The organism is Gammaproteobacteria bacterium, from assembly GCA_024235095.1.
In the GTDB taxonomy this organism is placed as follows: domain Bacteria; phylum Pseudomonadota; class Gammaproteobacteria; order Competibacterales; family Competibacteraceae; genus UBA2383.
Map to the genome: position 1 here is coordinate 1 of JACKNC010000001.1, position 57,671 is coordinate 57,671.

The 57,671-nt window shown below is 56.4% G+C and carries 41 protein-coding genes and 2 tRNA genes (1 of these 43 running past the window's edge); 12 read left to right on the top strand and 31 right to left on the bottom strand.

Going from position 1 to position 57,671, the window contains the following annotated elements:
- From H6973_00005 to wrbA, 6 genes are all read right to left on the bottom strand, one after another.
- Positions 1 to 1,056 (bottom strand): translation initiation factor IF-2 associated domain-containing protein (locus H6973_00005; GenBank protein MCP5124054.1); only part of this gene is annotated, 1,056 nt, incomplete at its 3' end.
- Positions 1,057 to 1,081: 25 nt separating this feature from the next.
- Positions 1,082 to 2,605 carry a transcription termination/antitermination protein NusA gene (nusA, locus tag H6973_00010; protein MCP5124055.1) on the bottom strand — a complete coding sequence of 508 codons (1,524 nt, stop codon included), beginning with the start codon at positions 2,603 to 2,605 and terminating at the stop codon, positions 1,082 to 1,084.
- Between the two features lie 42 nt (positions 2,606 to 2,647).
- Positions 2,648 to 3,106: a ribosome maturation factor RimP gene (rimP, locus tag H6973_00015; protein ID MCP5124056.1), complete on the bottom strand. Its 459-nt coding sequence runs from the start codon at positions 3,104 to 3,106 to the stop codon at positions 2,648 to 2,650.
- A gap of 224 nt (positions 3,107 to 3,330) precedes the next feature.
- Positions 3,331 to 3,407: transfer RNA gene (locus tag H6973_00020), tRNA-Met, on the bottom strand.
- Between the two features lie 60 nt (positions 3,408 to 3,467).
- Positions 3,468 to 3,833 (bottom strand): DUF2069 domain-containing protein, encoded by a 366-nt coding sequence (locus tag H6973_00025; GenBank protein ID MCP5124057.1) that lies wholly within the window; start codon positions 3,831 to 3,833, stop codon positions 3,468 to 3,470.
- The gene (wrbA, locus tag H6973_00030) at positions 3,830 to 4,432 is read right to left on the bottom strand and encodes an NAD(P)H:quinone oxidoreductase (GenBank protein ID MCP5124058.1); all 603 of its coding nucleotides are present in this window, start codon (positions 4,430 to 4,432) and stop codon (positions 3,830 to 3,832) included. The genes H6973_00025 and wrbA overlap by 4 nt, the downstream gene beginning before the upstream one ends.
- A gap of 202 nt (positions 4,433 to 4,634) precedes the next feature.
- Between wrbA and H6973_00035 the strand changes: the two genes are divergently transcribed.
- Positions 4,635 to 4,928, top strand: a complete 294-nt coding sequence (locus H6973_00035; protein ID MCP5124059.1) for a DUF4398 domain-containing protein — start codon at positions 4,635 to 4,637, stop codon at positions 4,926 to 4,928.
- A 46-nt stretch (positions 4,929 to 4,974) separates the two neighbouring features.
- Positions 4,975 to 5,496: a TlpA family protein disulfide reductase gene (locus tag H6973_00040; GenBank protein ID MCP5124060.1), complete on the top strand. Its 522-nt coding sequence runs from the start codon at positions 4,975 to 4,977 to the stop codon at positions 5,494 to 5,496.
- Between the two features lie 390 nt (positions 5,497 to 5,886).
- Here the strand turns inward: H6973_00040 and H6973_00045 are convergent, their stop codons facing one another.
- The 11 genes from H6973_00045 to H6973_00095 form a co-directional block, all read right to left on the bottom strand.
- On the bottom strand, positions 5,887 to 8,235 hold the full coding sequence (locus H6973_00045) for a response regulator (GenBank protein MCP5124061.1): 2,349 nt from the start codon (positions 8,233 to 8,235) through the stop codon (positions 5,887 to 5,889).
- Positions 8,236 to 8,250: 15 nt separating this feature from the next.
- On the bottom strand, positions 8,251 to 9,066 hold the full coding sequence (locus H6973_00050) for a phosphate/phosphite/phosphonate ABC transporter substrate-binding protein (GenBank protein ID MCP5124062.1): 816 nt from the start codon (positions 9,064 to 9,066) through the stop codon (positions 8,251 to 8,253).
- A 200-nt stretch (positions 9,067 to 9,266) separates the two neighbouring features.
- Positions 9,267 to 11,579, bottom strand: a complete 2,313-nt coding sequence (locus tag H6973_00055) for a response regulator (protein ID MCP5124063.1) — start codon at positions 11,577 to 11,579, stop codon at positions 9,267 to 9,269.
- A gap of 9 nt (positions 11,580 to 11,588) precedes the next feature.
- On the bottom strand, positions 11,589 to 16,604 hold the full coding sequence (locus H6973_00060) for a PAS domain S-box protein (protein ID MCP5124064.1): 5,016 nt from the start codon (positions 16,602 to 16,604) through the stop codon (positions 11,589 to 11,591).
- Positions 16,605 to 16,840: 236 nt separating this feature from the next.
- Positions 16,841 to 20,410 carry a CHASE domain-containing protein gene (locus H6973_00065; GenBank protein MCP5124065.1) on the bottom strand — a complete coding sequence of 1,190 codons (3,570 nt, stop codon included), beginning with the start codon at positions 20,408 to 20,410 and terminating at the stop codon, positions 16,841 to 16,843.
- 85 nt (positions 20,411 to 20,495) lie between these two features.
- The gene (locus H6973_00070; protein MCP5124066.1) at positions 20,496 to 24,362 is read right to left on the bottom strand and encodes a PAS domain S-box protein; all 3,867 of its coding nucleotides are present in this window, start codon (positions 24,360 to 24,362) and stop codon (positions 20,496 to 20,498) included.
- Between the two features lie 9 nt (positions 24,363 to 24,371).
- Positions 24,372 to 28,616 carry a PAS domain S-box protein gene (locus H6973_00075; GenBank protein MCP5124067.1) on the bottom strand — a complete coding sequence of 1,415 codons (4,245 nt, stop codon included), beginning with the start codon at positions 28,614 to 28,616 and terminating at the stop codon, positions 24,372 to 24,374.
- Between the two features lie 67 nt (positions 28,617 to 28,683).
- Positions 28,684 to 29,229 (bottom strand): transposase, encoded by a 546-nt coding sequence (locus H6973_00080; protein ID MCP5124068.1) that lies wholly within the window; start codon positions 29,227 to 29,229, stop codon positions 28,684 to 28,686.
- Between the two features lie 841 nt (positions 29,230 to 30,070).
- Positions 30,071 to 31,432: a tRNA lysidine(34) synthetase TilS gene (tilS, locus tag H6973_00085; GenBank protein MCP5124069.1), complete on the bottom strand. Its 1,362-nt coding sequence runs from the start codon at positions 31,430 to 31,432 to the stop codon at positions 30,071 to 30,073.
- Positions 31,433 to 31,454: 22 nt separating this feature from the next.
- Entirely contained in the window at positions 31,455 to 32,489 is a 1,035-nt protein-coding gene (accA, locus tag H6973_00090) for an acetyl-CoA carboxylase carboxyl transferase subunit alpha (protein ID MCP5124070.1), read from the bottom strand.
- A gap of 14 nt (positions 32,490 to 32,503) precedes the next feature.
- Positions 32,504 to 33,946: a DegQ family serine endoprotease gene (locus tag H6973_00095; protein MCP5124071.1), complete on the bottom strand. Its 1,443-nt coding sequence runs from the start codon at positions 33,944 to 33,946 to the stop codon at positions 32,504 to 32,506.
- 183 nt (positions 33,947 to 34,129) lie between these two features.
- Between H6973_00095 and H6973_00100 the strand changes: the two genes are divergently transcribed.
- Positions 34,130 to 35,302 carry a PilT/PilU family type 4a pilus ATPase gene (locus tag H6973_00100; protein MCP5124072.1) on the top strand — a complete coding sequence of 391 codons (1,173 nt, stop codon included), beginning with the start codon at positions 34,130 to 34,132 and terminating at the stop codon, positions 35,300 to 35,302.
- Positions 35,303 to 35,411: 109 nt separating this feature from the next.
- On the opposite strand, the gene mazG is transcribed toward H6973_00100, so the two are convergent.
- Genes mazG through H6973_00125 form a run of 5 tightly spaced genes read right to left on the bottom strand, consistent with a single transcriptional unit; the run spans position 35,412 to position 41,866 of the window.
- Complete coding sequence (gene mazG, locus H6973_00105) at positions 35,412 to 36,239, bottom strand: nucleoside triphosphate pyrophosphohydrolase (protein ID MCP5124073.1); 828 nt, start codon at positions 36,237 to 36,239, stop codon at positions 35,412 to 35,414.
- Between the two features lie 6 nt (positions 36,240 to 36,245).
- The gene (locus H6973_00110) at positions 36,246 to 37,694 is read right to left on the bottom strand and encodes a YdgA family protein (GenBank protein MCP5124074.1); all 1,449 of its coding nucleotides are present in this window, start codon (positions 37,692 to 37,694) and stop codon (positions 36,246 to 36,248) included.
- Between the two features lie 52 nt (positions 37,695 to 37,746).
- Positions 37,747 to 39,102: a phosphomannomutase gene (locus H6973_00115; protein MCP5124075.1), complete on the bottom strand. Its 1,356-nt coding sequence runs from the start codon at positions 39,100 to 39,102 to the stop codon at positions 37,747 to 37,749.
- Positions 39,103 to 39,122: 20 nt separating this feature from the next.
- Positions 39,123 to 40,538 carry a mannose-1-phosphate guanylyltransferase/mannose-6-phosphate isomerase gene (locus H6973_00120; GenBank protein ID MCP5124076.1) on the bottom strand — a complete coding sequence of 472 codons (1,416 nt, stop codon included), beginning with the start codon at positions 40,536 to 40,538 and terminating at the stop codon, positions 39,123 to 39,125.
- A complete protein-coding gene (locus H6973_00125) occupies positions 40,535 to 41,866 on the bottom strand; it encodes a UDP-glucose/GDP-mannose dehydrogenase family protein (GenBank protein ID MCP5124077.1) in 1,332 nt (443 codons plus the stop codon). The genes H6973_00120 and H6973_00125 overlap by 4 nt, the downstream gene beginning before the upstream one ends.
- Positions 41,867 to 41,989: 123 nt before the next feature.
- Between H6973_00125 and H6973_00130 the strand changes: the two genes are divergently transcribed.
- From H6973_00130 to H6973_00145, 4 genes are read left to right on the top strand one after another with little or no spacing between them, the layout of a single operon-like run.
- The gene (locus H6973_00130) at positions 41,990 to 42,226 is read left to right on the top strand and encodes a DUF2007 domain-containing protein (protein MCP5124078.1); all 237 of its coding nucleotides are present in this window, start codon (positions 41,990 to 41,992) and stop codon (positions 42,224 to 42,226) included.
- Positions 42,223 to 43,128, top strand: coding sequence for a lysophospholipid acyltransferase family protein (locus H6973_00135; protein MCP5124079.1), 906 nt, complete (start codon positions 42,223 to 42,225; stop codon positions 43,126 to 43,128). The genes H6973_00130 and H6973_00135 overlap by 4 nt, the downstream gene beginning before the upstream one ends.
- Positions 43,129 to 43,188: 60 nt before the next feature.
- Positions 43,189 to 44,076, top strand: coding sequence for a hypothetical protein (locus H6973_00140; protein ID MCP5124080.1), 888 nt, complete (start codon positions 43,189 to 43,191; stop codon positions 44,074 to 44,076).
- Between the two features lie 52 nt (positions 44,077 to 44,128).
- A complete protein-coding gene (locus H6973_00145) occupies positions 44,129 to 44,548 on the top strand; it encodes a GFA family protein (GenBank protein MCP5124081.1) in 420 nt (139 codons plus the stop codon).
- A gap of 447 nt (positions 44,549 to 44,995) precedes the next feature.
- Here the strand turns inward: H6973_00145 and H6973_00150 are convergent.
- The 3 genes from H6973_00150 to H6973_00160 form a co-directional block, all read right to left on the bottom strand.
- Positions 44,996 to 45,069: transfer RNA gene (locus H6973_00150), tRNA-Arg, on the bottom strand.
- A gap of 91 nt (positions 45,070 to 45,160) precedes the next feature.
- Positions 45,161 to 45,919 carry an NRDE family protein gene (locus H6973_00155; GenBank protein MCP5124082.1) on the bottom strand — a complete coding sequence of 253 codons (759 nt, stop codon included), beginning with the start codon at positions 45,917 to 45,919 and terminating at the stop codon, positions 45,161 to 45,163.
- Positions 45,920 to 45,921: 2 nt separating this feature from the next.
- Positions 45,922 to 46,608: a response regulator transcription factor gene (locus tag H6973_00160; GenBank protein ID MCP5124083.1), complete on the bottom strand. Its 687-nt coding sequence runs from the start codon at positions 46,606 to 46,608 to the stop codon at positions 45,922 to 45,924.
- A gap of 75 nt (positions 46,609 to 46,683) precedes the next feature.
- Here H6973_00160 and H6973_00165 point away from each other — a divergent pair, with 75 nt between their 5' ends.
- Complete coding sequence (locus tag H6973_00165; GenBank protein ID MCP5124084.1) at positions 46,684 to 47,481, top strand: enoyl-CoA hydratase; 798 nt, start codon at positions 46,684 to 46,686, stop codon at positions 47,479 to 47,481.
- A 51-nt stretch (positions 47,482 to 47,532) separates the two neighbouring features.
- Here the strand turns inward: H6973_00165 and H6973_00170 are convergent, their stop codons facing one another.
- Positions 47,533 to 48,531 carry a threonine-phosphate decarboxylase gene (locus H6973_00170; protein ID MCP5124085.1) on the bottom strand — a complete coding sequence of 333 codons (999 nt, stop codon included), beginning with the start codon at positions 48,529 to 48,531 and terminating at the stop codon, positions 47,533 to 47,535.
- A complete protein-coding gene (locus H6973_00175; protein ID MCP5124086.1) occupies positions 48,524 to 49,447 on the bottom strand; it encodes a cobalamin biosynthesis protein in 924 nt (307 codons plus the stop codon). The genes H6973_00170 and H6973_00175 overlap by 8 nt, the downstream gene beginning before the upstream one ends.
- 156 nt (positions 49,448 to 49,603) lie before the next feature.
- Here H6973_00175 and H6973_00180 point away from each other — a divergent pair, with 156 nt between their 5' ends.
- Entirely contained in the window at positions 49,604 to 51,070 is a 1,467-nt protein-coding gene (locus tag H6973_00180; protein MCP5124087.1) for a cobyric acid synthase, read from the top strand.
- On the top strand, positions 51,067 to 51,435 hold the full coding sequence (locus H6973_00185) for a CidA/LrgA family protein (protein ID MCP5124088.1): 369 nt from the start codon (positions 51,067 to 51,069) through the stop codon (positions 51,433 to 51,435). The genes H6973_00180 and H6973_00185 overlap by 4 nt, the downstream gene beginning before the upstream one ends.
- Before the next feature lie 34 nt (positions 51,436 to 51,469).
- Here H6973_00185 and H6973_00190 read toward each other — a convergent pair whose 3' ends face one another.
- A complete protein-coding gene (locus tag H6973_00190) occupies positions 51,470 to 51,691 on the bottom strand; it encodes an AbrB/MazE/SpoVT family DNA-binding domain-containing protein (protein MCP5124089.1) in 222 nt (73 codons plus the stop codon).
- 151 nt (positions 51,692 to 51,842) lie between these two features.
- Positions 51,843 to 52,667, bottom strand: coding sequence for a PEP-CTERM sorting domain-containing protein (locus tag H6973_00195; GenBank protein ID MCP5124090.1), 825 nt, complete (start codon positions 52,665 to 52,667; stop codon positions 51,843 to 51,845).
- A 1,040-nt stretch (positions 52,668 to 53,707) separates the two neighbouring features.
- On the opposite strand from H6973_00195, the gene H6973_00200 reads away from it, so the two are divergent.
- The gene (locus H6973_00200; protein ID MCP5124091.1) at positions 53,708 to 54,427 is read left to right on the top strand and encodes an LrgB family protein; all 720 of its coding nucleotides are present in this window, start codon (positions 53,708 to 53,710) and stop codon (positions 54,425 to 54,427) included.
- A gap of 18 nt (positions 54,428 to 54,445) precedes the next feature.
- Positions 54,446 to 55,048, top strand: coding sequence for a cob(I)yrinic acid a,c-diamide adenosyltransferase (gene cobO / locus H6973_00205; GenBank protein ID MCP5124092.1), 603 nt, complete (start codon positions 54,446 to 54,448; stop codon positions 55,046 to 55,048).
- Positions 55,049 to 55,229: 181 nt separating this feature from the next.
- Here cobO and relA read toward each other — a convergent pair whose 3' ends face one another.
- Together relA and H6973_00215 are read right to left on the bottom strand one after the other, a co-directional pair.
- Positions 55,230 to 57,374 carry a GTP diphosphokinase gene (gene relA, locus H6973_00210; GenBank protein ID MCP5124093.1) on the bottom strand — a complete coding sequence of 715 codons (2,145 nt, stop codon included), beginning with the start codon at positions 57,372 to 57,374 and terminating at the stop codon, positions 55,230 to 55,232.
- Positions 57,375 to 57,551: 177 nt separating this feature from the next.
- Positions 57,552 to 57,671: the 3' portion of a hypothetical protein gene (locus H6973_00215; GenBank protein ID MCP5124094.1), read on the bottom strand. Its footprint extends 276 nt past the window's final position; 120 of the gene's 396 nt are visible here — the last part of the coding sequence; its start codon lies beyond the right edge, outside the window; its stop codon occupies positions 57,552 to 57,554.

A 57,671-nucleotide genomic window follows, 5' to 3' on the forward strand; every position in this document is an offset into this window, starting at 1 on the left:
TGACACAGCAGCGGGCGCTTTTGTGGTCTTGCTTTTTCTCGATTTGCGGCGCTCACCCTTTTCGAGTGCGCCCTGATCAGCGCGTCCCCTTGGGAATCGGTCGCCACCCGGCGCAATTTCACGGCGCGGGCCATGCGTGTCAGTTCGTCCCTCACTGCGGGGTTTGCCCGCCGCCGGACGGGCCGGCGCTTCAGCTTTTCTGCGGGTCTTACCTTCCGTCGTCGGAGGTGCGACGGGTTTTCTGGCGCGGCTTTCGGGTTCAGCTCCACCCACCTCGGGGCGCCGCTGCGGCTGAGACGCGGTGACGCTATTCGATGCTCGACGCGGCGGTATTTCAGCCGCTCGAGCGGCAACCGGTTTCTCTGCGGGTTTTCGCCGATGATCCTGCTCCAACCGACGGCGGGCTTCTTCCTCAGCTTGATGACGGGCGGCTTCCTCAGCTTGATGACGGGCGGCTTCCTCAGCTTGACGACGGACTTCTTCCTCGGCTTGACGACGGGCTTCTTCCTCGGCTTGACGACGGACTTCTTCCTCGGTAGATAGTCTGGATGTTTCTTCCACCTGCTGGAGCGCTGTGGGAACCGGTTCCTCAATGTTGTCGTGCGACGCTTCTGTTCCCGTCACAGCAGACGTTGGCGCGCCTTTAACCAGAGGTAGCGTCGATGTTTCCACCACAGCAGGTGCAGGCGTTTCGCTTTGAATTACGGTTTCACGACGGCGCGAGGATTCATCATCCACCAGGCTGCGTTTGACATAGGTTCGTTTTTTACGCACTTCCACACTGACGGTTTTAACCTGCCCAGCCGCGCCTCCGCTCATTTTAATTTCACTATGAGTCTTGCGTTTAAGGATGATTTTTTTAGGCTCGGTCGCGCCTGGAATGGATTGGCCACCATGACTTCGGCGCAAATGGGCCAAAAGATCCACCTTCTGTTTCTCTGTGATCGCTGCCTCCGCATTGGCGACCACGATACCTGCTTCGGCAAACTGCTCCAATAAGCGATCCACCGGTATACCGACAACTGTCGCAAACTGCTTGACCGTTACATCCGTCATTTCCACCCCCAAGACGAACTGTGGGCTACCCATTGTTTGAAAACCAGGGCGCTCGCGCCGTCATAATCAATCTTGCGGCCCGCTCATCGCTCAGACCGGCTATTTCATTCAGATCATCGACCGAAAGTTCGGCCAAATCTTCCATAGTGTTAATCCCATGACGCGCCAGGGTGATCGCTAGTTCCTCATCCATCCCTTCCATCGACCGCAAATCATCGGCAGGTTGTGCATCCCCGAACTGCTCCTCAGCGGCAATCGCTCGGGTCAACAGAACATCGCGCGCCCGCCCGCGCAATTCTTCAACAATCTCTTCATCGAATTCCGCAATTTCCAGCATTTCATGCACTGGCACATAGGCTACTTCTTCCAGGCCGGAAAATCCTTCTCTCGCCAGAATTTCTGCGATTTCCTCATCGACTCCCAGTTGTTCCATGAACATCCTGATCAACGCTTCATCTTCCTGGCCACGTCGGGCGAACGCCTGCTCATGGGTCATGACATTGAGCGTCCAACCGGTCAAGCGGCTGGCCAATTGCACATTCTGCCCCCCCTTCCCGATGGCCTGAGCTAACTGCTTCTCGTCGGAAACAATGATATCCATACTATGAGTATCTTCGTCGACGATCACCGAATCGACTTCCGCCGGCGACATGGCGTTCATGACAAAGCGCACCGAATCATCGTCCCATTGCACGATATCAACCCGTTCGCCGGCCAACTCATTGGTGACGCTCTGCACTCGCGCGCCGCGCATGCCCACGCAGGCGCCCACAGGGTCAATGCGCGTATCCTTGCTTTTAACGGCGATCTTGGCCCGGGAACCCGGATCGCGCGCGGCGCAGCGAATCTCGATGAGTCCCTGATTAATCTCGGGCACTTCCAGGGTGAATAGCGCCACTAGAAACTCTGGGGCGACCCGGCTCACGAAAAGCTGCGGGCCGCGACTCTCAGTGCGCACATCTTTCAAATAGCCGCGCACCCGCTCGCCGATGCGGAATGATTCACGAGGAATGAGATCCTCGCGGGTGATCTTGGCTTCGACATTGCCGCCGATATCGATAATCACTTCGCCGCGCTCGAGGCGCTTGACCACGCCGGTAATCAGCTCACCCTTGCGATGCAGGTAGGCTTCAACAATCTGTGCGCGTTCGGCGTCTCGAACCTTTTGGACAATCACTTGTTTGGCGGTTTGTGCAGCGATACGCCCGCCAAAGTCAGCGTTTTCCAGCGGTGATTGCACTATTTCATTGACTTGGGCGTCCGCCTTGATCTGGCGGGCCTCGAAGAGCGCCATTTCCCGATCCGGATTTTCGACCTGCGCAGTATCGGCTACGATGGACCAGCATCGGAAGGTTTCATAACTTCCCGTTCGCCGGTTAATCACCACCCGCACATCAGGATCGCCTGGATAACGTTTCTTGGCCACCGAAGCCAGCGCGATTTCCAGTGCGTCGAAGATTACCTCCTTATTAACGCCTTTCTCATTGGAGACGGCGTCCACGACCAGCAGGATTTCTTTATTGCCTTCTTTGCTGTCTTTAACGCGCATGTGGTTCTGCCTCCCAGCCGGTTCCGCCCGCTGTCATCCCGTCTAGAGTTCGGGCGCCAATCGAGCCTTTTCAACCCGCTCGAGCGGCGCTTGCCATTCCCGTCCCTCGCTGTCCACGATCGCCACCTTGTCGTCGCGCATTCCAAGCAGGCGCCCAACCAGCTTGCGCCGTCCTTCCTGCGGTTCGCGTAACCGCAGTTGTACTTGCGAGCCAGCGAAGCGCTCAAAATGCTTCGCCTCGAATAAAGGGCGATCCAGACCAGGCGAGGATATCTCCAGGGTATAACGCCCAGTGATGAGATCCTCCACATCCAACACGCCGCTCAGCTGATGGCTGACGCGTTGGCAATCGTCCAGGGTGATGCCCGTTTCGCTGTCGATATAAACTCGCAACAAGGCGTTGGGGCGACTGGAATGAAATTCCATGCCTACCCATTCATAACCCATGGCTTCCACCACGGGGGTTAAAATTCGCCCGAGTTTCTGAATGTCCTCGCGCATTTTGATCACCGGAAATAAAAAAGGGGCCTTCGGCCCACTTGTTCATCCAAAAACTGGTTGATCCGTCGCGGCACAACTTTCATTTCAACCTTGCTTCAGCGCCGCCCGCTCCTTAATCCAGGCGAGCATTCGCTCCTGTTTTACTTACGTCGCCAAGGCTGTTTACATCAAACAATCCTGAAAACGACCCCACAAAAAAAGCCCTTGAAGGGCTTCCTTAAATTTGGTAGCGGGGGCAGGATTTGAACCTGCGACCTTCGGGTTATGAGCCCGACGAGCTACCGGACTGCTCCACCCCGCATTTGAGAAAAGCGAGATTAACATGGATGAACTACACTTTGCAAGACATTCAACCTCACACTCATAAGAGTCCCTGGCGACGCGCAAGTTCCCGTGAATGAGCGCGAACATACAGGATCGCGCCCACAAACCACAGCACGCTGAATCCGATTTCCAGCCAGGCCAGCCACGGTCGGGCCATCGGCCCTGCGGCGTGGAAGACCCCGACTGTGAAATAGAAGAGCGCCAGAAACCCAGCCCAGGCATGGGTGTAAGGACGGCCATGCAACAAACCGCGCAATGGCCATAACAGCGGGCCGACCAGCGCCAACAACACCAATGCCACCGGCAAATGCCCCGGCGGCTCCAGCCAAGCGAACCATAGTAACAACCACCCAAACAGACCAAAATAGCCGGTTAATGCGACCCATCGCCAGAAGCGGCTCATACCCCACCTTGTTCCAGACGCCGCGTCACGTCCGCCAGACGCCGACCCAACGCCCGACCCAAGCGCTGCTCTTCACTATCAAGCACAGCGCTGGATTCTGCGCCTGACCAGTGACTGGGGCCATAAGGCGTACCGCCACCGCGCGTTTGATGCAACGCCGCCTCGGTAAAAGGCAGGCCCACCAATAACATGCCGTGATGCAACAACGGCAGCATCATGGTCAGCAGGGTCGATTCATGACCACCGTGCAGAGTCGACGCTGACGTGAAGACGGCAGCAGGTTTACCGCACAGCGCGCCTGCCAACCATAGCCCACCCGTGGAGTCCAGAAAATACTTAAGCGGCGCCGCCATGTTGCCAAACCGAGTCGGACTGCCCAAGGCTAATCCTGCGCATTCCTTGAGATCGTCCAGATTGACATAGGGTGGACCGGCGTTGGGAATGTCATCCGCAATCGCCTCACAGACTGTTGAAATCGCTGGCACCGTGCGCAGTCGCGCTGTCATCTCTGGAACTTCCTCAACGCCACGGGCAATGCGTCGGGCCATTTCGGCAGTTCCCCCGGTACGGCTGTAATACAACACGAGAATCTCAGCCATCCGTTTTCAATCTCCCGCTTCTGTTCGTAAACACCACCTCATTCTTCATTGCAGGCTGATTTGAATTCCATCCTGCCAAGCTGGCTTGACGGTTTCAGCAACCAATGCTAGTTTGATTGTAATGAGTCATTCATCCGTTTTATATCATAAATTTTCCATACAGCGGTCACGCTGAATTATCAGAACATTGATCACTCAATTCGTGCGACTCGCCGTCGCGATAATAGCGTTGACCGCTTGCGCAACGGCGCCCGTGCAAGAGATGAGCGACGCCCGCCTGGCGATCCGTTCGGCAGAGGCAGTCGGTGCTTTACAGCACTCGCCCCAAGCCCTGATGGAGGCTCAGCGCCTGTTGCAAGAGGCGCAGACCCACTTGGAGAGCGGCGCCTACGAGGATGCCCGCCAGTATGCCCTGGATGCTCGCCAGCAAGCCATTAAGGCGCGGAATATGGCGTTGCGAAATAATAATCTATTTCGTTCTAACCCGACTCCCTGATCGAGTAACCTGTTTTTTCAACTCCACCGGTACCGGATGCATCGAGATGCCTGTTATCGACTCCTGTCGACTCCGTCGGTTCGCTGTCAGAGAACTTTTTGCGCTGGCGCTGCTAATAACCACTCCTTGTATCCATGCCCAGGAAGCAATGTTTACTCTGCCGGGTTTGGACCAACAGCCGATCCGCCTGGCGGATTTTCGAGGGCGATGGGTCGTTGTCAACTTCTGGGCGACTTGGTGTACGCCCTGTCTGATGGAAATGCCGGAATTGCAAGCGTTCCATGACGCCAATCGTAAAAGATCTGTGGTTATTGGCGTCAATTTCGAGGAACTTCCGCTCGCCAAGATTCGTCAGTTTATCGAAGACCTGTCCGTAACCTTTCCCATTGCTCTGAGTGGTGGCCAACCTCTATCCGGTTTTGAGGTGAAAGGCTTGCCAACCACTTTCCTGGTTTCTCCGCAAGGCAAATTAGTCGATGCTCATCTGGGGACGGTCAATGCGGCCATGTTGAACCAGCGCATTGCCGAACTGGAAAAAACGGGCAATCCAGCGTATGAGGTTCAATGAAGCCAAAACAATAGACCTGTTCCGAAATATTCACCATAATTCATTGAAATTAATCAGCTATATTCTTAGTGCGGTTTCTAAACTTAAACTTAATTGACGGAATGCCAAAGTTCTTTAACTGGCCGATTAAATGTTCAATGCCAACACGAACTTGATTGATCCTGCGATTGCTCAGGATAATCGATATTACGACCGGCCTTAAGTTGCTTATTTTTAATGCCTAAACGAGTTCCTTCATTGCGCAATCAAACTGTTACTGTCCCCTGGCGGGCCGGGGGTTTCTCAGGATCAGGACTTTCGCTTATGGGCTATTTTTTACTATATATAGATATTTATTGATCATTACCATACTTTATATGGTAGCCAAGCGAAAGTCCTGAGGATAATAACTCACGTTAATTTATCCAAACGGAACGCCTCGATGATCTTGTGGGTCATTTCAAGTGCGGCATCAAATGCATCCCGTTGAATTCCAAGCGCGGTCAGGTCACCTGCTTTGCCAGCCTGCTCGAGTTCTGCGCACACTTGGCCCAATTGCAGAGCGCCGATGGCGCGAGCGTTGGATTTGAGCGTATGCGCAATCTGGCCGACAGCGGCGGCGTCCCCCTCGGCCAGGGCGGCGCCCAGGCGCTCGGCCTGCGCTTGGGCCGTGACCTGGAACTTCTCCAGCAGGCGGCGGTGGATCGCCGGTTTGTCTCCCACCATCCGCGTCAATGCACTGGGGTCGAACACCGGGGGGTCACCAGCGTCCGCCGTCGCCGCTGTAGCCTTTGCACAGGCCAGTGCCCCGGCTGTCGCGTCCGCCGGGGTCGGATCTGCGGCAACCGGCAGCCAGTGGACGAGTTGTTCCCGAAGTTGCGACAAGGGCGTCGGCTTGGCCAGGTAGCCATCCATGCCGGCGGCCTGGCAGCGCTCGGCCTCCCCCTGGAACACGTTGGCCGTCAAGGCTAGGATCGGGGTATGGCTAATACCCCCACGGTTAACCTCTTCTCGGCGGATCGCCTCGGCGAGCTGATAGCCATCCAGGTGCGGCATGTGGAGGTCGGACAGCACCAGGGCGTAGTTGCCGGTCCGCCATTGGCGGAAGGCTTCCTGCCCGTCCGGGGCGATGTCGCACGGGTAGCCCAGCTTGGCAAGTTGCTGCCGGATCACCTTCTGGTTGATTTCATTGTCTTCGGCCACCAGGATCAGCCGCCCCTGCACAAGGGCTTCCGCGCGGCGAGGTACGCTCGCCTCGGACGGTGGCAGGAAAGGCCGGTACTTGGCCTCCGTGGCCGCCGCCAACTGCGCCTCGTCGGCCCAGGGGAAGGGCAAACGAGCGGTGAACGTGCTGCCCACCCCTGGCGTGCTCTCCACCCGGATCTCGCCGCCCATCGCCTCAGCCAAACGCCGGGCGATCACCAGCCCCAACCCCGTCCCGCCGTACTTACGTGTGGTCGAGGCGTCGGCCTGGGTGAAGGGATGGAACACCCGCTCGAGTGTCGCCGTATCCATGCCGATACCGTTGTCGCGCACCACAAGTTCAACCCAGACCGAGCCGGTTTCTTCGCCGATCCGCCGTGCGGACACCCTCACTTCCCCTGAATGCTCCAGTCCACTGGAGAACTTGATGGCGTTAGTGGTGAAGTTGGACAGAATCTGGCGCACCCGCAGCACATCGCCTTCCAGGGCGCGGGGGATGTTCGGATCTATCTCATGGCGCAGCGTCGCTCCCTTCTGCTGGGCATAGCCAGCGAGGATGGCGCAGACTTTCTCAACCACGTCAGCGAGGGCGAAGGGTTCAGTGGAGAGGTCGAGCTTGCCAGCTTCGATCTTGGAAAAATCGAGGATATCGTTGAGGATACCCAGCTGGGCTTGGGCCGAATCCCGGATGACGCCCGCTATTTTGCGCTGCTCGTCGGTCAAGCGCATGTTGAGCAACACGTCCGTCATGCCGATGACCCCATTCATCGGCGTGCGGATCTCATGCGACATGTTTGCCAAAAATTCCGACTTTGCTCGACTTGCGACTTCGGCCGCTTCCTTGGCGGTAACGAGTTCACGCTCATAAGCCATCTGTCGATGCTGGTCAGCCAGCAATTGCCGCGACATCGCGTTAAATGCCACGCTGGTAATGGCTAACTCATCCTTGCCATAAACGGGAATCTGATAACCCAACTCTCCCCTACTCAGGTGGTTCGCACCTTTCGCCATGTGGGCCAATTGGCGAGTAAGGTAGGTGCCTAATGCCAGAGAGAACAGACCTACAAGCGCCATTTCACCCAAAGCAATGCCCACACTCCAACGCTGCGCTTCGGCGAAAATGTTCTTTATATGTGACACATCGATACCGATCTCTACGCGGCCAAAATTCACTTGCGCCGCATTGATTTCACTGGACACATCGTAGGTATTATCCTCGACTTCATCCAGCCGTTTATCTTCATAAAACGGTCGCCCTAAGAGGAGTGAGGAGCCTGCCTGTGCTAACACCTGGCCGTTGCTGTCCTTTATACGCGCGTAGGAAATCCCAGGGTTGCGAATTAGTTCCTGGGCAAAAGAACCCAGCCGCGCCAAATCCATTCCTAACAAGGCGTCCTTTGTCATAGCGGCAAACGAAGCCGAAGTAACCTGGGCATAACGCTGAAGTTGCAACTCGTTTGAGTCGCGCAAAAAACGCATGATGCTGGCGACGAGGATCGCCAGCAATACGGCCTCGATTAAGGCAATCCCCAGGATGGTTTTTAAGCGGAAGGACATGAATTCTAGATTGACCTACTTCAGCAAGGTATCTAGAAGGCCAATATTAAGGGCGCGCACATCGTCCCAATCCGCATCGGTGGCCGCAGCCACTCCTCTCGTGAAGCTAATGCCATCTAGCAATTTACGGCCCTCACTATCTTCGTTCATTTGCAAGAAAGCGCTTTTAAATTTGTTCGCCACCTCGGTGGGAACACGGGGGTGTGCTGCGATCGCATGGGGTGTATAGCCCTGTGTAGCCCACAAAATTTTCAAGTCATTACGAACAGATTCTTCTGCCAACTCCAGGGTACGTTGAATACCACCTCCAGCCGGGTAGAGTCCCTTGGCTACATTTATGTAGACCGAATCATGCGAAGAGACATACTTTGGCATGAAGGTAATCCCCTGTTTGCGCAACTCTGCTCGCGGCAGGATGCTAGCGGCGAAAGCTGCTGGAGAAGGGAAAACCAAGGTCTTCCCTTCCAGATCCTTGAGCGCTTTGATAGGACTATCTTTTCTTGTCACAAGGATTCCTTTGATGCGGTGGTCTTTTTCCTTGATCAGCGCCTGATAGCCGGGTTTCTGGCTAAAGACAGTGTAGTGGTAAGGATTCATATATGCGAAGTCATATTCCCCTTGGGCAAGTCGTTGTTCGAAGACGGGAATACTAGGGGCTGTCACAAAACGCAGTTGAATATCCGTCTTCGAGGTCAACCAAGACAATAGAGGAGACCAACTTTCAACCAGTTCGGATGCGGTTTGCTGGGGCACAATCGCAAAGGAATAGGTCCTTTCGTCTTCTACTGCCCCCACACGCCAGGAAAATGCGGCAAGCCCAAAGATGATCATTATTTTTATGCATCGGTACAGAAAAAGAAACATATGATGCTTACCCTATTTATTTCAAAGCAGGTTGAAGAAAGAGAACAAGCGATCCCACAGCAAGAGCTGCAGGATATTCAACAGGCGGTGCCTCGCAGTGAACTCCAGGGTATGCACCCGAAGAGAATCAAGCAACGGTTCCTGATATTGAGGCCAGGTTAAAAAGGTCATAGACGGAACACCTCGATAGTCTTGCTAGCCCTTTCAAAGGCGGAATCAAACACATCCTGTTGAACCTGAAGTGCAGTCAGGTCTCCGGCCTTGCCGGCCTGTTCCAGTTTTTCGCACAAGTCACCCAGTTGCAGGGCGCCGATGGCGCGGGCATTGGATTTGAGACTGTGCGCGATCTGGCTGACGGCGGCGGCATCTCCCTCGGCAACCGCAGCGTGGAGGCGCTCGGCCTGCGCCTGCGCCGTGACCTGGAACTTCTCCAGTAGGCGGCGGTGGATGGCCGATTTGTCCCCCACCATCTGGATCAGAATACCAGGGTCGAACACCGGAAGTTCACCTGCGTCCTCCGTCTCTTCTGTAGCCTCCGCAGAGGCAGGCATCTCAGCCGTCCGGCTCGCTGGACGCGGGTTCGCGGCGGCTGGCAGCCAGTGGATGAGTTGTTCCCGCAGTTGCGACAAGGGTACGGGCTTGGCCAGGTAGCCGTCCATGCCGCTGGCCTGGCAACGCTCAGTTTCGTCCTGGAGCACGTTGGCCGTTAAGGCCAGGATCGGGATGTGGCCGTTCCTCCGCTGGGCCTCTTCCCGGCGGATTGCCTGAGCAAGCTGATAGCCATCCAGGTGCGGCATGTGCAGGTCAGACAGTACCAAGGCGTAGTCGCCGGTCAGCCACTGGCGGAAGGCGGCCCGTCCGTCCGGGGCGAGGTCGCAGGGGTAGCCCAGCAGGGCCAGTTGCTGCTGGATGACCTCCTGATTGGTCGCGTTGTCCTCGGCCACCAGGATCAACCGCCCCTGCACAATGGCTTCCGCGCGATTCAGAACGGTGATTTGAGGTGGCGGTCGGTTCTGGGCATCAGTGGCAGCGGCCAGGGGCGCCTCGTCGGCGCAGGGAAAAGGCAGGCGGGCGGTGAAGGTGCTGCCGGCCCCCGGCGTGCTCTCCACTCGAATCTCGCCACCCATCGCTTCAGCCAGGCGCGCGCTGATCACCAGCCCCAATCCCGTCCCGCCGTACTGGCGCGTGGTCGAGGCGTCGGCCTGGGCGAAGGGATGAAACACCCGCTCCTGCGTCTGCGCATCCATGCCGATGCCGTTGTCGCGCACCGCCAGTTCGATCCAGACCCGGCCCCCTTCTCCGTCGGCTCGCCGCGCGACCACCTCAACGTTCCCCGTGCGGCCCAAACCGCTGGAGAATTTGATGGCGTTGCTGAGGAAGTTGGACAGGATCTGCCGCACCCGCAGGGCATCGCCCTCCAGGGCCGGGGGGATGTGCGCATCCACGGTATGACGCAGCGTCACCCCCTTCAACCGGGCCTGTTCGGCCAGCGTGGCGCAGGTCTTCTCGACCACCTCGGCCAGCGCGAAAGGTTCGATAGAGCACTTGAGCTTGCCGGCCTCGATCTTGGAGAAATCAAGGATGTCGTTGAGGATGCTCAGCTGGGTTTGGGCGGAGTCGTGGATGACCTGGGCCATCTTGCGCTGCTCGTCGGTCAGACGCGTATTGAGCAACACGTCCGTCATGCCGATCACGCCGTTCATCGGCGTGCGGATCTCGTGGCTCATGTTGGCCAGAAAAAGGCTCTTGGCCAGATTGGCCGCTTCGGCAGTATTCTTGGCAACAAGAAGCTCTCGATTGCTGGTTTCAAGTGCTTCTGTCTTTTCTTCGACCAGACTCTCCAGGTGTTTTCGGTACTGAGCTAGCTCCGATTCAACACGTTTCTTGTCTGAAATATCAAAGAACGTCCCGATAATACCGGCAGCTTGGCCGTTAATATCATAAAATATGGACTTGCCATAGATCACGTCTAACAGTTGCCCTGACTTGTCCTTGACCTGAAACTCATACTGCTGGATCTGAGGATTCGCAATGAGTTCCAGGTCTTTCTGGTGATAGACATTTGCAAGGTCGCTAGGCCACAACTCATATACGGTCTTGCCAAAAATATCTGCCTCGCTTACTCCCATGATCTCGGAGAACAGGCGGTTGCAACCAAGATAACGTCCCTCATGATCCTTGTAGAACACAGCGACTGGAATGGCATCCACCAGGGATTTATTAAACGAATTCGACTGCCGTTCAACCGCAAGCATGGCCTGCTCGTGTTGCCGACTTTTCTGATGGACGTAAAAACTGGTAACGACGCTGGCCAGCGCTCCTACCATGATCGTTATCAGGTGCGATTGCCAGAGCGTGAGATGATCACCGAATATCCACTGTTTAAGGCTTTCGTATGCCCCCATTGCAGCCACGGCCGCAATAAAGACCTTTAGATGTATTAGAAACTGCGTCTTATCAGGCTTGCTGGTATTTATCATGATATCAAATCACTGATCTTCCAACCGCGACCGCAGGATCCGCGCGACTTCATCAAAGGTCGCATGCAGACTCTTGCTCAACGCCTGGCAACATTCGCCATCTCCCGCCTTACCGGCATGCTCCAACTGCTGGCAAAGGTCGCCCAGGCGCATCGCACCTACGGAACGGGCGGCGGATTTGAGGGTATGGGCAATCTGGCCGACCGTTGCAGTATTCCGCGCCTCGCTGGCCTGAAGCAACTCACCCATTCGTTGCCGTGCGTTGGCAAGGAATTTCTCCAGCAGGCGTCGATGGATGGCCGGATTGCTCCCTACCATTTTCGTCAGGACTTCTGAATCGAACACCGGCAATTCGGGTCTTTCGACAACCTGCGTCGGTAAGGCCGCTTCTTCAGCAACATTGGCCACAAACAAGTCAGTCGACGGCAGCCATTGGTCGAGCACCGACTTCAGACGGGCTAATTCGATGGGCTTGGAAAGATAAGCATCCATGCCCTGCTTGAGACAGCATTCTTCCTCGCCTTTGACGACATTGGCCGTCAGTGCGATGATCGGAATACGGTTCAGGTTGAACCGACGTTCGGCATCACGAATCAAGGCAGTCAGTTCATAGCCGTCCTTGTTCGGCATGTGCAAATCCGTCAGCAAGAGGTCGTAGGTCCCTGCTTTCCACTGCTGGAATGCCTTCACGCCATCTGCCGCCAGAGCGACGCGGTAGCCGAGCATTTCCAGTTGGCGCCGGATCACATCACAGTTGATCTCATTGTCTTCGGCAACCAAGATATTAAGTCCTGTCTCTACGTTCGCATCGAAGCTCTCATCCATGTCCGTTTCCTGAGGGATGGCAACTCGCCCCGTAGCGGCTGCAACAGCCTCAAGGAAACGGCAGCGAGTCAGGGCCTCCCGATCGATCTGAACGATCTTGTCCGCCAAACGTCTCACCTTCCGCCGCTTGCCACGCTCCACGCTCAAATAGGTGACCTCGACGAAATGCACGTTGTCGCTTGGTTGCCTGGCCAGCAAGCGACCGACGATCTCCTGTGCAGAATGGATACCTCGGTCTTCCATGACGATTATGCAGACGAGTGTCTCTGGGGCATATCCACTGATGAAAACCCAGGCGGCCTCGATGTCGGCAAAGGCATGGGTTTGGGCGCTGGCGTGCACGAGGTAACGTGTGTAATCCTCTATGTACTTCGTTTCATTGGCGACAACAATGCATTCCAGCCCGCTCAAGTCATACGGTGAAGTCAGGTTCGGACACTCGCTGGCCAGCTTGAATGGCAGCCGCACCGTGAAGGTTGTCCCCTGCTCAACCTCGCTTTGTACCGAGATCTCGCCGCCCATCATCGCTGTCAGGGTCTGGGAAATCGATAGACCTAGCCCGGTACCGCCATATTTGCGTGTTGTGCTGCTGTCGGCTTGCTCGAAGGGCTGAAACAAACGGGCAACGGTCTCGGCGTCTATCCCGATGCCGTTGTCAGCAATGGTGAACACCACCCAAACACGTCCGTTTCCGCATTGTTCCAGTTCAGCACGCAACTGAACGCGACCGATGCGTTCCATGTCCATCGAAAATTTCACGGCGTTTCCGGTTAGGTTGGTCAGGATCTGCCGTACCCTGAGTCCATCACCCATGACACGCTGTGGGAGTTTGGGCTCAAAGAATAGGGTCAACTCAACCTGCTTATCCATCGCGATCCGATCAATCAGGCTAACCACAATATCCAGTTCCGTTTCCAAGGACATTTCCTGTTCCGCAAGGCTGAGCTTGCCCGCCTCGATTTTCGAAAAATCGAGAATGTCATCAATGATGCCCAGGAGGGAGCGCGCCGAACGGCGAATCGCCTCCACCATCTTGCGTTCTTCATCGGGTAGCGAGCTATGGGAAAGGATCTCCAGCATCCCGATCACACCATTCATGGGGGTGCGGATCTCATGACTCATGTTGGCCAGGAAGGCGCTCTTTGCTTGACTGGCTGCTTCGGCGGTATGTTTGGCTTGCCGCAATTCCATTTCAGTCCGTTTGCGTTGAGTGATGTTAGTGAGAACACCTTCCACGGATACGATATCGCCGGAGGCATTCCTGACAGGGTGACTGGTCTGGTAAATGGTGCGGATCTGCCCAGCCGGGTGGACGAAGCGCATTTCGGTCCGGATGGAATCGACCTTGCCCGAGAGCATGTCTTGCAAATACAGCCAGGTCTCCTCCAGATCCTCTGGCAGCCACTGGACGAGTTCCACCCAGGACTGGTTCATTACTCTTTCCTTGGGCAGCCCGAAAATGGATTCGATGCTGTTGCTAACATAGGTAATGATGGCTTCCGGCGTGAAACTGAAGGCCATGAACTCGTCGCCCATGTCGTCCAGTAGCTGCTGGTGCTTGACCTGGGCCTCGTCCAGTTGCGCCGAGCGCTCCGCCACGAGCCGTTCCAGGTGGTCACGGTATCGGGCTAGTTCCTTATCTTTTTCTTTCTCTTCGGTAATGTCCTCGTAGATCCCCAACACGCCGATGATCTCGTCGTTCTGGTTTCTCAGCGGCACCTTCGAGGTTCGCAGCCAGAGGGTCCGACCGTCCGGGGTGGTCTGCGGCTCTTCGTAGTTGATGCGGGGGATGCCGGATTCGATGATTTTCAGGTCGTCGGCACGATACAGGTCAGCTTCATTCGCCCAGCCCATCTGGTAGTCGTCCTTGCCGATCAGATCGCTGGGTTGGCTCCGTCCGCTGTCCCGGGCAAAGGCAGGATTGCAACCGAGGTAGCTTAATGCACAGTCCTTCCAGAACACCCGCATAGGTACGTGGTCAATGACGGTCTGCAGCAGGTTGCGGGCGTTGTGAAGCGCGATTTCGGCTTGAACCAGCTCGGTCACGTCCTGCACGGTGCCGACAGAACGAAGTGGATTTCCGGTCTCGTCGAAGTCGGTTTGGCACTGTTCGTGGACATGTTTGATCCGCCCATCGGCCATGCGCAGGCGATGCCGGATGTTGTAGGGCTGTCGGGTTTGCAGCGAATCGGTGTAGGTCTTGTTGACGACCTCGCGGTCTTCGGGGTGGATGGCATCGAGGAAGGCGTCGTAGCTGGCGCCGAAATGGGTGGGGTCGAGTTCGAAGAGGCGAAAGATTTCATCCGACCAGCTCAGTCGGTTGTTGGGGACATCCAGCTCCCAACTGCCCACCTTGGCAATATGCTGTGCCTCTTGCAGGTCCTGTTCGCTCTTGCGCAAACGCTCTTCCATTTGTTTGCGGTCGGAAATATCGGTCGAAATCCCGCACAGGGCATAGATGCTGCCATCCTCCCTTCGCAGCGGTAACTTGATCGATAAAAAGGTGAAGGTCAAACCTGTTACCGTTACGGTATTGGTCTCTTCCGTGCGAAGGGTAATACCACCCGCTAGAACCTGATGGTCATTGCGCCTTATATTAGCGGTGGTCTCGGCATCAAAGAATTTCTCGTCACTGTAGCCGACAATGTCTTCCATTTCGGCATGCCAAAGCCTGCGCACGGCGGCATTGACAAACAGATAGTTTCCGTTTGTATCTTTCAGGTAGATATAGGCTTCCACGCTGTCGAGAATCGTTCGCAGTTTTTCCTCACTGTGCCGCAACTCGTTCTCGACCCGCTTACGCTCGCTGATGTCTCGAACGATAGCATGGAGAATGGGCCGTCCCTGTAAGGTCAACACAGACAAGGTCACCTCGGCATAGAATTCGCTGCCATCCATACGCCGATGTATCCAATTGAATCGATGCAACCCCTTTTCCTGGGCAAGTTTCATCATACGCTCGGCCTTGCTGAACGAACTTTCGCCATCAGGCTGAAATTCAGGGGAAATCTCCGCGGGATGGACGTTCTCGAATGCCACCTTGTCGGGGAACCCCAGCATTTCTACCGCCGCTTGGTTGCACTCCGCGAAATGGTGACCCTCCATGATCCACACCGGATCTGGCGAAGAATCGAAGAGCGTACGGAAACGCGCTTCCGAGTCGCGCAAACGTTCTTCCTGTTCCTCGATCTCGCGGAAAAATCGCTTCATGACCCAGGCGAAAAAGACCAGCACGAAGCCCACCACGAATAGCGTCACCAGCACCAGTATGGTGGCGCGATGCGCTATGGCATGTTCACTATCAGTGACATCATGCAATACGAGCAGGGCGCCTACTTCCTCGCCGCTGATTACGCGCAGAGGGTCGAGCTGCGTATACCAGACCTTTCCGCCCACTTCCGTATCGGTATGGGCATGCCCCACGCTTGGCCGTGAGAGAATGGATTTCAATGCTTGCACTGTGAGTTTAGGACTCATAAACTCGACGACATAGTGAGGCAACAACCCCCAGTCAGCCTTCCGTCCCATCATTCGCATCCCGGTTTCCCAACTCGCCTGGTCAATGTGTTCCTTATGTAGCAGAATGGCATACACAGATGCATGCTTATCCGGGGACCGCAGCGTGGCCAGCAGAGGTTCGATCTCCTTGCCCAGTTCAACGTAACCCACCAGGCGATCACCCTCGAAGACCGGCTTGACGACACGAAGCGTGAGTACGCCAGTCCTCCCTATTTCCACCCCCCAGGCGGTCTTGCCGGTGCGTTCGGCTTCAAGCGCAGTATGGCGATTAATGCGATCGCCCCGTAACTGCGGTAGATGCAAGCGTAGCAGGCAGGTTCGGTCGCGGCTGATGAAATAGAAGTGTGTGACGTTGTGCTCGGCGCGCAACCGCCCAAATACTTCCATCCAGTCGGCTTGCAGGCGCGCCGCATCTTCTTGGGCCAACGCCTGTTTCAATGCGGATTGTGCGCTGATGACCTGTAAGGTTTGCTGTAGTCCATGGACCTCGCGCGTCATGACATCGTCCAAGTCGAGCCGCAGCTCGTTGGCCCATTCGCTGGCTTGCCGATGGAGCGCTTCATATTCCATCCGCCAGTTGTGCTGAATCATCAGACCGGAGACCGAGAGGGTCGTTGTTGCGATCAGCAGCAGCAGGCTATTCAGTACGCGACGTAAAAGATTATGTTGGTCGGCCTGCATGATCTATGCTCGCCAGAAGCGGGAGACTTCGCGCGACCTGTTGGAGTCGAAACTGGCCAGGTCGGGTTTAGGGTTGTCGATGGGTTTCTGATATCATTATCCTGAGAAAATCCCACGCCCTACTAGGGAATAGTAACAGTTCGACATTTCAGGGAGTCCATAGCGGAAACTCCATGTTGTGAGTCGCCTAAGGGCTACCGGACAAAACCTCTTATATCATGGCACTTTGACGCTGTTTACTTATCAAGCAGAGTATAGATGGTCGTCATGCTGGTCCCGTAGGCTTTTTCGAAGAGGGGGATCAATCGCTGTGTTGCCGACGTGTCGCCCGCTTTGCCAGCCTGCTCGAGTTCTGCGCACACCTGGCCCAATTGCAGAGCGCCGATGGCGCGAGCGTTGGATTTGAGCGTATGCGCAATCTGGCCGACAGCGGCGGCGTCCCCCTCGGCCAGGGCGGCGCCCAGGCGCTCGGCCTGCGCTTGGGCCGTGACCTGGAACTTCTCCAGCAGGCGGCGGTGGATCGCCGGTTTGTCTCCCACTATCCGCGTCAGCGCACCAGGGTCGAACACCGGGGGTTCACCGGCGTCCGCCGTCGCCACTGTAGCCTTTGCACAGGCCGGCACCCTGGCTCTCGCGCCCGCCGGGGTCGGATCTGCGGCAACCGGCAGCCAGTGGACGAGTTGTTCCCGCAATTGCGACAACCGCACCGGCTTGGCCAGGTAGCCATCCATGCCGGCGGCCTGGCAGCGCTCGGCCTCCCCCTGGAACACGTTGGCCGTCAAGGCTAGGATCGGGGTATGGCTAATACCCCCACGGTTAACTTCTTCTCGGCGGATCGCCTCGGCGAGCTGATAGCCATCCAAGCGCGGCATGTGCAGGTCGGACAGCACCAGGGCGTAGTTGCCGGTCCGCCATTGGCGGAAGGCTGCCTGCCCGTCCGGGGCGATGTTGCACGAGTAGCCCAGCTTGGCAAGTTGCTGCCGGATCACCTTCTGATTGATCTCGTTATCTTCGACCACCAGGATTGGCCGTCCCTGCACAATGGCTTCGGCTTCCGCGCAGCGGGGGAGAGGGGAACTGGCAACGTCGACCACTTCTTCGGTATCGGTGGTTGTCACCTGTTTTGATTCATCCGCCGGGGAAAACGGCAGACGGGCGGTAAACGTGCTGCCCACCCCCGGCGTGCTCTTCACCCGGATCTCACCCCCCATCGCCTCGGCCAGGCGCGTGCTGATCACTAGCCCCAGCCCCGTGCCACCATACTGGCGCGTGGTCGAGGCATCGGCCTGGACGAAGGGATGGAACACCCGCTCCCGCGTCGCCGCATCCATGCCGATGCCATTATCGCGCACCGACAGTTCAACCCAGATCCTGCCGCCTTCTTTACCCGCCTGCCGTGCGGACACCCTCACCGCCCCCGAATGCTCCAGTCCACTGGAGAATTTGATGGCGTTGCTGATGAAGTTGCTGAGGATCTGCCGGACCCGCAAACTGTCGCCTTCGAGGACTGGGGGGATTTGGGACTCCACGTCGTACCGCAGCGTCACTCCTTTCTGCTGCGCATCTCCGAGGTGCCCAACGCAAGTCTTTTCGACCAACTCTGGCAGGGCAAAGGGTTCGATAGAGCAATCCAGCTTGCCGGCTTCGATCTTGGAGAAATCAAGGATGTCGTTGAGGATGCCGAGCTGGGCCTGGGCGGAGTCATAGATGATGCGCGCCATCTTGCGCTGCTCGTCGGTCAGGCGCGTGTTGAGCAGCACGTCCATCATGCCAATCACTCCGTTCATCGGCGTGCGGATCTCGTGCGACATGTTGGCTAAAAAAGCACTCTTGGCCTGATTGGCGGTTTTCGCAGCGATCATGGCGGCTTGCAATGCGATTTCGACCCGTTTGCGCTCTGTGATGTCCAGCAGAACACCTTCCACAGAACTGATATTCTCGGAGGGTTCCTTGTCGATATGACTGGACGTATAGATGGTATGAATTTGTCCGTCGGGGTGGACGAAGCGCATTTCAATCCGAGCGTGCTCAATCTTTTCTGAGAGCAGGTCCTGCAAGCCTTGCATGGCGGCCTCCAGGTCTTCCGGAAGCCATTGGATGATCTCCATCCAGGATCTGCTCAAAATCCTCTCCTTGGGCTGTCCGAAGATCGCTTCGAAGCTGTTGCTGACATAGGTGATCGTACCATCCAGGGCGTAGCTGAATACCAAGAACTCATCGCCGATGTCATCCACTAGGCGCTGGTGCTTGAGCCGCGCGGCGTTGAGGTCGGCCGTGCGCTCATCGACCAATTTTTCGACTCGGGACGTCGAACCCGTCGTCAGAAGCATAATCGCGCCCAGCAGGCCGGCACCCAGTGTGCCTATAACCAGCAAGCCCCAGCTTTGCAAGCTATGGTGGGATTCGATGTACGCAGCCATAGGCGTTATCCGTAACTGATACTTCCTGCCGCCGAAATGCAGGTTTTGCTCGAATTCGGCCAAGGCAGACCGGTCCGGATGCTTGCCATAGAGGATATCGCCCAGTTGATTGTCAACAAGAGTCACATCCATGTCGGAATCCTTGGGCACGAACTTTGAGATGAAATCGCCCATGCGCAGGACGGACAAAACCAGTCCCGGCGGGAAGGTATTGACCCTTTGCAACAGGAGTATGCCGGCCTGCGAGCCTTTCTCCTGGGCCAGCCGAATAGGTTCGGTAGCAACAGGCTTGCCGGTACGCAGGGTCTTCAGGACCGCCGCCTCGCGGGCAGGGTTGGAAGTGAGATCAAAGCCAACCGCCTCCTTGTTGCCGCTCAAGGGTTCAACGTAGGTGACGGGGTAATAGGTGAGCCGCACGGAGGCGCGCACTATGACGCCTGACGCATCACGCTCACGGATCTCAAACTGTGGAAACGCCCCTTTCTGATCATTTTCGAATGACTGACGCTGGATCTGGGTCACCTGTGGTGCCCATTCGATGGCCTGAAGCATGGGGTATCGCCGCAACGCAGGTTGTACATAAACATTGAACTCCTCCCTGTCCACATGAGTACTTGCTTTGGAGAAATAGGTTTCCAATTGATCCAGCAGGTACATCTGCCCGTCAAACTTGTCCTGAATCTGCACGGCGATGCGGTCCGCTTCGAACAAAAAGGACTGGGTGACTTTACCCGTCTCGATTTGACTGGACTTGATATAAGCCATGACTACCAGCGCCAATGAGAGGCTAGTGACGATGACGACCATGAGTCGACGCTTCTTCCATTCCGAGGCCGGTTTGCCAAAGATGGCCAGCATCAGAGGAAAAAAGACCACCACGCCGAGGGTATCGCCTATCCACCAGGTCGACCATTCCTCGAAAATCTTGTTGGCTTTGAAGAACCCCAAGGCGTACAGACTGGTAATAGACAGGGTGGCGCTAACCAGGCAAATCAGAGGGGAGAGCAGAAGGTAGCAGCCGATCTGGACTCCCCTGTCGAGTGGGGCGTCTGAACCGATGATCCGGCGCAGGAGCAGGCTCCCGACCAACGCTTGCAGGGTAGAGGCCAACGCGATACCCGTTGCCGCCGTGACCGCAAGTATCGTCATATCGAAGCCGCTCACCCACAGGTTCAGCATCAGGGAACCCAGGAAAATCCATGGATAAGTGCTTCGACCCCACAAATAGGCCGCTGCGACCGCCAGTCCAGCGGCGGGAAACACCCCGGAGGCATAACCTGGCGGTAAGGCTAGCATCAGCCCGAGCTTGCCTGTCACGACATAGGCCGCCGCCAGCAGCGGACCATACAGGAGTCTGTTTATCGACCTGACATTGCTGTTTTTCAACGTGGACTCACTGGAGCGGCTCCCGAAAATAACGCTTTCGGATTGATCTCGAATTCATCGTGACATCATGGCATTCCGGCGTTGTTTACCTGTCAAGCAGGGTATTGATGGTCGTCATGCCAGTCTCGTAAGCTTTTTCGAAGAGGAGGGTCAGTCGCTGCGCCGCATGCGTGTCTCCGGCCTTGCCGGCCTGTTCCAGTTTTTCGCACAGGTCGCCCAGTTGCAGGGCGCCGATGGCGCGAGCGTTAGATTTGAGGCCGTGCGCGATCTGGCCGACGGCGGCGGCGTCCCCCTCGGTCAGAGCGGCGCGCAGGCGCTCGGTCTGCGCCTGCGCCGTGACCTGGAACTTCTCCAGCAGGCGGCGGTGAATCGCAGGTTTGTCCCCCACCATCTGCGTTAGCGCGCCAGGGTCGAACACTGGCGGTTCACTCGCGTTCTCGGTATCTCCTGTAGCTTCGACAAGGGCAGGTGTCTCGGCCATCGGACTCGCTGGACGCGGATCCGCGACGGCTGACAGCCAATGGGTGAGTTGCTCCCTGAGTTCCGACAAGGGCACCGGCTTGGCTAGGTAGCCGTCCATGCCGGCAGCTTGGCAGCGCTCGACCTCGCCCTGGAGCACGTTGGCCGTCAAAGCCAGGATCGGGGTGTGGCTAGTACCCCCACGGTTAGCTTCTTCCCGACGGATCGCTTCGGCGAGCTGGTAGCCGTCTAGGTGCGGCATATGCAGGTCAGACAGGATTAGGCCATACTCCCCAGTTAACCATTGGCGGAAGGCGGCCCGCCCGTCCGGAGCGATGTCGCACCGGTAGCCCAGCAGCATGAGCTGCTGCTGGATCACCTCCTGATTGGTCGCGTTGTCCTCGGCTACCAGGATCAGCCGCCCTTGTTGGACAGCTTCCGCACGGCCGGGAACAGAACGGGCCATGTCTGCCGCCTCCGGGGTCTCGGGGGTGGTCACCCGTAGTTTTTCCGGATCCGCCAGGGAAAACGGCAAATGGGCGATGAAGGCGCTGCCGACTTCCGGCGTACTCTCCACCCGAATCTCACCCCCCATCATCGCGGCCAGGCGTGTGCTGATCACCAGCCCCAGCCCCGTCCCGCCGTACTGGCGTGTGGTCGAGGCGTCAGCCTGAGTGAAGGGATGAAATACCCGCTCCCGCGTCGCCGTATCCATGCCGATGCCGTTGTCGCGCACCGCCAGTTCGATCCAGACCCGGTCCCCTACTCCGTCGGCTCGCCGCGCGACCACCTCAACGTTCCCCGTGCGGCCCAAACCGCTGGAGAATTTGATGGCGTTGCTGAGGAAGTTGGACAGGATCTGCCGCACCCGCAGGGCATCACCCTCCAGGGGGGGGATGTGCGCATCCACGGTATGACGCAGCGTCACCCCCGTCGACCGGGCCTGTTCGGCCAGCGTGGCGCAGGTCTTCTCGACCACCTCGGCCAGCGCGAAGGGTTCGATGGAGAATTCGAGCTTGCCCGCCTCGATCTTGGAGAAATCGAGGATGTCGTTGAGAATGCCCAGCTGGGTTTGGGCGGAGTCGCGGATGACGCGCGTCATCTTGCGCTGCTCGTCGGTCAGACGCGTATTGAGCAACACGTCCGTCATGCCGATCACGCCGTTCATCGGCGTGCGGATCTCGTGGCTCATGTTGGCCAGAAAAAGGCTCTTGGCCAAATTGGCCGCTTCGGCAGACTCCTTTGTTTCCCTTAATGCGCGTTCCGCTTCCTTGCGGGTGCTGATGTTGGTTTGGAAGGCAATGAAGCGGGGACCGGGACTCCCTTCGGCCGCATGGTAGTAGATGGTCATTTCAACGGGGATCAAGCGGCCATCTTTGGCCTGTTGAGTGGTCTCGAACTTTATATAACTTCGCTGTTTGATCTGTTCCCTGATCTCCCTATAGCGTTCGGCCGGAAAGTGGGAATCAATGTCGGAGACCGTTAACTGACACAGTTCCTCGGGGGTATAACCGAGGCACTCAGCGGCATAAGGATTAGAATAGGTGAAACGCCCCGTGGCGAAATCCGCCCATGTGATGCCGATCCCAACCTTGTCCATGGCGTATTGAGTATCCGCGATGTTCTGGTGGACTCGTTTCAGTTCAGCGGTACGAGCTTCCACCAGTTCCTCAAGATGCTGGCGATATTGGTGAAGTTCAGTGATATCCTCCGAGATACCGAGCAGATATTCCGCTTCGCCAGCGTCATTACGCAATGCCAGTTTTTTAGTATGCAGCAGCCGGCTTCCATGCTGGTGCGTCTCAATCGGCTCTACAGGAATATCCAGGACTCCCGTTGCGTTCAAAATCTCTCGATCCTTACCCGTAAAGAAATCTGCCTGTTCCCTGGGGAAGAAGTCATAGTCGCTTTTGCCAAGCAGTTCTGACCGGTCATAGCCCAGCAGATCCTCCCCTGCCTTGTTGAACATGGCAAAACGCAGGTCTTTCGCATGTTTCAAAAAGATCATGTTAGGAATATTCTCGACAATCGAGTCGATCAGGCGCTGTTTGGCCTGACTCTCCTCTTTGAGCCGCGTTTGCTCCGAAATGTCGCGAAACGCGGATACCGAGCCGATGATGCCTTTATCGCTAATAGGGCGGCTGTTTATTTCAACATCGATTATTCCGCCGTCTTTGCGAAGGAAGCGTTCCTCCCCAAAATAGCGTTCGCTCTCACTGACCTTGGTGTGAATAGGGCAAGAAAGGAAGGTGTTGGTCTGCTCTGAATCCGCATATCTATGGAAAACCTTACAACCCAGCCGACCAACGACTTCATCGGCTTCGTATCCAAGCAACTCCGTAAAGGCGTTGTTGACCTGCGTAATGACACCTTTGTTATCCATGACATACAGGCCATCGCCAATGGCGCTCATAATAACCTCAAGTCGCTGTTTCTCCCTTTTCAATGCGGTTCTGGACACATGGAGCATGCAGATAGCCCAATACAATCCCAGGAGCATTAACGTTCCGACGATAAGATGCTTGAAAAAATCCTGCCGCAGTATGGAGAGAGCTGAATCCTTTTCATAGGAGATGAAGTAGCCGACTTTCTTGCCCAGGGTGTCTATGACCGCTACGAACGAAATGCACCACTCACCGCTGGAGCTCATAATCGATATTGAGAAGTTTTCACCGCGGGCCATTTTCTCTGCAAGGGTGACATCTTGCCTGAGCAGGGCGTCGATCTCTCGAATATTGTCCGGTTTGAAGGAAGCGTTTGTGTCCTCGCTGAGCGCCTTATCGAGAACGAAATCCTGGTTGATTTCGGAAGGGGGATATTGCGCCCGCCATTCTTCGAACAATCTATCAAAGACGGCTTTTTTTCTCAAAATCAACTGGTAGTACTTGGACTTTTCCAGCAGGGCCATGGAGTCACGGAGCTGATCGAAAGAGAGGCTGATTTCCACACTGCCAAGATGCTCACCGTGATAAGAAATTGGGAACACATTGCGGAAACCCGACTTCACCCGTCCTATCTCAAATCCGGTGACGATCTTTTGATTGGTATTGGCCTGGACCAAAGCCGGCCGCGCATCCCGCAATGAATCGCCGTATTGGTCAGGTAAATGAAAACGTAGAAAACTATGCGCATCCCGGGTATGGAACTGGACCAGTTGAATACCTTGCGCCTTCAAATATTGGTACCAAGGCAAGAGCAATCGATAGAGTTCGTCCCTTGCCTGCTGCTGGGCTTCGCCAGTGCTATGCACGCCCCTGGCGAAGATTTTCAAAATTTCCTCCCGTCGTATCCCTTGGTCAACCATGAACTTCGTTGCCAGCTGCAGGCGCTCGATGCTGGCTTGATAGACGGCCGTCAGGACCGCCGTATGAGTTGCTTGATAGCTCTCTTGCTCTCTTCGCTGGACATCATCGAGAAACCAATACATGCAACCCCATAGCACAACAAAAAGTAATGAAAGAAATAGGTTGCGTAATTGAATGAATGACTTCATGTTTAAACTTCACGCTCTTACAAGAATGCTATCAATGGTCTCTCTGGCAACTTTAAACGCCGATTCAAACGCTGGAAATAGTACGGTGACTACAGGTCTGTCCGCCGCTTTACCAGCATGCTCCAGCTTTTCGCACACCTGGCCCAGCTGCAGGGCGCCGATGGCGCGGGCGTTGGATTTGAGGCCGTGCGCAATCTGGCCGACGGCGGCGGTATCCCCCCCGGTAACGGCGGCGCGGAGACGCTCGGCCTGCGTCTGCGCCGTGACCTGGAACTTCTCCAGCAAGCGGCGGTGGATCGCCGGTTTGTCCCCCACCATCTGCGCGAGTACGCCGGGGTCAAACACCGGTCGTTCACCCGCCTCCTCCATCTCTTCTGTGGCCTCCGCCAAGGCCGGCGCCTCGGCGGTCTGGCCCAGTGAACTCGCATCAGCCACCACCGGCAGCCAGTGAGCGAGTTGTTCCCGAAGTTGTAACAAGGGCGTCGGCTTGGCCAGGTAGCCGTCCATGCCGGCGGTCTGACAGCGCTCAGCCTCGCCCTGGAGCACGTTAGCCGTCAAGGCCAGGATCGGGATGTGGTCCGCACCCCCGCGGTTCGCTTCTTCCCGGCGGATCGCTTGGGCGAGTTGGTAACCGTCCAGGTGCGGCATGTGCAGGTCAGACAGGATTAAGCCGTACTCCCCGGTTCGCCACTGGCGGAAGGCCGCCTGTCCGTCCGGGGCAATGTTGCACCGATAGCCCAGCAGGGCTAGTTGTTGCTGGATCACCTCCTGGTTGGTCGTGTTGTCTTCGGCCACTAGGATCAGCCGTCCCTGTGCAAGGGCTTCCGCACGATCGGGAACGGAACAGATCCCATCCGCCACCTCCTGAAGCTCGGTAGCACTCACCTGCAATTGTTCCGGATCCGCCGGGGAAAACGGCAGACGCGCGGTGAAGGTGCTGCCGACCCCCGGCGTGCTCTCCACCCGGATTGCGCCGCCCATCGCTTCAGCCAGGCGCGTGCTGATCACTAGTCCCAGTCCCGTCCCGCCGTACTGGCGCGTGGTCGAGACATCGGCTTGGGCGAAGGGATGAAACACCCGCTCCAGCGTCGCCGCATCCATGCCAATACCGTTGTCGCGCACCGACAGCTCAACCCAGATGTTACGGTCTTCCTCGCCCGCCAACCGCGCAACCACTTCAACATCGCCCGCGCGGTCCAGTCCACTGGAGAACTTAATGGCGTTGGTGATGAGGTTGGACAGGATTTGCCGTACCCGTAGAGCGTCGCCCTCTAGTGCCGGGGGGAGATGCGGATCCACAGCATGACGCAGCCTCACCCCCTGTTGCCGGGCTTGTTCGGCGAGCGTGGCGTAGGTCTTCTCAACCACGTCGGCGAGGGCGAAGGGTTCGATGGAGAGATCGAGCTTGCCCGCCTCGATCTTGGAGAAATCAAGAATATCGTTGAGAATGCCCAACTGGGTTTGAGCCGAGTCGTGGATGATGTTGACTATTTTGCGCTGCTCGTCGGTCAGGTGCATGTTGCGCAACACGTCCGTCATGCCAATCACCCCGTTCATCGGCGTGCGGATCTCATGGCTCATGTTGGCCAGGAAGAGGCTCTTGGCCAGATTGGCCTGCTCGGCCATGGCCTTGGCCGATAATATTTGATGTTCCGCTTGTTTACGATTAGTGATATCTGAAATAAAAGTGATAAAGCGGCTGGGTAGACCTTTCGTTGCCGGTAGCTGATAGCCGCTGATCTCAACGGGAATTAAAGCGCCATCCTTGGTTCTTTCCTGACTTTCGAAATGGGCTGGACCACTGGCAAATAACTTCTTGGTATTGGTTTGGAAGTCCCCGGGTGGAAAATTTGGATCAATATCCGGTATGGTCAACTCCAGCATTTCCTCTTCGCTGTAACCCAACAATTGGGCCGCATAACTGTTCACATAAAGAAATTTCCCCGTTTTCGCATCGACCCAGTGGATGCCGATGCCGGTACAGTCCATGGCGAAATGGGTATCCAGTAATTGCTGGTTGACCACTTTGAGTTCAGCGGTGCGTTCCTCGACCAATTGCTCGAGTTGTTGGCGATAACGTTCCAATTCCTGAGCATTGTGTTTTTGCTCGGTAATATCACGCCAAACAGCGACAGCGTGGGGATGACCTCGAATCTTGATCTTCCTTACGTTCACCTGGACGTCGATCAGACAACCATTTTTACACCGATGTTTATTCTCGACTTGCATGTTTCCGTTCATGGGGATGGTTTCAACCATGGATATTAACTGTTCTTCCTTGAATTCTCCCTGGATATCGAACACCGTCAGTTGAGCATATTCATCGCGGGTATAACCGAGCGTGGTATAGGCGGTGTCGTTGAATTCAACCATACGGAAGGTCTCCAGATTGACCAGTTCAATGGCATCGCCGGCCTGCGACACAATGGCGCTCATGATTTCCTCTCGCTCGCGCAAAGCTTCTTCTGCATGAGTTCTTTCGGTGATGTCTTCAGCAATTCCTAAAGTCCCAAAAATATCGCCTTTTGCATTTCGCAAGGGGATCTTCGTCGTATGGACAATGCGTTCCTCAGTTCCTTTCAGCCAATGTTCGTCGAAGTTCTCGATCTGCCCACTAGCCATGATGCGTTGGTCATCCGCAATGTACTTCTTGGCCAGTTCATTCGGGTAGAGGTCGTAGTCCGTTTTGCCGGCGATGTTATTACGGGAAAAATTAAGGTTGTTCGCATACGCCGAATTACAGGATTCATAGACACCCTCTTTGTTCTTCTGCCAGATGAGTTGTGGCAGGTTGTCCAACAGGCTGCGGTAGCGGGTGGCGGTTTCCTGGACGCTGCGCTCCGCCCTCTTGCGATCCGTGATATCAATCAGCGTGCTGAGCATGCCGATGACATCTCCTTTTTCATTTCTGATCGGCCGTGAATTGTTTAAAACGGAGATAATACTGCCGTCCTTTCGGCGCAAATTGTGTTCGTAGTTGACGATGCGTTCACCGGCCAGTAGTTCTTCATGAGCTGGCAAAACCACCTTCGGATCGGCGTCCACATCCGGAATGTGCATCTGTAGCAGTTCTTCTCGTGAATAGCCGAGAAGGTTGAGGCCGGCCTGATTGCTGTCGATGAAACGCTTGTTCTTGTCGAAAACATAAATGGTAGCGACCGAGCCATCGAAAATACCCCGGTATTTCTCTTCGCTTGCCCGCAGTGCATTTTCGATCTTCTTACGCTCAGTGATGTCCCGGCATATGGCCTGTGACATCAGTTTTCCCTGTATAACCACAGGTGTCAGGCGAATCTCTACCAACAACTCTACGCCATCCAACCTTCGCACCGGCCATTCAAATATCTGCGGCTCTCCTGAGAATACCGCCGCGTTTTTTTCTGACATCCTTTCAAATGCTGACTGAGGGCTGTCAGGGTCCTCAACGGTGAACTCAATAGGCGTATGTCCTATCACCTGAGTCTTGTCGGTAGCCTTCACCAAATCCAGAGCGGCCTGATTGCACTCCACAAATACGGGTCCATCGTGTAAAAAAACGCCGTCATGAGAGGATTCGAATAATGCGCGGTAACGGGCCTCGCTTTCGCGTAGTTCTTCTTCAGCCAGTACGCGCTGTTTTATTTCCTTGGAGAGGCGATGGAGCGCAACGGCCATGTCGGCCCGGGTTGCTTCATTCGTAATGAACAAGCGGTCAATCTCACTTTCAACCGATTTTGAAGAGGGCTTAACAACGAACTCGTCAAAAGCGTTATTATTGGAAATATACGAGACCTGCTCGGCCCAACAATTCATACTAAAAAGCTTGGTGCAATATCCGGCCATCTTCCCGGCTAACATGGCGCTGCCCCAAGACACGCGCAAGGCTTTCTGATAGCGACCTTCCCAACTATCAAATACTCGGAATCGGCAAGTTCTCTTTTCCTGATCTAACTCTTCGATTAACCACTTGCCCCAACCGGCCACTGCCGCAATATTGGCAATGGCTGCAAAGCCTTCCCGGAAATCCGTGAACTGGGAAATGACTTGCCAATCGGTTTCTACGCTCTTTCGCCCCTCACTTTGCAAAGCTAAGGCGAAACGCTTGGTTCCCACCATGGCCTGAACTCCTGAGAGCAACCCTGCAAGGGTCGTATCCACCCACATCATGGCGACGGGCAATTTGCTGAATTCACAGGTTCCTTTCTCGATATCCCACTCGATATCGATTCCGGAAACTCGAATAAGCGGTGATTCGTTTAATGGTGCATTTGACATAGGAAACAATTTTTTATAAGAAAATAGTGATGAGGGTTGTTATAAGGGTCGGCGCCAACGTAATGATTTATAGCAATCCTACCTGGGTCGTCAGTTGCCGCCGGCGCTGGAGGAGCACCGTCAGCGCCTGGGTCTCTTCGTCTTTCCAGGGACGGGGTTGGGGCTGAATGCACTGGCCAAACCGGGCCAGCGCCAAGGCATCCAAGGCGTCCGTCTTGGCCAGAACCCCCAAGGCTTTAGCAAAGTCCCGCGCTTGGCGTGGATTGATCACCGCCGTCGGGAACTGCGCCTCGATCAACATCCCGGCGACCAGGGTTTCCAAGCCACCCGTGGCTTCCAGGACGATCAGCCGCGGTGTCTGGGGTTGCAGCCAGGCGATCAATGCCGCCAAACCCGCTTCATCGCGGGGTACGCGCCACCGTTCCTGGGTGGGCCAGATCGCCACATCCAGATGGGCTTTGGCCACATCAATCCCCACCCAACATTCCGCCGGCAGTGCGTCGGTCGGCGCTGGCAGAGAACCGGCGGACGGGATCGCCGCGCCGATTTCGGCCCGGTGCGCTTGTGGATGGAGGGCTTGTTCAACGGCAACGGTCAATGAGTTCTTGATCATCGTGTGTTCCTTATCCCCACCTTGCACGATACGGCTTTAAAGCCCATCAACTGTTCGGGCTTGAGGTTCACAAAAACCGGAACGCGGCGCGTCAAGCTCCTTAACGGGATCGTGAGTCCCAGAGGGGGATCGCGCTACCACGTTTCGGGATACTTTACTAAATTCCAAACATACAAGGGGTAGCGCGAAGCGCCGGGGTGGTTTGACCCGGCGACTCCATAACTCGTCTAGGAGTACCATGTTACTAGCCCACCAAGTTATCCACCAAGATAAGCGGAGCGCTTATCGGGGCGCGAGCCGAGCTTCGCTCGACGCGAGTTGCAGGCGTCGCGCTGCGCGCTCCGCCTATCAACTCGCTGGAGCGGTAATCGGGCCTAACCACCTTCAAGCGCCTATGCGCTCTCCGGTATTAGACCGATTCCGCTCAGCTCGCGCCCCGGTAGTAGATGGTCATTTCAACGGGGATCAAGCGGCCATCTTTGGCCTGTTGAGTGGTCTCGAACTTTATCAGGACTTTCGCTTGGATGGCTCCATACCACCGTATATAGTGGATTTACTGGCAAGAACAACGGTACATGTAGTGTGAAGCGAAAGTCCTGTTTATATAACTTTGCTGTTTGATCTGTTCCCTGATCTCCCTATAGCGTTCGGCCGGAAAGTGGGAATCAATGTCGGAGACCGTTAACTGACACAGTTCCTCGGGGGTATAACCGAGGTTGATTTCGGAAGGGGGATATTGCGCCCGCCATTCTTCGAACAATCTATCGAAGACGGCTTTTTTCTCAAAATCAACTGGTAGTACTTGGACTTTTCCAGCAGGGACATGGAGTCACGGAACGGCCTAGAACTCGTGATTTGCAATAACAAGCCAACCCATTTCGCCCGATCCGGCGGCAAAGTCGGCGGCACTCCCCAGTCCCACGACGGCAAGGAGCGGATGAGCAATTACCCCCTCCTTAACCCCATACACCAAAGGCAACCGCTCCCGGTCCCACGGCGGAATGCCTGCTTCCTGCAACAGCTTCTTTAACTCTTGGCCATGGACTCGACCCACAGGCCGGAACCGTTCCCCGCCCTGACGGAAGGCGACGAGCAGCGAACCACTCTGCAACATCTCGGCGCGCAATCCTTCACCCACGGTTTTACGTAATTCCAATCGACCGATGCCAGGCAAATCCAGGGGCGGCCAACGATCGCCAGCAGATCGCCAAACCAAGGTCCGCCGGGCATCATGCGGTTTGAGCGGCGGCATGGCGTACAACGCGTTTCGATAACGCCGGACTTCGGCACCCGGCCAGCGTATACAGGGATTACGATCAGCAGCAGCAGTCAACATATCGTGGACAATCTGTTGCAATTGCCGGGCGTCGGGAATGGGCAGATGCAACCGCCGCAACCAGTGACGCAGCAGATTGCGCTGGCGAACCGCACTCAGTTCCCGCAAGACCGGAACCGCTAAACGGTCAGGATGCTGTGTTGCAACGCGAGCCAAATCCGCAACGGCTTCTTCATCGAGCCAGGCCGCTGTTTCCGCACACAGCCGGGCGGAGCGGCTCAACGTGCGGTTCACAGCAGGCCAGCGTTCCCGCAGCAGGGGCAAAACCCGATGGCGCAGATAATTGCGGTCAAAACCGGTGTCCGTATTGCTGGCGTCTTCGATCCAGCGTAAACCGTGCTTACCCGCATAAGCCAGCAATTCAGCGCGGTCCACTTCCAAAAACGGTCGCAGCAACCGGCCCTGACCCAAGCGACTTACCGCCGGCATCGCTGCTAACCCGTATGGACCCGCGCCGCGCAGCAATTGCAGGAGCAAAGTCTCGGCCTGATCATCGCGGTGATGGGCGGTCAATAACGCAGAGTCGAAACCCAATTCAGCAGCGAGGGCGGCATAGCGGGCGCGACGGGCCGCAGCCTCGGGACTTTCCCCCGGTACGGGTCGAGCGTCGATCTTCAGTACTCGAAAAGGCATATTCAGATCGCGACAAACCTCAGCACAGTGTTCGCCCCAGACAGCGGACGCCGTTTGCAGACCATGATCAACATAGATCGCCTCCAGTTTTTGGGTCAGCCAGTACGGGCGATGCATCGCCAACCCATGCAGCAGGACATGGGAATCGAGGCCGCCGCTGTAGCCAACAATCAGTCGGCAAATCTGGGGATGGGCGATCAAAAGTTGGGATAGATATTGATGGAAGGGTTCCATCGGGGAGTTTTTGTATCGCTGCTTAACCTTCCTTATCCTTCCCCAGCAACGCCGCTACGCTACTCTGCCAGGTCGATTGCAATGACGTCGCTGGCGCCGCTTCCTTGAAGACGCCATAACCCATCAGTCGCTGATAACGCTGCTCCAGCAGATCGTCGATTGATAGCGCATCCAGCGTCTGAAGGTTTTCCCGCAACGCGAGTCGGACATTCTCTGCGGTCAACGCCAAGTCGCGGTGCGCACCGCCTGGTGGTTCGGGAATAATTCCATCAATCAAATTAAGCTTCAGCAAGCGGTCGGCGGTGAGTCCCATGGCTTCGGCGGCGTCCGGCGCCTTGTCAGCGCTCTTCCACAAAATCGCCGCGCACCCCTCCGGTGAGATGACTGAATAAGTGCCATATTGCAGCATCAACACCCGGTCGCAGACTCCCACCGCCAGCGCGCCGCCAGAACCGCCCTCACCGATCACAACGCCGATAATAGGCGTTCGCAATCGACTCATCTCAAACAGATTGCGAGCAATAGCTTCGCTCTGGCCATGCTCTTCTGCGCCAATGCCCGGATAAGCGCCTGGCGTGTCGATAAAGGTCAGAACCGGCAATCGGAAGCGTTCCGCCAGCTTCATCAAACGTAACGCCTTACGATAGCCCTCCGGTCGGGGCATGCCAAAATTACGGTAAATTTTCTCCCGGGTGTCCCGGCCCTTTTGATGACCAATGATCAGTACCGGTCGGCCATCCAGCCGCGCCAATCCAGCGACAATGGCATGGTCGTCGGCAAAGGTTCGGTCGCCATGCAATTCGTCGAAGTCTGTGAAGATGCGCTCCAAATAATCCAGCGTATAGGGCCGCAAGGGATGACGGGCGATCTGGGAAATTTGCCAAGGCGTTAAAGCAGCGAAGATCGACTCGGTCAGCGCTTTGCTTTTTGCTTCCAAACGGGCGATTTCATCACTGATATTCAAGTCCTGCTCGGTGCTCAAATGCCGCAATTCCCTGAGCATTGCCTCCAGCTCGGCTATCGGTTTTTCAAAATCCAGACAGTTATTCGGGTTCATCGGCGTTTAATGGCTCATTCTCGTTCAGGCGGCATGCGGATGGCCAGATACAGCGATTCGTTTTCCCGACGCACCAGCACCGGTACGGCTTTACCATTAGGCAGTTCTTTGGCTATTTCAACAAATTGGCTGCCGCTTTTCACTGGGACATGGTTGATCTGTAAAATAATGTCATCGGGATACAGGCCGGCGTTGGCGGCGGGGCCTTCATCCAGTCCAGTGACCAATACGCCCTGGTCGTCATCAGGACCCAGTCCACGCCGTTGCTCATTGCTCAGATCAGCGACGATGATACCCAGGCGCGGGTCGCTATACTCATCCATCGTCATGACCCGTTCCTCGGTGGTTTCCAGGCGGGCGATCGTGGCCTTGATTTCCAGCGGTTCACCGTTGCGCAGAATCGACATCGCCACGGTCTTGCCGACCGGGGTCACACCGATCATGCGTGGCAACTGCGAGGAGTCCTCTACCGGTTCGCCGCTGTAACGCAGAATGATGTCGCCGGGTTTGAAGCCGGCGCTGACCGCCGGGCTGTCGGGCAGGACTTGGGCGACTAGCGCTCCGCGCGGCCGGTCGAGTTTAAAGGCCTCGGCTAGATCATTGTTGACAGCTTGCAACAGAATGCCCAGCCAACCTCGGGTTACCTCGCCGGTCGCCTTCAATTGCTCGGCCACCTGCATCGCCAGCTTGATGGGAATCGCGAAGGACAGGCCCATATAACCGCCGGTGCTGCTGTAAATTTGCGAATTGATGCCGACGACCTCGCCGCGTAGGTTGAAGAGCGGGCCGCCGGAACTACCGGGGTTGACCGCCACATCGCTTTGGATGAAGGGTACATAAGTGCCGCTGGGCAGGTTGCGGCCCACCGCGCTGACAATGCCCTGCGTCGCGGTGAGTTCGAGTCCAAACGGCGAACCAATGGCCACCACCCATTCGCCAACTTCCAATGCATCAGAGTCGCCAATTTTGACCGCAGTCAGATTTTCACCCTCATCAATCTTGAGTACGGCAACATCGGTCAATTCATCGACGCCAATTACTTTGGCCGGCCGTTCCCGCTGATCGCTGAGCCGGACGATAATTTTTTCGGCATCCTGGGCAACGTGGGCGTTGGTCAGGATATAGCCATCGGTGGAAATGATGAAACCGGAACCCAGCGAGTTCGCCTGACGATCGCCGGGAAGTTCGGGGCGCTCCTGAAAGAATCGTTTGAAAAACTCCAGATAGGGATTTTCGCTGCCTGGCAAGTCCGGTAACCCGGATGAGCGGGACCGCCGGCTGGGGGTTTGCGTGGAGCTGATATTGACGACCGCCGCCTCGTTTTGCTTCACCAGCTTGCGAAAATCAGGTAACGGTTGCACGATTTCGGGACGCGCCGCCGGAGCGGCGGCTATCCAACACAATGGGAGCAACAACGCTAGTAGCGGGAGCCAGTAGCGGGAGCCATTCACATTCATGGAAATAATCTTCTCCTGATGGTAAAACAGAGGCTGATATCAGTCCGAAAGCGCGATGAGACAGAGTGACGAGGCGCAAAGCAGCCAAAAATAGCGGAGGGGTTGGGCGATCATGCCGGAATACGCAAATGCCAGTATAATTTTTCGAGTATAGCGTATCAATCAGCCAAAAGGAGACGCGGTATGGAGCAGAGTTCGGCACTGGAAGTCAACGATTACGAAAAAGCGACTCAGTATCTTTATGAGTTGACAGTCAAGCTGTTGGATGTCGGTGGATCGGATATTTTCATCACCGCGGGCAGCGCGCCAGCGCTCAAAGTCAATCAGATTATTCATCGCGTAGGCGACCGCAGGTTGACTCCTCAACAGACAACGCTGTTGAGCCGGGCAATCATGCATGATCGCCATGCACGGGTGTTCGACCAGTATCATGAAGTTAATTTTTCCCTGAATTTCCCCAATATGGCCCGTTTCCGAGTCAGCGCTTTTACCCAGCGCGGCAGTGCTGGCATGGTGCTGCGCCTGATCCAGCAGCAGATTCCAACCATCGAGGAATTAAACCTGCCGCTGACCCTCCAGGAGATTGCCCTGACCAAGCGTGGATTAGTGATTTTTCTGGGCGGCACCGGTTGCGGCAAGACGACCTCGATGGCGGCCATGCTGGATTACCGTAATGAGCAGCGCCAGGAGCATATTATCACTGTCGAAGACCCCATCGAGTTTTTTCATCGTCACAAACAATGTCTGGTGGATCAACGCGAGGTGGGGACCGACACCGACTCCTACGAGTCAGCGCTGAAGAACACCCTCCGGCAGGCGCCTAATGTCATCATGATTGGTGAAGTGCGGGATCGCGAAACCATGCAGCACGCCATCAACTTCGCCGAGACCGGACACTTGTGCCTGACCACTCTTCATGCGAACAATACCGACCAGGCTTTTGATCGTATTGTCAATTTCTTCCCGGAAGAGAAACGGGCGCAAATTCTGATGGACCTGTCGTTCAATATGAAAGCGTTCATTTCCCAGCGACTGTTGCCGCGCGAGGATCGACCAGGCCAGATCCCGGCAGTGGAGGTTTTGCTGAACACGCCGCTGATGGCGGAGCTAATCTTTCAGGGACGGGTCAAGGAGATCAAGCCGGTCATGACCCGTTCTAGCGAACAAGGCATCGTGACTTTCGATCAGGCGCTGTTTAATCTCTATGAAATTGGCCAGATTAGTTATGAAACTGCGATTCGCCATGCAGATTCCGCTAACAACCTGCGATTGCGGATCAAGCTGGAGAGCAAACGGCCACAGCCAAAAGCGGCCAGCGAGGGGCCATTGCAAATCGAGGATGATCGGCTGCGCTGAGCAGCGTAGTCTCTGGACGAGCAAGGATAGAGGTTTCAGGCGTCAGGTTTCGGCAACCGGAAGCCGTGCCTGGATTTGTCCAGTTTTCGTTTGAAAAAAACAATATTTATCAGCGGTAGCGTAACCGTTCTTCAGCCTTTGTCTGTTCCCACAGTATATCCATTTCCGCCAGCGTTGCCTCCGTGGGCGTGCGGCCCTCTTCCGCCAGCCAGATCTCGATTTGCCGGAAGCGTCGCTCAAACTTGGCGTTTGTTCCACGCAGCGCGTCTTCAGGATCGAGTTTAAGATGGCGAGCCAGGTTGGCGACTGCGAATAACACGTCACCCAGCTCGTCGGTCAACCGTTCCGCCGGGGCATGGCTGGCCACCTCGTGGCGTATCTCGGCGATCTCTTCTTCAATCTTGGCCAGCACCGGCTCCACCGCGCCCCAATCAAAGCCCACGCGCGCGGCTTTCTTTTGTAACTTAACCGCCCGAATCAGCGCAGGCAATGCCAGGGGAACGCCTTCCAGGACGCTGGCGGCGGATCCCGACGTTTCGACTTTTTCCGCCGATTTGATTCGCTCCCAGGCGGCGGTTTGTTCCGCGGCATTAGCGTAGCTTTCATCGCCAAAAACATGAGGATGGCGACGGGTCATTTTCTCGACGATGCCGCTTGCTACGTCGGCGAAGTCGAAGCGTCCTTCCTCGCGGGCGATCTGCGCGTAAAACACGACCTGAAAAAGCAAATCACCCAGTTCGGTGCGTAATTCCGTCCAGTCCTCGCGGGCGATGGCGTCGGCGACTTCGTAGGCTTCCTCAATCGTGTGCGGGACAATAGTGGCGTAAGTCTGCTCGCGGTCCCATGGGCAGCCATGATCCGGGTCGCGCAGGCGGGCCATAAGAGTCAGCAGTTGTTCCAAGTTCACACACTCCGGTATTAAATTTATGCGGCTCACAGTCTCTCACTGCAAAGGACCAGTCGGGGGAATAAGCGGAATTTCCTGACCATTGACAACCAGTTTACCCTCTTCAAAACGCGCAGTCGTTTTATAGTGATCTCCCTCCAGCCGAATGAATCCAGCCGTGGTCAGCTCCTGAAGTTGCTGGTTCGCCTGCATCGCTGCCATGCTTTGCACGGCTTCTTCGGTCAGCGGTTGATCCTGCCCTTCAGCCTGGGTCCGTAATTCTTCACTGATAGCGTCGGTCAACACCGTTTCGACCAGCGCCTTGGAGGCGACCACCTCCGCCAGACCTTTTTCCAGGGCGGCCAGCAGACCCATCGGGTCTTGCAAGGCGCTCATGTCGCCAAAATCCTGGAAATCCAGGGTCAACTGACCTTGCCAGTCCCCCTGGCTCAGCTGCGCCTCGGTATTCAGCGCCAGTTCCGGTTTGCCGCGCAGCAGCGCTTTAACCAAATTCAGCAACTCGCCCAACGCCTGGGGATCATTGGGGTTGCTGGACATTTTTTGCTGCCACTGCTGCAGCTGCTCGACCGTGGCGCCATCCAGATTGCGCAATGCGAAGCGCAAGCTACCGGTTCCGCTTTGCTGGTCAACCGTTATCTGATCCGCTTTGAACAACACTTCGCCGGCGACCTGTTGCGGGTTCTGCTGACTGAGGTTAGCGGTCATACCGAAGTTGGTCATGACGAACGGCTCACCGGTGGTCTCATCCTGGACGCGCAATTCGCCGATTTTGAAACTGGATTCGCCATAGAGCAGACCAAAAGCGCCCTTGCGCTGATCGGCGGTCAGGGTGAAATCCTTCAATTGCACTTGGCCAGCCGCGTTCTCAGCGGATTTGCCCGTCGCCTCAAGGACGCTTATCGACAGTTCACCCTGCACGGCGGCAGAGTGAGCGGCGACTTGGAACCGGCCCTGCAACCCTGAAAAAAGCAGCTTTTGCAAGTCTTCAACATCATTTAGTGTCAACGGCGGCATGGTGATTTGGGTATCGCTGGCGCCGTCGAAGGCAATTTTCGAAATCGCGACCACCGGCTCCTGATCGCCATACCACTGCGCCAGTTGCCGGGTCCACGCGCTGCTGTCGGGATCAAGCGTGGCGCGCACCACTGCGCCGGTCCACTCCATCGGTATGCCTGGCGCATCCCGACCGGCGAGCGGCAGGGGACCATGGTAGATGTCCTGGCGAATTGAGAAGGATGGGTCGGGGATATCAGGATCGCTGCCTTCCGGCGGTCGGGCGATGTCGACCCGGGTTACGACATGTGATGAGAACAGCCCGCGTTGATAGCGTACCGTACTGAGCTTGACGTTGCCGCTTTTGGAGCCTTCCGCCAAGGCTTCCTCATACCAGCGTTCGGCCTGCAGACCGGACCAGTAAGCGACGCCGGTTATGCCCGCCGCCGCTATGATCAAAACACCGATCACTCCAATAACCCACTTTTTCACCCTCACCTCCCCGCTACCAGTAACGGCATTATTCTTCATAAAAAGGCGACCATCATCGCGCTTCAATCAACGCTCGTAATTCGCCGGTGCAACGCTCCAGCAATTCGGCGTTGCCCCGCGTTTCGACATTCAACCGCAGCAATGGCTCCGTATTGGACGAACGCAGGTTGAAGCGCCAGTCTGCGAACTCCAGGCTCAGGCCATCCGTTTCATCCACCTTCGGTTGTTGATCGGCGTAGGCGGCGCGAATCTCCGCAAGCTTGGCTGGCGCATCGGCGACCTGAAAATTGATCTCGCCACTGCAAGGAAAAGCGCGCATTCGCGCATTGACCAGCGCTGACAGGGGCAAGTGACGCTGGCTGATTAATTCGGCAATCAACAGCCAGGGGATCATACCGCTGTCGCAATAGGCGAATTCACGGAAATAGTGATGAGCGCTCATCTCGCCGCCATACAGCGCATCCTCCTGGCGCATCCGCTCCTTGATGAACGCATGACCGGTCTTGCTTTGCACCGGAATTCCGCCTGCGGCGCGGACTTGGGAAATGGTGTTCCAGGTCAGGCGGGGATCATGAATGATCCTCGATCCCGGATGCCGCATCAGCAGCGTTTCCGCTAGCAACCCCACCAGGTAATAGCCCTCGATAAACCGACCAGCCTCATCAAAGAAGAAACAACGGTCGAAATCGCCATCCCAGGCTAGCCCCAGATCGGCGTTGTGTTCCTGCACCGCCTCGGCAGTCGCCGCGCGACATTCCGGCAGCAGGGGATTGGGAATACCGTGAGGAAAAGCTCCATCTGGCTCATGGTGAATTTTGATGAATTGAAACGGCAGATACGGCTCCAGTCCATCGATAATCAGCCCCGCGCCGCCATTACCGGCGTTGACCACAATCTTCAGTGGTCGCAGCGCGCCAGGATCAATATAGCCGAGTAGATGCCGGAGATAATCATTTTTATCCGGTCGTTGGGCCAAAGCGCCACGCCGGCGGGTTATAGTGAAATCATCATCCGCAGTGGCTAGATCGCGGATGGCGAACAGGTCGTTATCGCCGCTCACCGGTTTCGCTCGTTCGCGCACCAGCTTCATACCATTGTAATCCATCGGATTATGGCTGGCAGTCACCATGATCCCGCCATCGAGACGATGTTCAAAAGCAGCGAAATAGATTTCCTCCGTACCGCATAGGCCGATATTCAGCACATCCGCGCCGCTATCCAGCAACCCGTTCGCCAGCGCTGCGCAAAGCGCCGGACTGCTCAGCCGCACGTCATAGCCGACCGCGACCCGCCGGGGCCGCAGAAAAACCCCATAGGCCCGGCCAATGCGATAGGCCAGGTTTTCATTCAGTTCATCGGGAACCCGCCCGCGAATATCGTAGGCCTTAAAACAGGTCAGTTCACTCATTGCTCACTCCTGACATCTTCTTATTCACCACGCCCATACGCATCGTCATAACGCACAATGTCATCTTCGCCCAGATAGCTGCCGGACTGCACTTCGACGATTTCCAGCGGAATCTTGCCCGGATTCTCCAAACGGTGACGCACGCCCACCGAAATATAGGTCGACTGATTTTCGGTCAACAGAAAGACTTCTTCGCCGCGCGTCACGCGGGCCGTACCGCGCACCACCACCCAATGTTCGGCGCGGTGATGGTGCATTTGCGAGGACAGGCTGGCGCCCGGATTGACCGTGATGCGCTTGACCTGAAAGCGTTGATCGAAATCAATCGAATCATAACAACCCCAAGGCCGGTAGACCTTGCGGTGCATCCGTCCTTCCGAGCGGTGGCGGGTCTTGAGTTGATCGACCACCGCTTTCACATCCTGCACCTGATCCTTGCCGGCGACCAGCACCGCGTCAGCGGTTTCCACCACCACCAAGTGCTCTACGCCGACTGTGGCGACCAGACGCGAGGCAGCGTCGATATAGGAATCACGGGTATCAATGCTGATGATATCGCCACGCTCGATATTGCCGTCCTGGTCCCGCTCGCCGACCGCCCATAATGCTGACCAGGAACCCACGTCGTTCCAGCCGACCGCCAGCGGCATCACCAAGGCATGATCGGTTTTCTCCATGACCGCGTAGTCAATGGAATCCTTGGGGCAGGCGGCAAACGCCTCCCGGCCCAGCCAGAGAAAATCCGTATCCGCCCGGTCCGTCGCCAGCGCCTGCTGGCAAGCCGACAGCATGGCTGGAGCAAAGCGCTCGAGTTCGGCTAGAAACGCCGAAGCGCTAAACATGAACATGCCGCTGTTCCAGTAATAGTGACCGGACGCTACATAGCTCTGAGCGGTCGCTGCATCGGGTTTTTCGATGAAGCGATCAACCTTGCAGATCCCGGAGTCGGCCCACGGCGCCCCGGCCTGAATATAGCCATAGCCGGTTTCCGGCGCGGTTGGGACGATGCCGAACGTGATCAACTGGCCGGCTTCAGCCGGTGACGTGACCTGACGAACCGCAGCGCGGAAGCCATCGACATCGGCAATCACATGATCGGAAGGCAGGATTAAAAGCAGTGGGTCGTCGTTGCAGCTTTGCACATGCAGGGCGGCAATGGCCACCGCCGGCGCGGTATTGCGTCCCACCGGCTCCAGGATCACTGCCGCGGGATGAATGCCCACGGCGCGCAATTGCTCCGCCACCATGAAGCGATGTTCTTCATTACACACCACCAGCGGCGCAGCGACATCCGGCAAACCGGCTACCCGCAAAGCGGTGTTTTGTAACATGGTGTTCTGATCCACCAGGGGCAAAAACTGTTTGGGATAGGTTTCGCGGGACAACGGCCACAGCCGGGCGCCGCTACCGCCGGAGAGAATGACGGGAATAATCATGCGGTCTCACCTCGGCCAATTGCGTAATAGACAAATCCTTGTTCACGCAGATACTCAGGATCATAAAGATTGCGCCCATCGAAAATCACCGGTTGCTTGAGCGCTTGGCGGATGGCGTCGAAATCAGGACTGCGGAACAGGCTCCATTCGGTTATGATCACCAGCGCATCCGCGCCATTTAATGTGTCGCTTGGCCGGTTGCACAACTGGAAATCCGGCCGCTCGCCATACAGGCGTCGCGCCTCGTTCATCGCCGCTGGATCATAAGCTCGAACCGCAGCGCCTTCCCGCCACAGGGCTTCGAGCAGCACCCGACTGGGCGCTTCGCGCATGTCATCGGTGCCAGGCTTGAAGGCCAGGCCCCACAGTGCGAACGTGCGCCCACGCAGCTCGTTGTGGAAATGACGCTGGATTTTGGCAAACAACATGGTTTTTTGCCGCTCGTTGACTGCTTCTACGGCTTGCAGCAACACGGCTTCATAGTTCACGGAGCGGGCCGTGTATTCCAAGGCTTTGACATCTTTGGGAAAGCAGCTCCCCCCGTATCCCGCGCCGGGATAGATGAAGTGATACCCAATGCGCGGGTCAGCGCCAATGCCGATGCGCACTTTCTCGATATCGGCGCCCAGGCGTTCCGCCAGATTGGCTATCTCGTTCATGAAGCTGATCTTGGTGGCCAGCATGGCGTTAGCCGCGTACTTGGTCAATTCCGCCGAGCGCACGTCCATCTCGATCAACCGGTCATGATTACGGTTGAACGGCGCGTAGAGATTGCGCAGCAGTACGGTGGCCCGATGATCGTCGTTACCGACAATAATGCGGTCGGGACGCATGAAGTCCGCCACCGCCGCGCCTTCCTTGAGAAATTCCGGGTTGGAGACCACGGAGAAAGGGATAGCCTGACCACGTTCAGCGAGAGCGCCGGCAATCGTCTCCCGGACGATGTCGGCGGTGCCGACCGGCACGGTGGATTTATCAATCACCACCCGATAATCCTGTAAATACTGGCCGATAGCGCGCGCCACAGCACGAACATGCTGCAAGTCAGCCGAACCATCCTCATCCGGCGGCGTACCGACTGCGATAAACTGAAACAGGCCATGGGCTACACCCTCGGCAACCTCGGTAGTGAAACGCAAGCGACCGCTGGCGCTGTTGCGGCGCACCACGTCATCCAGTCCGGGTTCATGAATAGGAATCTCGCCTCGTTGAAGCATGGCGATCTTGTGCGGATCGACATCCACGCACAAGACATCATTGCCTACTTCGGCAAAACAGGCGCCGGTGACTAATCCAACATAGCCGGAGCCAAAAATGGTGATTTTCATGATAATGCAACGCTTGTTGAAGATGTGGAAATAATTGAATCGCTAATGATGAAACCTGCTTACATACTTTGCGTCAAGCAGCGGGCATGGGAAACTATAGCTTACTTATTATGAGTGACCGCCATGTATGTAAAAACCCCCTGGGTTACCCTGGCTGTGTTTGAAGTTTTACCTACTGCCGAAATTAGCCGAGGCCGGCTGGTGGCGGAAGGTATTTCCTGCCGATTGCTGGATCGCTCTTTGTCAGGTCTCGGGTTGATCGCGGACGGCATTGAACTTCAGGTTCCCGAAACGGAACTGGAGAAAGCAGGAAAGGTGCTGGCGCAGGATTTTTCCAGTGAACTGGATCTGGAGCCATGAACCGATTGATGGTCATGCATGGTCTGTTCCGCCTGATCGCTGCCCTGCCTTTATCCTGGGTTCACTGCCTGGGCGCGTTTTGCGGTTGGCTGCTCTGGCGAATTCCCAACAACCGGTCCCGACGCATCGCGCAGCATAATCTGGATCTGTGCTTTCCCGAAAAATCGATTGGTGAGAGGAACCGGCTGTTGCGCCAGAGCTTGATGGAGGCAGGCAAGGGCCTGTTGGAATTGGGTCCGCTGTGGTTGTGGCCGAGGAAACGGCTATTAGCGTTGATCTACGGAACCGTGGCGGGTGAGGAGGCGCTGGTCACTGCAATGAATGCCAGGCGTGGCGTGATACTGATTACGCCGCATCTGGGTTCCTGGGAGATGGCGGGACTCTACTATTCCAGCCGCTATCCAATGACCATTCTTTATCGTCCCAGTCGACGGGTTGAATTTGATGTACTCAGTAGCCGGGGCCGGGGCCGGATGGGTGGGCAGGTCGTTGCAACAAATGCACAGGGCCTTCGCGCTTTACTGAAAGCATTGCAGCGGGGTGAGGCGCTCGGTATTCTGCCCGATCAGGACATTGGCAGCGATGATGGCGAAGAAGTTGCGGGTCGAGTCTTCGCGCCGTTCTTCGGCATCGCCGCCAGCACCATGACCCTGGTGTCCCGACTGGCGCGAAAAACGGGCGCATCCCTATTTCTGACCTGGGCCGAGCGTTTACCACATGGTCAAGGCTATGCCCTGCATCTGCGCGCCTTGCCCGAAATTGTCGAAGCCGCCGCCTTAGCGGAATCCGTCGCTGCGTTGAACCGGGGCGTCGAAGCGGCAGTGCGCACCCTTCCCGAACAATATCTGTGGGCCTATCGGCGGTTCAGGACACGGCCGCCAGGCGAGGCTAGAATCTATTAACACCCGTTTACACCCAAATCTATTAACACCCGTTTACACCCATGACCGGAGGAATCCACCATGATCGCCAAATCCGCCCTGTCGTCCGCACTCCTTTTAACCGCTGCGCTTGGCGTGGCCTCCGCCCAGGCCGCTGACCCGCTGATTACGATTAGTACCGGCAAAAGCGGCGGCGGCTACAACACCATCGGCGGGCGGCTGAAAAGCGTGCTGGCCGAGCAGGATCAACCTGCCGAGGTGTTGACCAGCGCGGGTTCTCTGGAAAATCTCAACCGGCTTGCTGATCCCGCCAATCCGGTCAACGTCGGCCTGGCCCAGGCCGACGCCCTGAAATACTACCTCAAGGATCATCCCGGTTTCGCCGACAAGTTCATCAATCTGGGCGAGATCGGTCAGGAATGCGTATTTATCGTAACCGGCAAGGACAGCGATATTCGCAGCGACAGCGACTTGCAGGAAAAGGGCAAAGACCGGCTGATCGCGGTGCAGTCTCCAAACAGCGGCGTCGCGGTGACCTGGGAATACATGACCGAACTGGAGCCGGCGTTCAAGAACACCGCGCCCGCATTCGTCGATGGCGCCGAGGCGTTGCTGCAAATCAAGAGCGGCGGGAAAGCAAGCAAGATTCAAGCAGTCATGGTCGTGCAGAAACCGCTGGCCAAGTCCACCGAAATGCAGGTGGTGCTGGAGAATCCCAAGGATTTCCGCCTGATTCCGGTAAAGGACTGGGACTTGAACGATGAACTGCCCGATGGTAGCGCCGTGTATACCTTCGAGGATGTGACCGTCGCCGAGAAGAAATGGGGCTTTGACACCACGGTAGACACGATTTGTACGCGCGGACTGATGCTGGCCAACAAAGAAAAGCTGACGGCTGATCAGCGCACCCGCCTGGCCAAGATCATGTTGCTGGCCGCCAGCCGAGTGGTGGGAGAAACCGGTAAATAGCGCTAAGGCGTATTAAGCACACATTGCAACTGAACTCTGAGGAGCCGCCATGTTGACTCACGAAATCACCGGACGCTGTCTCTGTAACCGGGTGTCTTACGCTATCACTGGCCATTTGGGCATCTTTCAGTATTGTCACTGTTCACGATGCCGGAAGTTTACCGGTAGCGCCTTTGCAGCCAATCTATTGGTATTGCCTGCTGATTTTCGATGGACTCGCGGAGAGGAATATGTTGGTCGATATGAAGTCGAGGAGGCCCAGCATTTTGCCACATCTTTCTGTCAGCATTGCGGTTCCTCTCTGCCCTGGTTGGGGAAAAGCGGTAAGGCAGTCGTCGTTCCGGCAGGCACCCTGGATGACGATCCGCTGATCCGTCCGATGCACAACATTTTCTGGGGTTCGCGCGCGCCGTGGTACATCGAACCCAGCGCCCTACCGCACTATGATGAGTTGCCTCCACGGAAGCGGTAATTGGGCCTCTGATTCGGTGCGTGAGTGAATCCTCTTCTTTAGCCGCAATTTCCCTGCGACCCGCTGATCATGCGCTTACGACTATGCAACCCGAAATAAATAGCAACACCCTCCAAGATAAGGCTATCCCTTCCACAATGGACAGTCGCCTGCATCGCAGTCTTGAATGCGTTGTTTCCAACCCTGACGCGGGTAGCTCGCACACCAAGCACACTTTCGTGCTATGGCGATAGACTGATATTTACCAGATAGATGGTTTTTTGCGTGGCTATACTGCTGATTCAGAGTTTCCCACCATTCCTGAGTCTCATCAGCACTCATAACATGCCTCCCCGAAGAAAGACCTTGTTGAAACAAACGTCAGGGTCCGCAGAAGCGCCTAAATATTTGGGAGATTCTGCACGACGGACGCACGACAGTCCTTTTGGTTAACCAGTTGAAAATTAGCGCCCCGGACAGGATTCGAACCTGTGGCCTCACCCTTAGGAGGGGTGCGCTCTATCCATCTGAGCTACCGGGGCGGAAACTACGGAAACTGCCGGGAAAATTAGACAGCCCGCAACAGGGCTGGATTTAAGAATAGCCGATGATCGCTTGCGCAAACAAGTGGAATCATGACCGCCAGTCGAGTTGAAACTCCCGCCGGCTGGCGTCAGCCCAAGTGATTTCAACGACATGCGCATCGCCATCATTGCGAACCAACAGCGCAGTTGAAGCGCGAGTGCCATAACCCGGCGCGTCGATGAAAATCGATGACAGCCAGCGCTCCCATTCAAGTGGAACGCCGGTTTCAGGCAGCTCAGCATCCGGTGCAACGCGGCGGTCGGTCAACACTTCCAGCAAATCGTCCGGCGTCGGATCGGGCCGCTGGTCCAGCCGGCCACGCAGCAGGCTCAGGCCCCTCCGTAACTTCGGCCAGGGCGTGTCCAGCAAGTGATTGCTGAGACCATACCACCCTGGCGGTAAAGCCCGAATCTCGCCCGTCTGATTGGAGTGATAGTACAGGCCGGTCTGATCACCCAGCAGCAGGTTAAAACCGTTATAGTCGTCGGCAATCGAGCGCAACTGTTCCAGATAATCGTTTGCCGATTGTGAACCTTGCAGAAAATCCCGCACCAGTCGCCCCCGCGAAGGCGCGCCCGACTTGACCTGACCCGGATCACGGTAATTAGTAATCGCGGCAAAATGGCCGGCGCGCGTGATCCCCATCCAGGTACCTCCTTCCTGAAGATCGCGCCCAGCCAGTATCCGGGGCGCTTCATCCCAAAACCCCAGTGGCGCGGTAGGCCGCTGGTGGAACTCATCGCGATTGGCGGCGACCACCAGTTCATAACCAGGATGACAACGATACGCAATTAAAATCAGACACATGGTCACCCCTCTCTCACATCGTAAAGCTTGAGAATTCCCAAGGCCATCGCCATTCGAAGCAGTTGCGATAAAGTGCGCGCTTCCATTTTCTGCATAACTTTGGCTCGATGCACCTCCACGGTCTTGCGGCTCAGATCCAAGCGTTCGGCGATTTCCCGATTGGACAGGCCCTCAACAACTTCGCGCAAGATATCCTGCTCACGCGGGGTCAAGGTCTCGAATCGATTCAACAGGATGCGACGCCACGCCCGAGCGCGGCGTCGGTCTCGGTCCTCGGTGACTGCATGATGCACACAGTCCAGCAACCACTGATCATTCAACGGCTTTTCCAGAAAGTCCATCGCACCCTGCTTCATGGCGTTGACCGCGGTGGCCACATCGCTGCGTGGGGCAATGACAATAACGGGTAAGTCAATATTCTGTTCGCGTAACACCTGTTGAGCACTCACTTCGGCGCGTCCGGTGATGCGAATATCCAGCAACAGGCAACCAGGCCGTTCGGGTTGATAGACCGCCAGGAATGCATCGGTTTCACTGAAAGTTCGGGCATGGAGACCGACCGATTCCACCAGTCGGCGCAGAGAATCGCGCAGTGTAGCCTCAGGATCCAGAATGTAGACTATCGGCGTGTCACAATGGCTCACGGCTTCCGACACAGTTGAAAAGAGAGGTCTGAAAGTATAAAACATTCAGTCATGATCTGTGGAATCCACTACAATTTTCTTGTTCATTCAAAGCTTATCCATCCCAGGAGAACCCGCGCCATGACCGCAACCTCTTCTTCTCAAGACGCCCTGGTGTTACGCCAGGATGAAACTGGCGTAGCCACCCTGACCCTCAATCGACCCAAGCAGTACAACGCCTTGTCAAAAGCGATGCTGGACGCCTTGCAAACGACGCTGAATGCGGTGGGCGCTGATGAATCGGTTCGAGTTGTAGTGATCGCCGGCGCCGGTCCCGCATTTTGCGCGGGCCATGACCTCAAGGAAATCCGCGCTCAGGACAGCCGGGCGTTTAATCAAGCGCTGTTTACCCAATGCGGACAGGTCATGTTAACCATTAATCGCCTGCCGCAACCCGTGATCGCCCGGATTCACGGCATTGCTACGGCTGCGGGTTGCCAGTTGGTCGCGGCTTGTGATCTAGCGGTTGCATCCGATAACGCCCGTTTCGCAACCTCCGGCATCAATGTCGGCCTGTTCTGCTCCAGCCCTGGCGTGGCGTTAAGCCGGAATCTGGGCCGCAAACAGGCGCTAGAACTCTTGCTGACTGGCGACTTCATCGATGCAGCGACCGCCTTGCAACAAGGGTTGATTAATCGGGTGGTTCCGCCAGAGCAACTGGATGCGACCGTTTGGCAACTTGCCGAATCGATCCTCAACAAATCGCCGCTGGCGATCCGTATGGGTAAAGAACTTTTCTACCGGCAATTGGATTTGGGATTGGAAGAAGCCTACGCCTGCGCCACTGAAGTCATGGCCTGTAATCTGGACAGCGGAGATGCTCGGGAAGGCATCGACGCCTTCATCGGTAAGCGCAAACCGGAATGGAAGGGGTGTTAGCTTCACAAGCTCCAGGCAGTCGTCGAGCAAAAGCACAGTGTTGCCCGGCGGCTATTGAGTCAATCGTTCCGCTCGAACTCCGGTCAAAGCCCCTTCCAACCGCCGCCAAGCCGGTTCATTGCCCGGCAAACCAAAGCGCAGTCCCGGCGGATTGGTAAAACGCCGCACCAGAATCCCGCGCCGGGCCAGGGCCTCCTGCCAAAATTCCGCTTCCGGCAAGGGAATCCACTGAAACAGGGCGGTCCCGCCGGCTACAGGCAAGCGCTGCCGCTTGAGCAATTCCGCTAGGCGCGTTCCCAAAAGGGGCAATTGACTTCGCATTTCCTCCTGCCAACGCCGGTCGCTCAACGCCTGCGTGGCTACCCAACGAGCCGGGGCGCTGACGGTCCAGGGGCCAAGCGCATCTTGCAAGCGCTCCCGCACCGCCGATTCCGCCAGGACAAAGCCCACTCGCGCCCCGGCCAGGCCGAAAAATTTGCCCAAGGAGCGCAGAATGATCAATCCGGGCAAGCCAACATAACCGGTTAAACTGTCGTCCGGCGTAGCATCCATGAACGCTTCGTCCACCACCAGCCAGCCGCCGCGCTGCGCCAGCCGTTCCCGCCAACGCAACAAAACTTCCGGCGCAAAACGCAGGCCCGTGGGATTGTTGGGATTCACCACCACCACCGCATCCAGGCGATCCACCGCCGTTTCCAGCTCCGTAACGGTCAGCGTTTCAATCGCATGGCCAGCTCGTCGCCAGGCGTGGGCATGTTCGGCGTAGCTGGGATGCAGGATTCCTATTCGACCCGGTTCCCGCAACAATGGCAAGGCTTGAATCGCCGCTTGCGAACCGGCGACCGGTAATAGATGGGGCGTACCGTAATAGGCTGCCGCCGCTGCTTCCAGACCATCTTCCCGCTCGGGCAGACGCTGCCAGGCGATCGCGGGAACCGGGGGAACCGGCCAACCCTGGGGATGAATGCCGGTGGACACGTCCAGCCAGTCACTGAGAGGAATCCCGTAACGCGCCGCTGCCGCTCGCAATGCGCCGCCATGTTCAAGCAAAGATCAATCCCCCCAGGGCAATCACCCCTAACCACAGCCATAACGCCCGCCGCACCAGCTGCACGGCGCGACCGATGTCTTCCGTGCAGGGAGCCAGCCCTTCGCCCAGCACCGGGCGCGACTGCCATTCGCCGCCATAACGCGCCAATCCGCCGAGCGCCAAGCCCAGCGCGCCTGCGCCTGCCGCCATCACCGAACCGGCATTGGGGCTTTTCCAGCCTGGCGCCTGGTCGCGCCAGCAACGCCAGGCTACCCGCGGATGATCGCCCACCGCTATATAACCGAGCGCGGTCAACCGGGCCGGCGCCCAGTTCAGGACATCATCCAGCCGCGCCGCCGCCCAGCCGAAATGCAGGTAACGCGACGTGCGATAGCCCCACATCGCATCCAGGGTATTAGCCAACCGGTACAGTACGACGCCTGGAGCGCCAGCCAGCACGAACCAGAACAGCGCGCCAAAGAGGGCGTCGCAACCATTTTCCAATACGGACTCCACAGTGGCGCGACTGATTTGTTCCTCGTCCAGATCGTCGGTATCGCGACTGACGATCATCGCCACCTTCTCTTGCGCCAGCGGTAAATCGTCGGCATCCAGCGCCGCCGCCACCGCCTCGGCATGTTCCGCCAGACTGCGCGCGCCGATCGCCAGGTAAAGCGCCCCCAGAGCCACACTCCAGCCCAGCATGGGAATCCAGGTCAGCAATCCAGCGACGACCGTGAAGGGCATCAGTAACATAATGACGGCAGTGACGCCACGCGCCCGCCGGATTTGAGCGTTCAACTCCAAAGGACCGTAGAGTCCTGTTTCAATGCGGCGCGCCAGCTTGCCAAAGCCCACCAGCGGATGCCAGCGGCGTGGTTCGCCCCACTGCCGGTCGAGCAGCACCGCGCCCAAGCATAGTAAGGCGGTTAGCAGCATAGGATTACCTTTCATAATGTAGGAGTCCGCTTGCTGTGCGGAATCCCCCCGCCCCTCTTTTTCAAAAGGGAGGGATGAATGCTTACGTTTTTATATCGCTTCCAAAGCTATTTAGTGTAGCCAAAGACCGACGATTTCCGCCAAAATTCAGTCATGAAAACGCAGACTCTGATGATTCAAGGCACGACCTCCGACGCTGGCAAAAGCGTCATGGTCGCGGGACTGTGCCGCTTATTGGCGCGGCGCGGCGTGCGCGTAGCTCCCTTTAAACCCCAGAACATGGCGCTGAACAGCGCGGTTACCGTGGACGGCGGCGAAATTGGCCGCGCCCAGGCGGTGCAGGCGCAGGCTGCTTTTCTGGAGCCGCATACGGACATGAATCCCGTCCTGCTCAAACCGAATACCGACATCGGCGCGCAGGTCATCGTTCACGGTCGGGCGCTGACCAACATGGACGCCCGGTGCTATCACGATTACAAACCGGTCGCCATGCAGGCGGTGCTGGCGTCCTATCAGCGACTTTGCGCCACTTACGACGTGGTGCTGGTCGAAGGCGCTGGCAGTCCGGCGGAGATCAACCTGCGCGACAAGGACATTGCCAACATGGGTTTCGCCGAGGCCGTCGACTGCCCGGTCTGGCTGGTCGGCGACATCGACCGGGGCGGCGTGTTCGCGCATCTTTACGGTACGCTAGCTCTGCTCGCGCCGAGTGAGCGCGAACGGATTACCGGGCTGATCATTAACCGGTTTCGGGGCGATGTCAGCCTGCTGACGCCGGGACTGGATTGGCTGACTCGGGAAACAGGCAAACCGGTGCTGGGCGTGTTGCCCTATCTGCAAGGTCTGCACCTGGAAGCTGAGGATGCCTTGCCCCACGATTTCGGCTTGGTCAAGGATGCCGAACGCCTGCGGGTTGCGGTCCCGGTGCTGGCGCGCATCAGTAACCATACCGATCTTGACCCCTTGCGTCTGCATCCCCAGGTCGAGGTGCGCTGGGTGCGCTCTGGTGAAGCCATGCCACTGAGCGACCTGATCATTCTGCCTGGCAGCAAGAGTACTCGCAGCGATCTTCAGCGGTTACGGGAACAGGACTGGGATGTTGCGATTTACCGTCATCTGCGCTATGGCGGTAAACTGATCGGCATTTGCGGAGGGTTTCAAATGCTGGGTCAAATCGTTCATGATCCCGCTGGATTGGAAGGTGAGCCGGGTAGCAGTCCGGGACTGGGATTGCTGGATTTTGAAACGACGCTGGAACCGGAGAAGCAGTTGCATCGGGTTACGGGTCGCTTGTTAATGGAGGATGCCGAGGTGACCGGCTACGAAATTCATGCCGGAGTCAGTCGCGGACCGGCGCTGGAGCAACCGGCACTGGTGTTGAACGATGGACGGCGAGATGGCGCAAAGTCCGACGATGGACAAATTCTCGGCGCGTACCTGCATGGACTGTTCGACGCCGCCCCAGCCCGCGACGCCTTATTGCGCTGGGCGGGGCTGGCGGTGCGGGAGACGCCGGATTACCGCGAATTACGCGAGCAAGGCATTAACCGCCTGGCGGACGCCATCGCTGAACATCTGGATTTACGTCTGTTGGATCATTTTGGGAATGGAAGATTATGATCGGCGCGCTGGCAGTGCTACTGGCCTTTCAACTGGTCGGCGAAGTAGCCGTACAGGTGAGCGGCCTGCCGGCGCCGGGGCCGGTGGTGGGCATGGTGTTGCTGTTTCTGGCGCTGCGCTGGCGCAAGGCGTTACCCGAGGCGCTGCGTACAACGGCGGAAACCCTGTTGTCGCATCTTTCGTTGCTGTTTATTCCCGCTGGAGTGGGCGTTATTCAGTACGGCACATTATTAGCGGATGAATGGCTGGCACTGGTGGCGGCGATGGTGCTAGGTACGCTGATCACAGTAGCAGTCACGGCGCTGGTCATGCAGGGGGTGATGTGGATTCAGCACCGTGCGGGCCGGGGCCAAAATTCCCCCTAACTCTCTTCTGCCAAAGGGGATTACTACCGTTGCTTCACTTGGCCGGGTCAAAGTCCACCGGGATAGCGGTTCGCCGACTCTTGAGCATTCCATAACCGCTGGCGCGATCTTCTCGTGGAGTATTTCTAACGCGCATTTCGATATGATCGCCGACCAGCGAGAACTCAATCCGGCTGCCCTGCCGAATGCCGAGCTGTTGCCGAACCGACTTGGGAATGGTCACCTGACCTTTGCGGGTCACAGAGCATAATTCCATAAGCGCCTCCGAAAGCAATGTTTGCGAAGACTAACAGCAGACGATGACCGGGTTCAATCAGCAAAGTTACCCGTGGGGCGAGGCAAGATGTGGACTTTGTAGAAGGAAAACTCGTAAGGCAGATCAGGCGCGCCTGACCCGCCTTACCTCGCTAACCTGCCCTACGCGCTACTCCGCTTCTTGATCTCTTAGATGCAAGGACAGCTATACCAATACCAAAAAGAACCAGGGTAGCCGGTTCTGGCACAGAGAGAACTCCTGTATATAAGGCGGTAACTTCTGAAGACGACAGTGCATGATCATAGATATAAAGATCATCGATAACGCCTGAAAAATCATACAGATTATTATAGTAGTATCTGCCGATAGATAATGGCTCGCCGGTTTGATTGACGGTTCCGGTGAGTGTGTTCACATCTTGTAAGATGCCGTCCAAATACAAATAAGCTTTGCCTACGCTTTCGTCGATTACGTAAGCGGTATGATGCCATTCGTTATTACTGATGGGGTTTACCGACAAAACATTATGGTAAAGTGCTGCTGTATCCGATCGCCCACTTAATTGCTTGCTACTTTTTTGGATTTCTAAGGAGTAAGCCATATGAGGCATAGGATCATAGTTGCCCTTATATGCGATTACCACGCCTCCTCCGGAATCGAATAATCCGGTGAATCTGAACCAAGCTGAAATCGTTAAAGTTGGCGGAGCTAGTTCATTGTCAGTGTCGAACACATAAATGCCGTCGTTGTTTCCGTCAAAGCTGTAAGCACTATTGCTGTTGCCAAATCTATCAGCAGTTAACGTGGCTCCACTTACCACGCCATGGTTTCCGTTTCCACTTGAATCGTTTGCATTTCCGCTAAACTCGTATGCTGCAATAAGGCCCGTTGTGATAATTGGTGTTGCCTCAGCCAAGTGAACTGATACGAACAACAAGACTCCTGCTTCCAGGACAGTTACAAGCTTTTTCAACATGACACTTACCCCGATTTGACGTTAAGAGGCGTTTTTGTACAGCCTCTAAGGTTATATCCAGCAGGCATAGCCCGCCGAACATGTGATATAGTCTCGCTAGCAGTGATCCCTACATTCCAAGGGATGTATTTTTTAATAATTTATAAAAATCAATTATATGACGAATATTTTAGTGAATTTCTCTATTAGCAGGACAATAGTACGCAGCCTAACAAGTGATTACCCGGTTCCACCTATTCTGTGCCATGGCCAGGTATGCGGAACTGAAACTGTTGCCTCTCCAACATATTGCTCTTCCTCTGAGCCCTCAATTTCTCTCCTTAAATTGTGGATTACAATGATTAATGCAAAAAAAAACCAACTTATATTTATTATATAAATCATAAAGTTATAAATTAATAAAATTGAAGCTGTAAAAAATTCCGACACTCATACAGATTTCCAGTTGTGCCTTGATCATCGTACAAAACTATATTATTGAAAATAAATAAATTTAATTTAAAACTTAGCTATTTAATTGTTATTTATGATTGACAATTTCGCGGATTTTCGACTGAGGAACAGACAAGTGAACTACCTCATTTGCAACACTGAAAACGATAAATTTGTAAATAAAAATAGACTATTGATATATTAAACAAAGTTCAAATAGATCAAAAAATAACCAAATTCCTATTTAATCAGTCGGTTATTCTGTAAAAAATTCCGACACCCCCGCAACTCTCCAAGCCTACCGCCTGCCGCCGAAAACCACCGCTTTTCAACCATAACTCAATGCAATAAAAACAAAAATTGATCAAGTTTGGAAAAATCCCGGTATCAAGCCCGTGTAAAAAAAGTCGACGGTCAAGGTCGTTCGCAAAAAGGATCTCTTACTCTGCCTGGCTCCCACACTCCAGCGTTGTTGACCCGGAAGAAACGCGGCTTCCTTGCAACCACCCTTGCAAAGTTCAGCAGAGACTTAATTTTGGAATGAGCTGAACGGGATGCTACCCAAAATTCAAAATGACAACATTTTGAATAACCATTAGAATGTTTTCATGCTGAACGATATTTGGGTGTATCTTGCGGCCTCGCCATTGCTGTGGCTGACTGTGACTCTGCTGGTCTATCTGGCTGGACACTGGCTGTTCCGCCGTAGCGGCGGGCGGGCTATTTTTAATCCGGTCGCCTTGGCTATCGCGCTGCTGGCGCTGATTCTGCTGCTGACAGGCACTCCCTACGCGACCTATTTCAAGGGCGCACAGTTTATTCACTTCCTGCTCGGTCCCGCCACCGTGGCGCTGGCCATCCCGCTTTACCTGCACTGGGAGCGAGTGCGGCAATTGTTTCTCCCGATCCTGGCCGGCCTGCTCACTGGTTCGCTGACCGGCATTCTGTCCGCCATTGGCCTAGCCTGGCTATTGGGCGGCTCGCCGCGCACCCTCTTGTCGCTGGCGCCCAAGTCGGTGACGACTCCGGTAGCGATGGGTATTGCTGAAAAAATCGGCGGGCTGCCATCGCTGACCGCGGTGATCGTGATTCTGACCGGCGTGGTCGGGGCTGTCGCCGCTCCCGCGCTATTGCACAGCCTGCGCATCCGGGATGACGCCGTCAAAGGAATGGCGATTGGGGTGGCGGCGCATGGCATCGGCACGGCGCGCGCGTTGCAAATCAGCAGTCTAGCGGGCGCGTTCGCTGGCCTGGCGATTGGTTTGAATGCGTTGTTGACCACGTTGCTGGCCCCGTTGATCGTGCGCTTGCTGCATTTGACGCCTTGAATGCTTTAGGAATGATTCATGTCCACCGCCTCTTCCGACCACGCCCGCCTGACCGCCCGACGCAAAGCCGGTTATGAACGCAAACAAGCCCATGCAACCGTTGAGAAAGGGCTGCTGATCGTCTACACCGGTCCTGGTAAAGGCAAAACTACAGCAGCGTTTGGCATGGCGTTGCGCGCCATCGGCCACGGGATGACCGTGGGGATCGTGCAGTTCATTAAGGGTCGTCAGGACAGCGCGGAACGGGCGGCGCTCAGCCATTTTGAAAATGTTGATTTTCAAGTGATTGGCGATGGATTCACCTGGCTGACTCAAGATCGGGAGCGGGACATGGCCACGGCGGAACGGGCCTGGGCGGAAGCCAAACGCATGATCCAGGAGGCGCGCTACAAACTGGTCATTCTCGACGAACTGAATCCAGTATTGCATTACGGTTATCTCGATGCAGAACGAGTGCTGACCTTGTTCGCCTGTCGACGCCCAGAACTGCATCTGGTGGTGACTGGACGTAATGCGCCGCCTGCGCTGGTTGAACAAGCCGATCTGGTCAGCTCTATCCACAGCGTCAAGCATCCCTATCGGGAACAAGGGGTGAAAGCGCAGCGCGGGATCGAGTTCTAATACCCATTCCCACTATGTTCAATGACATTACCAGCAGAGTCTCCCCCCTTTGAAAAAGGGGGGCCGGGGGGGATTTCGACAGACAGCGTCGATCCACGGTGTTTAAATCCCCCCTCACCCCCCTTTGCTAAAGGGGGGGAATCCAGAATTCAAAACCTATCGAGAAACGGTATAATCAGCTTCAGCTCTTCCGATAGGCTTCCATCACATTGCGCAACTGGCTGATCTTGTCCAGCACCCGACTGAGTTGCAGCACATCCGTGATTTCCAGGGTGAGTCCCATTCGAGCAATCGAAGTCTCCCGGTCAGTCAGCGTATTGGCGCCCAGCACATTGACCTGCTCATTGGCTAGAATCGAGGTAATGTCCCGCAATAGACCCGAGCGGTCGTGGGCAATGATCATGATATCCACTGGATAGGTGGTCGGCGTCTCGCCCCAACCCACGTCAATCACCCGCTCGCCATGTCGATTAGCCAAGGCCAGCAGGTTGGCGCAATCCTGTCGGTGAATGGTCACGCCGCGTCCCTGAGTGATGTAACCAGCAATCGGTTCAAACGGAGCCGGTTGGCAGCAATGGGCAATCTGCGTCAGTAACTGCCCAACGCCGCGAATCTGCACATCATTTTTACCCGGCTCAGCCGTTTTCGGCTTGCGGACCACCGGCAGACTATCCTCGGCGGGCGGCGCTTGCGGTAGTAAATCCTGAATTTTGGACACCACTTGACCGGTGGTCAGCGCGCCATGACCAACAGTGGCGAATAACTCGTCAGGCTTGGCGAATCCAAGCCGCTCGGCGACTTTTTCCAGTTTGAGATGGCGAACGCCCAGTCGCTGAAATTCCCGTTCCAGAACCGTGCGGCCCGCGATAATGCTCTTGTCCTGATCCTGCTGAATAAACCATTGCCGGATTTTGGCGCGCGCCCGATTGCTCTTGACATAGCCTAAGTGGGGACTGAGCCAGTCACGGCTAGGCCCACCGGTCTTGGTGGTCAGCACATCCACCTGCTCGCCGGTCTTGAGTTCGTAGGTTAATGGCACAATCCGGCCATTGACCTTGGCGCCCCGGCAACGATGCCCAACCTCGGTGTGGACGTGATAGGCAAAATCCAGCGGAGTCGCCCCTTGCGGCAACTCGACAATCGCGCCTTTGGGGGTAATAGCGTACACCCGGTCTTGAAACGCCTCGGCCTTGAACCGCTCCAGCAAGTCGCCTTCGTCAGTATCTTCTTCACGATATTCCAGCATTTGCCGCAGCCAGGCAATTTGCTGAGCCGCCGCTTCGCCCGGACCCCCGCCGCCTTCCTTGTAGCGCCAGTGCGCAGCAATACCCAGTTCAGCATTGCTGTGCATATCGAAGGTGCGAATCTGGACTTCCAGATTTCGGCCTTCCGGTCCTACCACCGCAGTATGCAGCGATTGGTAACCGTTCGGCTTGGGATGGGCGATATAGTCATCGAATTCCTGATGGATATGATTCCAGTGTGCATGAACGACACCGAGCGCCGCGTAACAATCATTGACAGTGTCGACCAGCACCCGCACTGCGCGCACGTCAAAAACCTGCTCGAAGGACAGTTTCTTGCGCTGCATCTTGCGCCAGATACTGTAGATGTGCTTGACCCGTCCGCTGACTTCGGCATGGAGGCGAGCATCCCGCAAATAGCCGCGCAATTCCTCCATAACCTGGGCAATATACTGTTCCCGGTCTGCGCGGCGCTGCTCAAGCGCGGTGGCTAGTTGCTTATAAGTCGTGGGTTCCAGATAACGGAGCGCCAGATCTTCCATTTCCCACTTGATGCGGCCAATGCCAAGCCGATTGGCCAACGGTGAAAAGACGTCCAGCGTCTCCCGGGCAATGCGTTGCTGCTCTTCCAGCGTCAACCGACCGAGTTGCCGGAGGTTGTGGAGTTGCATCGCCAGCCGGATCAGGACTACGCGCAGATCCTGAGCCATCGCCAACAGCATTTTGCGCAGGCTTTCCAGCTGACGGCCAACATGCTGGCTACTCTGGTGCAGTTCGCCAATTGCGTCGAGCTTGATCACGCCATCGACCAAATGCGCAATGGTTTCTCCGAACTGTTCTCGTAAATCCGCCAACGTCAGTGGTCCAGCAACCACAGCTGGGTGCAGTAAGGCGGCGGCGGCGGCTTCGTAGTCCATACCCAGGTCGGTCAGGAGATCGGCAACCGCCAACTCCGGTTCACCCCCCAGTCCGTAGGCGCGCCGCACGATTTCAATCTGTGCGGGCATCCATTGGACGCTGAGCGTATTCAACCACGTATCGAAATCCGCGCCGGCGAGCGCGGTCTGTCTGGAAGCGACCATGTTGCATCCCCAGAAAGCGGCCCGAAGTGGGCATAACGCCCAGACCGGCAAGCCGGCGGGGCGAACGACGGGGGTTGGAAGCGGATCGAGGGTCAAACGATGATGCCGGTCTCTCGCCCCTGTGTGGATGAGTGGGAGACCGGCCTGTTCGAAGCCTCTGGCAAATCGAGCGTGCGTCTAATTATTCTTGGCGCCCTGATCGACCCATTTGCGCAGGAGAGCAAGTTGTTCTTCTGGCAATTTCACTTTGCCATGCGGCATTTGGATAGAAGGGTCAACGCCGGGCCGACCTTCGGC

What these genes read in the sequence shown, in the direction of transcription:
- nusA (MCP5124055.1), bottom strand. Translation starts at nt 2,605, where the DNA reads ATGCGCGTTAAAGACAGCAAAGAAGGCAATAAAGAAATCCTGCTGGTC.
- rimP (MCP5124056.1), bottom strand. Translation starts at nt 3,106, where the DNA reads ATGCGCGAGGACATTCAGAAACTCGGGCGAATTTTAACCCCCGTGGTG.
- H6973_00025 (MCP5124057.1), bottom strand. Translation starts at nt 3,833, where the DNA reads ATGAGCCGCTTCTGGCGATGGGTCGCATTAACCGGCTATTTTGGTCTG.
- wrbA (MCP5124058.1), bottom strand. Translation starts at nt 4,432, where the DNA reads ATGGCTGAGATTCTCGTGTTGTATTACAGCCGTACCGGGGGAACTGCC.
- H6973_00040 (MCP5124060.1), top strand. Translation starts at nt 4,975, where the DNA reads ATGCCTGTTATCGACTCCTGTCGACTCCGTCGGTTCGCTGTCAGAGAA.
- H6973_00045 (MCP5124061.1), bottom strand. Translation starts at nt 8,235, where the DNA reads ATGTCCTTCCGCTTAAAAACCATCCTGGGGATTGCCTTAATCGAGGCC.
- H6973_00050 (MCP5124062.1), bottom strand. Translation starts at nt 9,066, where the DNA reads ATGATCATCTTTGGGCTTGCCGCATTTTCCTGGCGTGTGGGGGCAGTA.
- H6973_00055 (MCP5124063.1), bottom strand. Translation starts at nt 11,579, where the DNA reads ATGATAAATACCAGCAAGCCTGATAAGACGCAGTTTCTAATACATCTA.
- H6973_00060 (MCP5124064.1), bottom strand. Translation starts at nt 16,604, where the DNA reads ATGCAGGCCGACCAACATAATCTTTTACGTCGCGTACTGAATAGCCTG.
- H6973_00070 (MCP5124066.1), bottom strand. Translation starts at nt 24,362, where the DNA reads ATGAAGTCATTCATTCAATTACGCAACCTATTTCTTTCATTACTTTTT.
- H6973_00075 (MCP5124067.1), bottom strand. Translation starts at nt 28,616, where the DNA reads ATGTCAAATGCACCATTAAACGAATCACCGCTTATTCGAGTTTCCGGA.
- H6973_00080 (MCP5124068.1), bottom strand. Translation starts at nt 29,229, where the DNA reads ATGATCAAGAACTCATTGACCGTTGCCGTTGAACAAGCCCTCCATCCA.
- tilS (MCP5124069.1), bottom strand. Translation starts at nt 31,432, where the DNA reads ATGGAACCCTTCCATCAATATCTATCCCAACTTTTGATCGCCCATCCC.
- accA (MCP5124070.1), bottom strand. Translation starts at nt 32,489, where the DNA reads ATGAACCCGAATAACTGTCTGGATTTTGAAAAACCGATAGCCGAGCTG.
- H6973_00095 (MCP5124071.1), bottom strand. Translation starts at nt 33,946, where the DNA reads ATGAATGTGAATGGCTCCCGCTACTGGCTCCCGCTACTAGCGTTGTTG.
- H6973_00100 (MCP5124072.1), top strand. Translation starts at nt 34,130, where the DNA reads ATGGAGCAGAGTTCGGCACTGGAAGTCAACGATTACGAAAAAGCGACT.
- H6973_00115 (MCP5124075.1), bottom strand. Translation starts at nt 39,102, where the DNA reads ATGAGTGAACTGACCTGTTTTAAGGCCTACGATATTCGCGGGCGGGTT.
- H6973_00120 (MCP5124076.1), bottom strand. Translation starts at nt 40,538, where the DNA reads ATGATTATTCCCGTCATTCTCTCCGGCGGTAGCGGCGCCCGGCTGTGG.
- H6973_00125 (MCP5124077.1), bottom strand. Translation starts at nt 41,866, where the DNA reads ATGAAAATCACCATTTTTGGCTCCGGCTATGTTGGATTAGTCACCGGC.
- H6973_00130 (MCP5124078.1), top strand. Translation starts at nt 41,990, where the DNA reads ATGTATGTAAAAACCCCCTGGGTTACCCTGGCTGTGTTTGAAGTTTTA.
- H6973_00135 (MCP5124079.1), top strand. Translation starts at nt 42,223, where the DNA reads ATGAACCGATTGATGGTCATGCATGGTCTGTTCCGCCTGATCGCTGCC.
- H6973_00140 (MCP5124080.1), top strand. Translation starts at nt 43,189, where the DNA reads ATGATCGCCAAATCCGCCCTGTCGTCCGCACTCCTTTTAACCGCTGCG.
- H6973_00155 (MCP5124082.1), bottom strand. Translation starts at nt 45,919, where the DNA reads ATGTGTCTGATTTTAATTGCGTATCGTTGTCATCCTGGTTATGAACTG.
- H6973_00160 (MCP5124083.1), bottom strand. Translation starts at nt 46,608, where the DNA reads ATGTTTTATACTTTCAGACCTCTCTTTTCAACTGTGTCGGAAGCCGTG.
- H6973_00165 (MCP5124084.1), top strand. Translation starts at nt 46,684, where the DNA reads ATGACCGCAACCTCTTCTTCTCAAGACGCCCTGGTGTTACGCCAGGAT.
- H6973_00180 (MCP5124087.1), top strand. Translation starts at nt 49,604, where the DNA reads ATGAAAACGCAGACTCTGATGATTCAAGGCACGACCTCCGACGCTGGC.
- H6973_00185 (MCP5124088.1), top strand. Translation starts at nt 51,067, where the DNA reads ATGATCGGCGCGCTGGCAGTGCTACTGGCCTTTCAACTGGTCGGCGAA.
- H6973_00190 (MCP5124089.1), bottom strand. Translation starts at nt 51,691, where the DNA reads ATGGAATTATGCTCTGTGACCCGCAAAGGTCAGGTGACCATTCCCAAG.
- H6973_00195 (MCP5124090.1), bottom strand. Translation starts at nt 52,667, where the DNA reads ATGTTGAAAAAGCTTGTAACTGTCCTGGAAGCAGGAGTCTTGTTGTTC.
- H6973_00200 (MCP5124091.1), top strand. Translation starts at nt 53,708, where the DNA reads ATGCTGAACGATATTTGGGTGTATCTTGCGGCCTCGCCATTGCTGTGG.
- cobO (MCP5124092.1), top strand. Translation starts at nt 54,446, where the DNA reads ATGTCCACCGCCTCTTCCGACCACGCCCGCCTGACCGCCCGACGCAAA.
- relA (MCP5124093.1), bottom strand. Translation starts at nt 57,374, where the DNA reads ATGGTCGCTTCCAGACAGACCGCGCTCGCCGGCGCGGATTTCGATACG.